Raw genomic sequence first — 57671 nt, 5'->3', positions numbered from 1 at the left:
GCGGCTGCGGGCCGACCTCGGTGCGCCCGTCCACTTCGGACTCACGCTCGACATCGGGCACTGCCGGTGTCTTGAGCCGGTGCCGGCGGACGAATGTGTGCGAAAGGCGGCCGGGTCGCTCGTGAACGTGCAGATCGACGACATGCGCCGTGGCGTGCACGAGCACCTCGAGTTCGGGCAGGGCGAGGTCGACTTTCCGCCGGTCCTGCGGGCGTTGGCCGACATCGGCTATGGCGGTCTGATCGCGGTCGAACTGCCCCGGCACAGCCACGCCGCCCCGTCCGTCGCTCGGGACTCGCTGGCGTTCCTGCGTGAAAAGGCCAAGGAGGCGCTGTGAAACGCGCGACCCGGCCGGCGTGGCGCTGTGAAACGCGCAACGAAACGTGCGATCGGGTCGGGGTGGCGCCGTGAACGGCACCGCGGGACTGCGCGAAGGGCCAAGGAGGCGCTGTGAAACGCGCGGCCAGGCCGGCGTGGCGCTGCGAGCCGCGCAACGAAACGTGCGATCGGGTCGGGGTGGCGCCGTGAACGGCACCGCGGGACTGCGCGAAGGGCCAAGGAGGCGCTGTGAAACGCGCGGCCAGGCCGGCGTGGCGCCGCGAACCGTGCAACGGACCGCACGATCGGGTCGGAGCTGCGCCGCGAACCGCGCGACCGGGTCAGCGAGGCGCGGCGAAACGCGCAACGAACCGCACCGATCGGGTCGGAGGAGCGCCGTGAACAGTGCGGCGGGACTGAGTGACCGGACTGTGCCATCCAGCCAAGGAAGCCCAGTGAAGCCCGCCACGGGACCGCGCGACCAAGCCAAGGAGGCCACATGAACCTCGTGACAGGACTGCGCGCCGAGCTCGCCGACACCGTGTGGCTGGACACCGCGCTGGAGACCGTGGCCCGTCAGCCGGCCGCGATCGCGCGGCTGTTCCCGGCCGTCGGCCGCCGCTGCGGGCGTTGGATGCTCAAAGAACCCCCGGGCTGGAGCGTCGACGACGCCGCCAGGGTCCTGCTCCTGACGCGACTGCAGGACAAGAGCGAAATCCCGCAGCTGTACCGCCACGGGGACGCCGCCGAGAAACGCGCGATCCTGCGCGCTCTGCCGTTGCTCGAGCCGGAAGCGGACACGGCGACGCCCATTCTCGAGGACGCCCTGCGCACGAACGACGCGCGGCTCGTCGCCGCCGCGCTGGGGCCGGCCGCTCGGCACCTCGACGCGGCCGCGTGGCGGCAGGGTGTGCTCAAGGCCGTCTTCATGCAGCTCCCGCTCGACCAGGTGGCCGACCTCGACGAGCGGGCCGACACCGAGCTGGGCGTCATGCTCGCGGGACTGGCCGAGGAGCGCCGCGCCGCCGGCCGCACCATGCCCGCCGACGCCGAAGCGCTGATCCAGCGACTCCAGGAGAGGGGACAGTGATGCGCATCTTCGACCCCCACATCCACATGACCTCGCGTACCACCGACGACTACGAGCGCATGGCCGCGGCCGGCGTGCAGGCCCTCGTCGAGCCCGCGTTCTGGCTCGGCCAGCCCCGCACCAGCGTGGGCTCGTTCACCGACTACTTCGACTCGCTCGTCGGATGGGAGCCGTACCGCGCGAGCCAGTTCGGCATCCGCCACCACGCCACGATCGCGCTCAACCCGAAGGAGGCCAACGACCCCCGCTGCCGCGAGGTGCTCGACGTGCTTCCGCGCTATCTCGAGAAGGACGGCGTCGTCGCGGTGGGCGAGGTCGGCTACGACTCGATGACCCCGGCCGAGGACGAGGTCTTCGCCGCGCAGCTCGCGCTCGCAATCGAGCATGAACTTCCGGCGCTCGTGCACACGCCGCACCGGGACAAGGCGCGGGGAACTGCACGTACGCTCGCCGTGGTGCGCGAGTCCGGGCTCGAGCCGGGACGGGTCGCCGTCGACCACCTCAACGAGGTCACGGTCGCGGCGGTGGCCGAGTCCGGCTGCTGGATGGGGTTCTCCATCTACCCGGAGACGAAGATGACGGCCGAGCGCATGGTGCACATCCTGCGCGAGTACGGGCTGGAGCGCATGCTCGTCAACTCCGCCGCCGACTGGGGGCGCTCGGATCCGTTGCTGACAAGACGTACCGGTGAAGCAATGCTGGCCGCGGGGTTCTCCGACGACGACGTGGACCGCGTGCTGTGGCGCAATCCGGTCGAGTTCTACTGCCAGTCCAGGAAGCTGGATTTCTCCACAGTGGACAGAGCGGAGACGCACGAGGGCAACTCGATCCGGCGCGGGGGCGAGTGATGCGGCTGCGGCACCCCGATGGGCAGACCGTCCACCTGGCGTACGGCACAAACGTCCATCCCGCCGAGGACCTCGACGGCATCGTCGCGCAACTGGGCACCTACGCCACGCCCATGCGCGAGCGGCTCGGCACCGACCTGCTCGGCCTCGGCCTGTGGCTCAGCGCCGGCGTCGCCGCGGAGCTCGCCGCGGACGGGGCCGCGCGCCGCCGGTTGTGCCGCGAGCTCGACACGCGCGGCCTGGAGGTGGTGACGCTCAACGGTTTCCCGTACGGCGCGTTCCACGCACCGGTCGTCAAGCGCGCCGTGTACTACCCGGACTGGGCCGATCCCGCGCGCCTGCGGTACACCCTGGATCTGGCGCGGATCCTCGTGGACCTGCTGCCCGACGACGCCGTCCGCGGCTCCATCTCAACGCTCCCGCTGGGCTGGCGCGAACCGTGGGACGGCCCGCAGGCGGCCCGGGTCGGCCGGGCGCTCGACGCGCTCGCGCAGGGGCTGGCCGGGCTGGAGGCGCTCACCGGGCGCGCCGTGCGTGTCGCGTTCGAGCCGGAGCCCGGCTGCGTCATCGAGAACACGCTGCAGGCCGCCGTGCACCTGGCCCGGGTCGACCGGCGCTGGCTCGGCGTCTGCGTCGACCTGGCCCACCTCGCGTGCCAGTGGGAGGACCCGGTCGCCGCGGTGCAGCGGCTCGCCCGGGCCGGGCTGCCGGTCGTGAAGGTCCAGGTCTCGGCCGCGTTGGAGGTCGCCGACCCCGTCGGTGCCCGCGAGGTTGTGGCCCGCTACGCCGAGCCGCGCTTCCTGCACCAGACCCGCACGGCCGGCTGCCGGCACTCCTTCGACGACCTCGACGAGGCCCTGGCCTCGGCCGAGGCGGGCGGGGAGCCGTGGCGGGTGCACTACCACGTGCCGCTGCACGCGGAGCCGGAGCCGCCGTTGCGCTCGACCACGCCGGTGCTGCGGGCCGGGCTGGGAGTCCTCGTCGGCGGCCCGGTCGCGGCGTGCGATCACCTCGAGGTGGAGACGTACACCTGGAGCGTCCTGCCCGCCGAGCGCCGCCCGGAGAGCCCGCGAGAGCTGGCCCACGGGATGGCCGCCGAGCTCGCCTGGACCCGCGACACGCTTCACGACCTGGGGTTGAAGGGATGAGCGGCCTGGAGTTGCGGAATGCGGTCGCCGCGCGGGCCTGTGGCGACATGACCCGACAGTTGCCGGCGCTCGATCTGGGGCTGCGGGCATGAGCGGTCCGGAGCGAAGTGGTGTGCAAGTCGGTTGCCGCGCGTGCCGGGGCCGGAGCGAAGCGGAGGTCTTTGCGTGAGTCGTCAGTTGCTGGTGCTCGATGTTGTCGGTTTGACGCCGCGGCTGCTGCCGCACATGCCGAACCTGATGAGCGTTGGTGCAGCCGTGCCGCTCGAGCCCGTGCTGCCCGCGGTCACCTGCTCGGTGCAGTCGACGTTCCTGACCGGCGAGCCGGTGTCGGGGCACGGGATCGTCGGGAACGGGTGGTACTTCCGCGATCTCGGCGAGGTCCTTCTGTGGCGCCAGCACAACGCGCTCGTCGGGGGCGAGAAGCTCTGGGACGCCGTCCGGCGGGACGAGCCCGGGTTCACCGTCGCCAATGTCTGCTGGTGGTACGCGATGGGCGCCGACGTCGACTGGACCGTCACCCCGCGGCCGATCTACTACGCGGACGGGCGCAAGGAGCCCGACTGCTACACGTTCCCGCCGGAGCTGCACGACGAGCTGGTCGCTGATCTTGGCCCGTTTCCGCTGTTCACGTACTGGGGGCCGACCGCCGGTCTGCCCTCGTCCGCGTGGATCGCGCGGGCCGCCGAGCGGATCATGGCCGCCAAGGACCCCGACCTGACCCTCGTGTACCTCCCACACCTCGACTACGACCTGCAGCGCTACGGCCCGTCCGACCCGCGGGCCGAGCAGGCCGCGGCCGAGCTCGACACGGTGCTCGGGCCGCTGCTGCACGCGGCGCGCACGAGTGGACGGACGATTGTGGCGCTTTCCGAGTACGGCATCACGGACGTGCGCCGGCCGGTGGACATCAACCGGCTGCTGCGCACGGAGGGCTGGCTGAACGTGCACACGCAGGACGGGATGGAGTATCTCGACCCGTGGACGTCGCGCGCGTTCGCCGTCGCCGATCATCAGATCGCGCACGTGTACGTTCGCGACACGCGGGATGTGCCGGAAGTGCGCAAGGTGTGCGAGCAACTGCCCGGCGTCGGCGAGATCCGGGAGGGGCTCGGGCACGAGCGATCCGGCGAGCTGGTCTTGCTCGCCGAGCCCGATGCGTGGTTCACGTACTACTACTGGCTCGACGACACTCGGGCGCCCGACTTTGCGCAGGTCGTCGAGATTCACCGCAAGCCTGGCTACGATCCCGCGGAGCTGTTCTTCGACCCGGCCGGGCCGGGTGCGGCGAAGGCTCGGGCCGGGCTCGCGCTGGCCAGGAAGAAGCTGGGGATGCGGTATCGCATGAGCGCGGTCGGGCTGGACGCGGGTGCCCGGGCGGTTCGGGGGTCCCATGGGCTGCTGCCTGCCGACCCGGCCGACGGGCCCGTCTGGCTCTGCGACGACCCGGCGGTCGCCCCGAACCGTGTCCATGCGACCGAGGTCAAGGGTTTGCTGATGCGTCTGCTCGAGGGAGGCAGCGCGGGGGAGTGAGGCGACACGTCAGCTGAGGTGGATGGCGCGTGTTGGCGCGAATGTGCAAGGGGCGGTGCGCGGGTGTGGCGCGGTCGGTCCGCTACGGCTCCTGGCCGCCCACTTGCGCGAATGTGCAAGGGATGGTGCGCGGGCGTGACGTGACGTGGTGCGTCGGCTGTAGCGTCCGGCCCACGCCCGTGTCCGGCCCGCGCCCGTGTCCGGCCCGCGCCCGTGTCCGGCCCGCGCCCGTGTCCGGCCCGCGCCCGTGTCCGGCCCGCGCCCGTGTCCGGCCCGCGTGCGTGTCCGGGCCGCGCCCGTGTCCGGGCCGCGCCCGTGTCCGGGCCGCGTGCGTATCCGGACCGCGCCCGTGTCCGGTCCCGCGCCCGGTCTGCGCCTGGCTCGCGCTACTGTCCGGCCCACGTCCGCGCCCGCGCTCGGCTCGCGCCGCGCCCGGCTCGCGCCCGTGCCCGTGTCCGGCCCGCGCCCGTGTCCGCGTCTGGCCCGCGCCCGCGTCCGCTTCCGCGTCTGGTCCGGGCCTGGCCCGCGTCTGGTCCGCGCCTGTGTCCGGCCAACGTCCGGGTCCGGCTTGCGCTCGGTCCGCGTCCGGTCCGTGTCCAGCTCGCGCTTTGCACGCGCCTGGCCCCGCGCCTGGCCCGCGTGCGTGTCCGGTCTGCGCCCGTGCGCGCTCCGCGTCCGTGTCCGCGCGGCCGAGGTCCGGTCTGTGCCCGCGCCTGGTTCCTGCGTCCGTGCCTGCTCCGCGTCCGTGTCCGCGCGGCCGAGGCCCGGTCTGCGCCCGCGCCTGGTCCCTGCGCCCGTTCCTGCTCCGCGTCCGTGTCCGCGGGCCGAGTTCAAGCGGTCAGGAGGTCGCCGCCGCCCCAGCTCGCAGGAGGTGGTGCGCGGACTTGATGCGATACATCTCCGCGTCCGCCACGCGCATCAGGTTGTCCAAGTCGCCGTCGCGCGCGGTTGCGGTGCCGATGCTCGCGTCCACCGACACCGTGCCCGCGCCCAGTCGCACCGGCTCGGTGAGCGACGCGCGCAGCCGCGCCGCCACCTCGTGGGCGCGGTGCGCGTCGGTGTCGTGCAGCAGCACCAGGAACTCGTCGCCGCCGAGTCGGGCTACCAGGTCGTGGTCGCGCACCTCCGCGCGCAGCCGCGCGGCCGTCACCTGCAGCAGCTCGTCGCCGGCGGCGTGGCCGAGCGTGTCGTTGATAGCCTTGAACCCGTCCAGGTCGAGCACGAGCACGGAGGCGGGTACGCCGGGGCGGAGGGTACTGCGCGCATGTTCGTGCAGCAGGTGCCGGTTGCCCAGGCCGGTCAGCGGGTCGTGCAGTGCCTGTTCGCGCAGTCCCGCCGCCTGTTCGCGCAGGCTGGCGCGGGCCGCGGCCAACTGGCCGAGATGGTTGTGGTGCGCCCGGGACAGCAAGCCGGTCAGGACCGCCACCACGAGCTCGAGGCCCGGCGCGACGCTGACGAGATCGGCCGGCATCTGATATCCGGCGATCTGCGGGGAGTACACGTAGAGCAGAATTCCCGCGACCGCCTCGGCCGCGAAGACCGTGAGCGCGCCCGTGAGCTGGTGCCGGTAGGCGCCCACGATGATCGGGATGATGAGCAGCGGCCAGAACACCAGGTCCGGCGAGGCCGCCGAGCTGTAGACCATGGCGATGATCGCCGCGGTGTCCACGGCCAGGAGCACGGCGCTGATGCGCGGGTAGCGGCGGCGGCCCACGCTGCGCAGCGCGTACACGCCGAGGAGGTTGATGAGCGCCTCGGCGGCCGCGGCGGCAATGCCCAGTACCGTCGACATCCCCGGCACATGGGGGAACACCGTGATGCTGAGGACGATCCACAGCACGGCGGCCGCGCGGCTGAGGATGCCGGCCCACTCCAGGCTGCGGCGCATGCGCACGAGCGCGTCGTCGACCTGGAACAATTGCATGGAGTTTGACTCGGCGGGGTGGCCCCTGACCTGAGCCGTGGGCGAACCTGAGAAGAATCACAGGTAGAACCCCTAAGGAACGGCTTTCAGGTGCGTTCCGGATAGTCGGGGGAGTGTACGGTCCGTAGTCTCGGCGACGTGACACTCATCGAGACGCGTGCGCTGACGAAGCGCTACGGGGGTGGCGTCACCGCCCTGTCGGACCTGACCCTGGCGGTGGAGCCGGGGATCATCGGCCTCGTCGGGGCCAACGGCGCCGGGAAGTCCACCTTCATCAAGATCATGCTGGGCCTGCTGCCGCCGACCACGGGCGAGCTGCGGGTCCTCGGGCTCGACCCGACCACGAACGCCGAGGACGTGCGCTCGCGGGTCGGGTACATGCCGGAGCACGACTGCCTGCCGGGCGAGGTCTCGGCCGCCGAGTTCGTGACTCACCTTGCGCGGATGAGCGGCCTGCCCGCCACGGCCGCCCGCGAGCGCGCCTCCGAGGCGCTGCGCCACGTCGGGCTCTACGAGGAGCGGTACCGTCAGATCGGCGGCTACTCGACCGGCATGAAGCAGCGCGTCAAGCTGGCTCAGGCCCTGGCCCACGACCCCGACCTGCTGCTGCTGGACGAGCCGACGAACGGCCTCGACCCGGCCGGCCGCGACGCGATGCTGGAGCTGGTGCACCGCATCGGCACCGAGTTCGGCATCTCCATCGTGGTCTGCTCGCACCTGCTGGGCGAGGTCGAGCGCATCTGCGACTCGATCATCGCCATCGACGGAGGGCGGCTGCTGCGCTCGGCGTCGGTCGAGGACATGACGACGAGCCGCGACGTGCTCACCGTCGAGGTGTCCGAGGGCGTCGACCTGCTCACCGCGCGCCTCGCGGAGCTGGGCATCCCGGCCGGTCGCGACGGGGCCGCGCTCACCGTGCCGCTGGACTCCGAGGACGTGTACGACCGCATCCTCGTCGCGGTCGCCGAGCTCGACCTGCCGCTGCACCGGCTCGACCAGCGCCGCCACCGCGTGGCCGAGCTGTTCCAGACCCACTCCGTCACCGCACCCGCGCTGAGCGCTCAGGAGGCCGGCCGTGGCGCCGCAGACTAGTGTCATCCATGACATCGGCTATCAGCGGTACACGGGACCGAGGCTCGGCCGGTGGTACGCCAACCGCTCCCTCTACGAGCACAGCGTGCGCGCCGCGTTCGGCATCGGCCGCGGGGCCAAGGCCAAGATCTTCCCCTGGATGATCATCGGCATCGTGCTGCTCGTGGCCGTGGTCGTCATCGCCTACCGGTCGATCAGTGGCCAGACCCTGATGTCGTACCGTGACTATGTCGCCGGTCTGAGCTACCCGGTCATGCTCTTCCTGGCCATCGTGGCCCCCGAACTCGTGTCGCGGGACCTGCGCGATCGAACGCTTCCCTTGTACTTCTCCCGCCCCCTCGCCCGCACCGACTACGCGCTGTCGAAGTTCGCCGCGCTGGTCACCGCCGTGCTGCTGCTCCTGGGCGTGCCGCAGCTGCTGATCTACATCGGGGCCGTGTTCACGCGCACCGACGGCTTCTCCGGCGCCTGGCACGAGCTGGGCGACCTGGCACCGGGCCTGGCCGCGGCGCTCATCCGCGCGCTGATCCTGGCCGGCGTCTCGCTGCTGGTCGCCTCGCTGACCGGCCGGCGCGCCTTCGCCGCCGCGTTCATCGTCGGCGTCTTCCTCATCACCTCGCCGATCGTGGGCATCCTGAACTTCCTGGGCAACGAGACCCTGGCCAAGCTCTCGTTCATGGCCAACCCGATGACCATGATGCTCGGCCTGGAACAGTGGATCTTCGGCGCCGAGTCGAACAACCGGCTGCCGATCGGCAACCTCGGCCCCGTGTACGGCGCCGGCGCGCTCGTCCTGCTCGCCGGTTCCGTCGGGCTCCTGCTGCTGCGTTACCGGAAGGTGGCCGCCTGACATGAGTACCGTCGATCTGCAGCACGTCTCGCGGTGGTACGGCAATGTGGTCGCCGTCAACGACGTCACCATGAGCCTCGGGCCCGGCGTCACCGGCCTGCTGGGCCCGAACGGGGCCGGCAAGACGACCCTGCTGCACATGATGTCGGGGTTCCTCGCCCCGTCCCGCGGCACGCTGACCGTGGACGGCGCCCCGACCTGGCGCAATCCCGACGTGTACCGCACGCTCGGCCTCGTCTCCGAGCGCGAGAGCGTGCACGGCTTCCTGACCGGTCACGAGTTCGTGCTCGCCAGCGCCAAGCTGTTCCGGCTCGCCAACCCCGAGGAGGCCGCCCGCCGGGCGCTCGCCCTCGTGGAGATGGAGCCGGCCCAGGACCGCCGGATCGAGACGTACAGCAAGGGCATGCGCCAGCGCATCCGGGTGGCGGCCGCGCTCGTGCACGAGCCGAGCGTCCTGCTGCTCGACGAGCCCTTCAACGGCATGGACCCGCGGCAGCGCTTCCACATGATGGACCTGCTGCACAAGATGGGCGACGAGGGCCGCACGGTCCTGTTCTCCTCGCACATCCTGGAGGAGGTCGAGCAGGTCTCCGGCACCGTGCAGGTCATGGTGGCCGGCCGCCTCGCCGCCTCCGGCGAGTTCCGCACCATCCGGCGGCTGATGACCAACCGCCCGCACGTGTTCACCATCCGCTCCAGCGACGACCGGCGCCTCGCGGTCGCCCTGATGACCCTGGAGTCGGTCGCGGGCGTCGACATCGACTCGACCGGCCTGCAGGTGCGCGCGTCGGACTACGGCACGTTCACCCGCGCCCTGCCGCGCGTCGCGCTCAAGGAGGGCGTCCGGGTGCGCCGCCTGATCCCGGCCGACGAGTCCCTGGAAAGCGTCTTCTCCTACCTGGTGGGTGCCTGATGAACGCCACTGTCGCGATGATCACCGCCCGGGGCCTGCTGGGCCGCCGCCGGATCTGGCTGCTGGTGCCGCTCCCGCTGCTGCTCATCGGCCTCACGCTGATCGTCAAGGCGTTCGGCCCGGACCCGGCCGAGTGGGGCGAGGGGGTCATCGGCGGCCTGGGCTTCTCCGCGGTACTGCCCGTGATCGCCCTCATCATCGGCACCGGCGTGCTGGGCTCGGAGATCGACGACGGAACCATCACGCACATCCTGAGCAAGCCGCTCCCGCGCTCGGAGATCATCTTCACCAAGCTCGCCGTGGCGTCCGGCGTCACCGCCCTCTTCGCCGGCGTACCGCTGTTCATCGTGGGCCTGATCGCCGGGCAGCCCTCGCTGGCCTTCGCGCTCTTCGTGGGCGGGGTGATCGGCTCCCTCGCGTACTGCTCGATCTTCCTGCTGCTCAGCGTCATCACCCGGCGGCCGGTGCTCGTGGGGCTGGCGTACGTGGTCCTCTGGGAGGGCGTGCTGGGCAACATCCTGACGGGGACGCAGAAGCTGTCGATCCAGCAGTACGTGCAGGCGATCGTCGACTGGCTCGCCCCGACGGACCTGCTGCACGGCAACGTGGCGGTGCCGCTGAGCTGCGTGATGGCCGCGGTGTTCACGGTGGCCTCGACGGCCTATGCGATCCAGCGCCTGCGCACGCTCTCGGTCGCGGGCGAGACGGGCTGACCGGCTCAGCAGCGGCGGCGCGCTCCAGCACGATGGGGCGCGTCGCCGCTGCATTCCGCGTACCGGCGGCGCGCTCCAGCGCCATGGGCCGCGCCGCCGCTTTCCGTGCAGGCGCGGCGCCGCTGCATGCCGCGGACCGGTGGCGCGCTCGGGCACCACGGGTAGCGCGCTGCGGTCGTTCTGCATGACGCGTTCGGGCGTTTGGCCGCGCTCGGTGGAATTGCGCGACCGCGGCCTGTTCGATTGCCGCATCGAGGCAATGTGGCGCTGGGTTTCATGCCGACGCGGGCGCGATGTTCCGTCGCGGGCTGAGATGATTTCCCGGACGGCCTCGTGGGTATTGTCGCGGTGGGCTGGCCGGCATTTCCGGTGGGGTCGGACGGCGGTTGCGCCGGGGCGACTTCTGCAGGACCCTGACCAGGAGGCGCTGGTGTTCCGGTCGCGGGCGCCGCGGGGCCGTGGATGCGGCGCAGCTTCTCCGCATGCCGTCTCACCAAACCCCAGTCACGCCGCCGTTGCGCTTCCCGACGGAACTCATCCTTCCCCGGCCACCAATTCCTGGATTTCGTCCGATCCCGCATGGCAGCCAATTCCCGAGAACTGAACAACTGCATCTGCCCCATACCATCAATGATCCCAGAATACGACCGAAACCACGATCCCGGACCACTCGGCCGCGCACATGACGAACATATTCTCTCGCTGGACGGCCGGCGGCGGACGAGGGCGCGGTAAACCTGGAGGATTCGGTGCGGGAATGGCTGCCGGAGTCGCGGCGCCGTTCCGAAGCGGCCGGCGCCGTCACCTGTGCACCGCCGTTGGCGCCGGTCCGGAGCCGCAGGGCCGTTCCGAAGCGGCCCTCGCCGCCGCCCGCGCACCGCCGTTGGTGCCGGTGCGGGAATGGCTGCCGTAGCCGCGGCACGTTCCGCAGTGGCCGGCGGCACCGCCGTTGGTGCCGGTGCGGGAATGGTTGCAGGAGTCGCAGGACCGGTGGCCGGCGCCGTCAGCTGCGCACGGCCGTTGGCGCCGGTGCAGAAAGCCGCACACGCCCCCACTAATCAACTATCGCGGATTATCGGATATATGGCCCGACGGGGTATAAGTCCGAAATGTCGCGGCGCGGAGCGCCCGACATTTCGTGGAACCACCGGCGCCGACCAGCGCCCGAGTGGCGCGGCCCCGTGCGGCGATGGTTGGGTGTGATCGTGCATCGGGTCTACAGCGTGGCCGTCTTCATCGTCCTGGCCTCGCTCGACAACGTCGCGATCGGCCTCGTCCCGCCCCTCTACTCACCGATCAGCCGCGCGCTCGGCGTCGGTGAGGGCGCGCTCGGCGTGGTCACCGCCGTCAGCTACCTCGTCACCGCCGTGGCCGCCGTCGCGTGGGCGTACGCCGGCGACCGGACCGACCGCAAACCCGTGCTGATGATCGGCACGCTGATCTGGGCGGCCGGCACCGCGGCGACCGTGCTCGCGGGCGGGTACTGGACCTTCCTGGCCGCCCAGCTGTTCGCGGCCGTCGGCCTCGGGGCCGTCGGCTCGGTCGGGTTCTCCGTGGTCAGCGACCTCATCTCGCCGAAGCGGCGGGGCCTGGTGATGAGCCTCTGGGGACTGTCGCAGGGCGTCGGCACCCTCGCCGGGGTCTTCGTCGCCAGCCAGCTCGGCGGCACCGACTGGAAGGTCCCGTTCTACGTGCTGGCCGCGCTCGGGGTCGTGGCCTGCGTCGCGTACTTCACCACCGCCGACATCCGCCGCGGGCAGAGCGAACCCGATCTCGCCGCGGTGTTCGCGGCCGGCGAGGAGTACGAGCACCGCATCTCCCGGGCCGACCTGCCCCGGATCGCGGCGCGGCGCACGAACGTGTGGCTCGTGCTGCAGGGGCTCACGGCCCAGGCCGCGTTCGGGTCGCTCGTCTGGCTGCCGCGGCTCTTCCAGGCCCGGGCCGAGGCCCAGGGCTACGACGAGAGGACCGCGATCGCCGTCGGCGGGCTGCTCGCCATCCTCTTCCAGCTCGGCGGGGTCCTGTCGATCGTCGGCGGGCTGATCGGGGACCGCTGGCAGCGGCGCGACCTCGGCGGCCGGGCGAAGGTGGCGGCGATCGGGATCCTGGCCGGCGTCCCGCTGTACGTGCTGCTGTTCTTCGCCCCGATCGGCCTGCCCGAGCCGCAGGGCCGCCCGGCGCTGGAGATCGTGCTGGGCTCCCTGTTCACCTCGCCCGGCCTGCTCGGGGCGTTCCTGCTGGCGGTACTGGCGCTGGCGCTCACCTCGGCGAACTCGCCGAACTGGTTCGCGCTCATCGCCGACGTCAACCCGCCGGAGCACCGCGGCACGGTGTACTCCATGGGCAACCTCGTCAACGGCGTCGGCCGCGCGGCCGGCAACGGGCTCGTCGGGGCCGTGTTCGCGGCCCTCGCACGCTCGTTCCCGCCGCCCGCGAACCTGGCCATCGGGCTCGCCGCGTTCCAGGTCTTCTTCATTCCGACCGGGATCATGTACTGGCAGGCGTCGCGCACCTCGCCGAAGGACATCGGCGAGGTGCACGAGCTGCTGCGGGGCCGGGCGGCCGCCGAGGTCAGTTCCCGAACGCCCGCTGGTGGCTCGGCGGGGTGAACTGCTCCACGGGCTGACCCTGCAGCGCGGCCTTCAGGGTGTACGCCACCGCGTTGTTGATGACCGGGTGCGACATGGTCCTGTTGGTCTGCGGGTTGTCCGGGTCCGTGAGGATCCCGGCCACGGCCAGCTGCTTGGTCATGGCCACGAACGTCGCGCTCTTGCCGCTGTCGGTCGTGCCGGTCTTGCCCGCGACCGGGCGCCCGACGTCGCCGCGCACGTTCGTGGCGGTACCGCTGCCGGGGCAGGCGCCGAACGCGGACTGGTCGCCGACCGGGCACCGGGCCATGTCCACGGCCGCGCGCGCGATGTCGGGATCGACGACCTGCTTGCACTGCGGCTGCCCGGCGTCGATCTTGTTGCCGTCGGCGTCGCGGATCTCGGTGACCGGCGTCGGTGTGCAGTAGTTGCCGTCGGCGGCGAGGGCCGCGTAGGCGCCGGCGAGGTCCAGCGGCGTCGTGTCCGACACGCCGAGGGTGAACGCGCCCCACTCCTTGGCGTCCTTGGCGAAGCTCGCGTCCTGCGGCGAGCGGAACTGGATGCCGAGGCGCTTGGCCACGTCCACCACGTGGTCGGCGCCGACGCGCTGCTCGAGCGGGACGAAGTACGTGTTCAGCGACATGCCGAAGCTCTGCCACATGTTGAACGTGCCGGTCGGGTCGCCCTCGGAGTTCTTCGGGCAGTAGTGCGGGCCGTTGCACGCCGCGGGGCTGCTCGCGCTGATCGGGTAGTTGGACACGAACTGCGCCTGCACGTCCTCGGTGTGCGACAGCGGCAGCCCGGACTCCATCGCGGCGACCGCGGTGAAGATCTTGAACGAGGAGCCGGCCTGATAGCCGGGCACGTCCGGCCCGCCGGTGATGAAGGGCACCGTGGTGTTCGGGTAGTTGCCCTTCTGGCCCTTGCGGTCGGGGTTGGTGCTCTGGCCGTTGCCGCTCTGGTCGTTGCTGAAGTTGCGGTTGGTGGCCAGCGCCTGCACCCGGCCGGTGCCCGGCTCCACGGCGGCGACCATCACCGCCTCCGGGTTGCCCAGGCCCACGTTCGCCGAGCCGACGTCGGGCTGGTTCTTCGCATACTTGAACGCCGCCGCCTGGGTCTGCACGTTCAGCGAGGTGACGATGGTGTACCCGCCCGAGCGCAGCTTGTTCTCCCGGTCGAACGCGTCGGCGCCGAAGGCCGGCTGCTCGTCCCACCAGCGGCGCAGGTAGTCGCAGAGGAACCCGGCGCCGAGGTCGCCGCGCTGCACGGACTCGCAGCCCTCGGGCGTGCGCTGGCCGACGATGGTCAGCTTCTGCGCCTTGGCCTCGTCGCGCTGCTGCGGCGTGATGTACTTCATCGCCACCATCTGGTCCAGGACGTACCCCTGCCGCCCGATCGCCTTCGGCAGGCCGTCCGCGGTCGCCGGGTCGTTCGTCGAGGGCGCCTTCACGAGCCCGGCCAGCAGCGCGGCCTCGCCGAGCGTGAGGTCCTTGGGGTCCTTGCCGAAGTAGACGTGCGCGGCCGCGTAGATGCCGAAGGCGCCGTGGCCGAAGGTGGAGATGTTGAGGTACCGCTCCAGGATCTGCTGCTTGGTGAGCTTCTTCTCCAGCGCCATCGCCAGCTTCATCTCTTTGAGCTTGCGGGCCGGCGTCTTCGCGGTCGCGTCGACGACCTCCTGCGGCGTGCGGGCCGAGTAGGAGGTCGCCTGGCGCACGTACTGCATCGTCAGCGTCGAGGCGCCCTGCTGGTCACCGCCGTTCTCGTTGTTCACGAACGCCCGGGCGACCCCCTTGAGGTCCACGCCCTTGTGCTCGTAGAACCGGTTGTCCTCGGCCGCGACCATGGCCTGCTGCATCACCGTGGCCACGTCGGCGATCGGGACGTCGCGCCGGTTCTCGTCGTACATCATCGCCAGCAGCGTCTTGCCGTCACTGGCGTAGATGTAGGAGATCTGCGGCGAGGGCAGCACATCGAGATCGATCGGGAGATCCTCGAACGTGTCGGCCCCGGACTTCGCGGCCAGGCCGGAGAAGGCCAGCCCCGGGAACGCGGCCGCGGCGACCACCACCCCGGCGAAGAGTCCGCACAGCAACAACGAGGCGACGGCCTTCAGGGCCAGCATGGGACGCAGACGCACCCTCCAAGCCCTACCCCATCGAGCCGCCGCCGACACGTGAAAAACCCCACCGGGTGCCATGACAACCGAATTGCGGCATTGACGCGCTCTACAGCGTCTTGAGGTGAAAACCTCCGTCGACGTCGATGACCTGGCCGGTGGAGAAGGGCAGCAGCCCGCTCGCGATCGCGACCACCGCCTTGCCCACGTCGTCCGGGGTGCCCCACCGGCGGATCGGGGTCACGCCCTCGTCGAGGATCAGCCGGTCGTACTTCTCCTTGACCCCGTCGGTCATGTCGGTGGCGATGATCCCGGGGCGCACCTCGTAGACGTTGATGCCGTGCTCGGCCAGGCGCGCGGCGTACAACTTGGTGAGCATCGACAGGCCGGCCTTGGTGACGCAGTAGTCGCCGCGGTTGACGCTCGCGGTGTAGGCGCTCATCGAGGAGATGGTCACGATGCGGCCCGCGGTGCCGGCGGCGATCATGCGGTTGGCGACCAGCTGGGTCAGGAAGTAGGGGCCCTTGAGGTTGATCCCGACGAGCCGGTCGAACGACTCCTCGCCGGCCTCGAGGATGTCGGCGCGCACGCTCGGCGCGACGCCGGCGTTGTTCACGAGCAGCTCGATGTCGCCGAAGGCCGCGTAGGCCTCCTCCACGAGCCGGGCGCGGTCCGCGGATTCGGCGAGATCGGCCCGTACCGTGGCCGCCTTCGCTCCGTGCTGTTCGACCTCGGCCGCGACCTGCTCCGCGGCGGCCGCGTTGCTCGCGTAGTTGACCACGACGTCCCAGCCGGCCCGGGCCAGCGCCAGCGCGATGCCCCGGCCGATCCCGCGGGAGGCCCCGGTGACGAGGGCGGCGCTCACGCGGTGCCCCCGAAGAAGGTGTAGTAGAGCCCGTTGTCGAGGCGGAGCAGGTAGAGGCCGAGCTCGCGCAGGTGGTAGTCGCCCCACATGCTCGACTCGCCGTTGGGCACCCGCTGGCCCTCGTGGACCTGGTCCCAGCCGTTGGGGCGATGGTAGACCGAGTGCAGCAGGAGGCCCTGGTGGTCCGGGTCGGTGCTCAGGTACGGCTCCCGCAGCAGCGTCCGCGCGACCGTCAGGCCGGCCTGGGTGTACCGCTCCTCGCCGAGCGCGCGCCCGAGCCGCAGCAGGCCCTGGGCCCCGATCGCGGCGGCGCTGGAGTCGACGGGCTCGTGCTCGTTGAACGGGTCCGCGGCCGCGTCGGGGTCGAGGCGCGCGAGACCGGGGGCGCCGGTGTCCCAGTAGGGCACGCCGTCGGCCGGCGACGAGCCGACGTAGAAGTCGCACGTGGCCCGCGCGGCCTCCTCGAAGATCTCGTCGTGCTCGAACTCGAGCAGCTCCGCGAAGCCGAGCATCGCCCAGGCCAGGCCGCGCGTCCACGTCGAGAAGGGGGAGTACCCCTGCTGCGTGCTCGGCGCCCGGAAGCGCCCGTCGTTGACGTTGAACAGGGCCTCGTGGACGGTGCGCCCGCGCACGTCGTAGGCGTCGCGCCCGGTGCCGTAGAAGATGTTGTACTTCGCGGTGTTGTGCGCGTGCTGGCGCATCCGCTCCCGCAGGTCGATCCGCTCGTCGTGCTCGCCCATCAGCACGTGCCCGAGCCGGTGCGCGACGGCGAGGGAGCGGCAGGACCGGATGGTGTCCACGAACAGGGACTGGGGGCCGTTGAAGCTGTAGATGTACCCGGTGCCGTCCTCGATCTTCTGCCAGCGCGCGGCCTGGACCGCCCCGGAGACCTTCAGCGCCAGCTCGGCCGCGGCCCGCTCGCGCTCGTCGACGCGGCCCTCGCGGACCAGGCGCAGAATCGCCCCGTACGTGCTGACGTTGTTGAACCCGTGATCGTGCACGCCGACGTGGCTGACGTGCGGCGCCATCAGGGTTCTCGTCTGCTCGAGGCCGAGGGCCTTGAAGCGCTCCTCGCCGGTCGCGTCGAACTGCAGCAGCGCCGAGCCGACCTGGAAGCCCTGCGTCCACTCGGTCCAGCCCCGGGCCGTGTACCGCCCGTCGACGGTGAACACCGGCGACCCGCCCCTGCCGTGCGGGTCGAGGGCCAGGATCTTTCCGGCGGAGAGCTCGAACATCCGCTCGACGTCGGCAACGAGATCCTTGCCGGTGAGCCCCATATCGGTGCGCAGCATGCGGGGGATGTTACCGAGGAAAGCCCTTTCCTGAAAGCCCCGGCGTCCTTTGCCGGAAGTCCTGGCGTTCCTTGCCGAGAGTGCCGGCGCCTTCTGCCGAGAGCCCTGGGGCCTTCTGCTGAGAGTCCCGGCGCCTTCTGCGGGGAGTCCCGGCGTCTTCTGCTGAGAGCGCCGGCGCCTTTTTTGCTGAGAGCGCCGGCGTCCCGGCCACCGTGCCGTGCCGTGTCGTTCGCCGAGCGGATGCGAGGGCTTGACCGGCGCGTGCGAGGATATGTGGCGATGGACATCGCGGTGGAGGACGTCACCGCCCGCTGGGTCACGGCCTGGACCACGGGACGCACGACAGACCTCTTCAAACTTCTGGCAGCGGCCCCGGCGATCGAGACCAACCTGGACCCGGACGGCGACTTCATCGAACTCCTGACGGACTACGCCGCCGCGCTGGATTCGGTGACGGTCTTCGCCGAGACGGTGCTGGACCGCCGGGCCGCCCTGGTCTACGACTGCACCCTGTCGGGCGAGACCTTCCGCCTGGCGGAGTTCCTGACCGTGAACGAGTCAGGCTTGGTGACCGAAATCCGCCGCGTGTACGACCTGAACGCCATCGAACGCCTGATGCCCCACCTGCTCCTGGAACACTGACCGCACCCTACTTTTCCCGCGCGCTCCTGCCCTCTCCTTCCCGCGCTCCGCGCCCCCGGCCTCGGCTCCCTCCTGCACCTCGCCTTCCCGCGCGCCGCCTCCCCGGACACCCGGCTATGCACCTCTCCTTCTCGCGCTTTCGCTCGCCGGGTCGGGGTCTCGCGCCTGCCTTTCTCGCCCTTCTACCTGCGGCTTTCCGGGTTATCCACAGGCGGGAAGTTTCTCTTCCGTACGGGCGGCGGGAGGGGAAAGCTGGAACCCGTGAGCGACAAGGAAATCCCGCCTCCAGCCGTCGGCCGCCGGCCAGACGACGACACCATCACCCGCGGCCCGCCCGGCCGCCCCTGAGATTCCCGAACGCCGGGCGACGCCGGAACGGCCGCGCCGTCCTCGCGGCTGCCCGCACTCCTTCCTTCGCGCGGAACCCGCACCGCGCCGGAGTGCGTACGCCGCCGCGAAGGCCTCGCCGCGCCGCCCAGTGCGGGGCCGGGCCGACCCGCCGCGCAGGGTCGGCCCAGTCCCCGCCCACTTCGCTACGACCGCGACCTCAGGACCTCACCCTCCACTACCCGGCGGCAACATCACGACCGAGACCCCGCGCCAACATCATGGGGACTGCCGCGACCCACGGCCGGGATCACCGCGACGCACGGCAATGTCCACTGATCCGCGACTCCATTCCCCAACCACGCCGACCAGCACCTCGGCACGCCGGCGCTCTCGGCAGGACTCGACTTGACCGGACCGCGCTCCCATCGGCGTGACGAGCCCGCACCTCGACGCGGGGCAAGACCAGCGACGAGGACCCGCCGCTGCCGCAGGGCACTGGCACCGACGCCACGGGGGCGTTCGGCGCCGAGCGCTGCGGATGCGCCTCGGGCATCGCGCGGTTCGCGGCCGCGGCGCGCGGGGGGCGAGCGTCACGGGGGAGCGTGACGTCGAACGGTGGAAGGCGCTCCGGACGCCGCACGGCTCGCGGGTGAGCGTCACGGCGGCGCTTGGCGGAGTTCGCTGCCAACGCGGCCGGCGCGGTGGGTGGGAGCGGCGCTGCCCGCCGAAGGGTGCCCCGCGGATCGCGTTGTCGTTGGGCGCGGCGAGGGGGCGTGCGCAACGGCGGAGGCCGGACCCCGGGGCGGGGTCCGGCCTCGTGGAGCCGAAGTGCGGAAGGAGGAACGGGTCAGGCGACCGTGGTCATCGACGACGCCGAGACGAACGTGTAGCCCAGGGACTGGATGCCCTCGACGGTCGCCTTGAGGTACGACGTGCCCAGGTACGGGTGGTAGAAGAAGCTCGCCACGCCGTCGCGGACGGCCAGGTTCGCCTTCGCGTTCGCGATCAGGTCGGCCGGCAGCACGGCCGGGTGCTGGTTGAACGGCTCCGGCTCGATGTTGCCGATGTTCTCCGGGATGATGGTCGAGCCGTAGACGTCGCGGACGGTGTACGGGAAGAACTGGCCGACCATGTGGGCGACGCGGTTGTCCACGGTGGTGCCGGAGAGCACGCCCGGGAAGTAGAGGCCGCGGTCGTACCGGACGCCGAAGAGCGTGTTGATGGTCTTGTAGTCCAGCGCCGAGGCGGCGTAGTGCGGGGGCTCGAAGATCGTCGGCTGGGAGAGGCCGGCCATGAGCCAGTCGGCGCGGGAGGCGGTGACGCGGGCGGTCACGTTGAGGGCCGAGTCGTTCTTGACCGGGCCGTCGTAGATGACGGCGTCGTTGGCGTCGACGTGGGCGGTGAAGAACTCGAAGTCGTTCGCGCTCACGCCGTCGTACGGGTTGTTCAGGGCGTCGAGCTGGTGCGTGTAGCCGTGCATGAGCAGCGTGCCGCCCTTGCTCTGCATGTACTTCAGGGCGCTGACCACCAGTGGCCGCTGACGCAGCGTGTAGTCCTCGGCCTTGCCATTGTTGTTCACGCCCTTCGGGTCGCGGTAGCGGCTGTAGACGGCGACGGTGAACGGGACCTTCTTGCTCGACAGGTAGTCGGCGACGGCGCGCAGCTCGGCCGGGTCGGCGTCGGGGCCGACGTCCTCGATGCGGACCAGGGCGCGGTGCCGCGCGGCGGCCTTCGGGGCGAGCACGTCGTAGAGCAGGTCCGAGAACGCGAGGTACCGGTCGTTCGACGTGATGTAGGAGAACGGGATCTCGCCGATGTAGGTCAGGTTGCCGGACTTGATGCCCCAGGGGAACTTCGACCCGTCGGCACGCACGGCGTCGGCCACGCTGACCGCCTTGGTGCTGTCGTAGACGGCGTAGTCCATGATGCCGGCGAGGTTGCGGGTGTCGCGGGTCAGCGCGGTGCCCTTGTAGTCGACCTGGGCGACGGTGGAGACGTCGAAGCCCTTCCAGGTGTACCCGTACTTCGTCGCGAAGTCCGCCGAGCGCGCGGTGAGCTGCCAGATGTTGTCGTACAGCCACATCACCGGCTTGCTCGTCGACAGCACGTCGTCGAGGAAGGCGGTCGGGATCGGCTCGTCGTACGTCGAGCCGACGTAGACGACCGCGCTGTACTTCTCCAGCTCGCCCTTGGTGTAGGTGCCGACCGGGTGCGCGGTCCAGGCGCCGAAGTGCGAGACGAGGTTCGTGGCCATCATCCCGTAGTCCTCGCCGAGCCAGGCGTACTCGCCGGTGTAGTCGTAGAGGACGAGCGTCTTCGTCGAGGCGCTGGAGCCGGTGGCGCCGGCGCCGGAAACGGTCTTCGCGGTGGTCGCGGCCAGGGCCGGGGCCGCGGGAGCGGCGAGTCCGAGCACCGCGGCGAGCACGAGCCCGAGCAGAGCTGACAGCTTACGCATCAAGGAACAAACCCAATCAGACGAGCGAGGCGGACGTGGGCATCGGGGAGGGGATGGGCGCGAGGCCGAGCATGGCGGCGACCGCCTGCTCGGTGCGCTGCGACGCGAGACCGTCGCCGTACGGGTTGCCGCTGGCGGTCATCGACTGCCGCAGCATCGGGTCGTCGAGCAGCTTCGCGGCCTCGGCGACGATCAGGTCCTCGTCGGTGCCGACCAGCTTGGCGCAGCCGGCCTGGAGGGACTCGACGCGTTCGGTGACCTCACGCAGTACCAATGCCGGAACTTTGAAGGAAGGGGCCTCTTCCTGGATGCCGCCCGAGTCGGTCAGGGCCAGGTAGGCGCGGGAGAGCAGCCGGGCCAGCGAGGGGTAGGGCAGCGGGTCGGTGATCGTCACCCGCGGCACGCCCGCGAGGCCGGCCTCGACCTGTGCGCGCACCGCCGGGTTGGCGTGGGCCGGCAGGACGACCCGGATGTCCGGGTACGCCTCGACCAGGCGGCGCACCGCGCTGAGGATGCGCTCCAGCGGCTCGCCCCACGACTCGCGGCGGTGCGCGGTGACCAGCACCAGGCGCGCCTCGCCGTGCTCGGCGGCGTCGACCGCGGCGGCCACCCCGGCGTCGTCGAACGGCAGCTCCTTCGCCGCGATCTCCAGCGCCGCGTCCACCACGGTGTTGCCGGTGATGAGCACGTTGGACGGGGCCACGCTCTCGTCGAGCAGGTTCGTCGCGGCGAGGGCGGTCGGGGCGAGGTGCAGCGCGGCGAGCTGGCCGACGAGCTTGCGGTTGGCCTCCTCGGGGAACGGCGAGTCCAGGTCGCCCGAGCGCAGGCCGGCCTCGAGGTGCACGACCGGGATGCGGCGCCAGAACGCGGCCATCGCGCCGGCGAGCGTCGTCGTGGTGTCGCCCTGCACGATCACGGCGGCGGGCTTGCGGGTCTCCAGCAGCGCGTCGAGCTGCTTGATCATCTCGGTGAGGAGCTCCGGCTGGCTGCCGGTCACGCGCTGCAGCGGCAGGGTCACGTCGGCCTCGGCGTCGAAGGCGGCCAGGGCCTGCGTCACCATCGCCGGGTGCTGGCCGCTGGCGACCAGGACCGGGCTGAGGCGGCCGGCGGCGCGCATGGCGGCCGCGACGGGGGCGAGCTTGATGGCCTCGGGACGGGTACCGGCGATCAGGAAGACTTCAGGAAGCATGTGTGCGTCACCTTGAGAGGAGTAAGTGCCGCATCCGTGCGGATATATCCATGTCGTACTGTTCAGGCGGCGACCGGCTCTTCGGCGAGCCGTTCGGTCTTGGCCCAGGCGTTGCGCCGAGCCGCCTGCCGGCCGATCGCCCGCCAGGTCGCCACGAGGCCGAGCAGCAGGAAGAACGGGTAGGCGAGCGCCGCCTTGAGCAGCGTCGGCGTGGTCTCGTCGCGCAGCTGCACGCGGTGCACGAGCGCCCAGACCAGCCCCGGCACCGTCATCCCGATCGCCCAGAAGAGCCCGACCTCGCCCATCTGGCCCCACGAGTGGATCATGAAGGTGTCCCCGTGGCCCGGGATCAGGTGCCACATGGCGTACCCCCACAGCCCGAACACCGCCGCCGTGCCGAACGCGTTCATCCACGGCGCGAGCAGGTAGTACAGCATCTCCAGCAGCGCGTGGTTGCGGATCTTGCGCGAGGCGATCAGCCTCGGGACGTACGACACGCACTGCAGGTTGCCCTGCGCCCAGCGCGTCCGTTGCCGGACCAGGCGCTTGACGTCCACCAGGCCCTGCTGCTTGACGTGGGCCAGCGAGGTGTACCGAATCCGCTCCCCGTTGAGGTGCATGCGCAGTCCGAGCTCGAGATCCTCGACCAGGCAGTGCGACCAGGGCGCGTCGCCCAGCCGCATCAGCGACGACAGCCGGGCGAACTGCCCGTTGCCGCCGAGGCCGACCGTGCCCGCCGCGTCGCGCAGCAGCTGGCTGGCGTTGGCGATCGCGGCGAACTCGAGATCCTGCACGGCCCCGAGCACCTTGTTGCGGTTGTGGATGCGCACGCGCACCTGCACCGCGCCGACGTCGGGGTCCCGCATGAGCCGCGAGATCTCGGGCAGCAGGTTGGCGCTGCCCCGCCCGTCGCCGTCGATGACCCCGACCGCGACCCGGGACGGGTCCTCGCCGCCCGCCAGCGTCAGGTCCCGGATCGCCCGGAAGGCGGCGTTGAGCGCCTCGCCCTTGCCCTTGCGGGCGTTGGGGAAGTCACGGCGCAGCACCGTCAGGCCCGGGTGGTCGATGGCGGCCAGTACGTCCGGGGTGCCGTCGTCCGATCCGTCATCGACCACCAGGACCCTGGTGCGTGTGCCCTCCGGCCCGCTCAGCGCCAGGGCGGCGCCGACGGTCCGGCCGACCACCCGCTCCTCGTTGAGGGCGGGCACGACGATCCAGAAGGTCAGCGGCTCGTTGCCGTTCGGCGCGATGGCATCGCGCCGGCGGCGGCGTCCGGCGGTGGCCGCGTCGCTGGCGGAGAAGGCCACCAGCGCCAGGTTGTACGCCGGCCACAGCGTCAGCAGCGCGAAGCCGACCAGAAGGATCGCCGTCATCGCTCAGGCGGCGCTGCGGTTGAAGCGCGAGGCCCGGACCATCAGGAAGCCGGTGACCACGAGCGCGATCCCGGCGACGACGATGGCGAAGACCGGGCTTCCGGTGACGGGCAGCGATCCGGCGGTGGCCCCGCCGGTCACGACCACGCCGGTGACCTTCGAACCTGACATGACAGCTTCCCCTCGGCTATCCGGTGGTGGTGCCCGGCGGCTCCTTGCCGGCAACCGTCGTGCACCTTGTCCGAGAAGCTTGGCTTGCCGCCGCGCCGATCACAATGGGTGACAGGGCTGCTGAGGGGAAGTCCAACCGAGCACCTGACAGGGCGCTTACGCAGGCAAAACCCGGTGATTACACACCGTGTCGAGACGGTGTGCCGTAGCTCTCGGTGAGGTCCCGGGGCTGCTGCCAGCCGGGGGCGAACTCGGCCCACAGGGAGAGCGCGACGGCGGCGCTGTCCGGCCGCTCGCCGGGGCGCTTGGCCATGCACTGCCGGCACAGCTCGGCCACGGACCGGGGCACGCCGGGGGTGAGCACCACGGGCGTCGGGGCGGCCTGCAGCAGCCGGGCGCCGGGCGCGTGGGGCGAGCGGCCGGTGAGCATGTGGTACAGCAGGACGCCGAGCGCGTACACGTCCCACGCCGGAGCGTGTTCGACCCGCGACGCCGACGGGTGCGCGAACGGCACCGCGAGCCCGAAGTCGATGATCTTTACACCGGCCGTGGTCAGCATGACATTGTCGGCCGTCAAATCCCGGTGCGCGATGCCGCGGCGGTGCGCGACGGCGAGCAGCTCGGCGACGGAGGCCGCGATCTCCACCGCCTCCTGCCAGGGCACCGGGCCCTCGGCGAGGCGGGTGGCCAGCGGTACCCCGTTGAGCAGCTCCATCGCGACGGCCGGCACGGACACGTCCCCGGCCTCGATCTCGCCGAACGCGAAGACCTTCGGCACCGTGGGGTGGCGCATCCGCTGCATCAGGTGCGGCTCCCGTCGCGCCGCGTGACAGGCCCGGGTGTTGTTCGCGAACGCCGGTGCGAGTACCTTCACCGCCGCCGGTCGGATCCGCTCGAGGTCGACGGCCTCGTAGACCAGCGACATCCCGCCCCGGGCGATCGGGCGGACCAGCAGGTAGCGCTCGAGCACCCTGCGGCCAACCTCGATCCCGGACACAGACGACGACTATTCCCTATCCGGTCGTGCTAGCGATAGCCCTGGCGAAGTTCATAAGTGTGATCGAAACCTATAGTTGACATCGCGGTAACTCTGACTGACGCTGACCGCAGGAATCGCTCCCACAGGAGATTTGATGCCTGAGCACACCGCCGAGCCAGCACCATCACCCACCGTCACCGAGGTCGCCGCCGCCGCGGGGGTCTCCGCCGCCACCGTCTCCCGCGTCCTCACGGGCCGGGTGCGGGTCAGCACCTCCGCCCGGGTGTCGGTGCACGATGCCATCGCCCAGCTCGGGTACGTCCGCCACCGTGCCCCGCGCCGGGTCGACCGCCAGGCCGCGGGCCTGCCCGTGGCCGCCGTCGTGTTCGAGTCGGCGGCCCGGCTGTTCCGCGACGGCTTCGTCGCGCGGCTGCTCGCCGGGGCCGAGGAGGAGCTGTCCGCCCGCGGGGTGCCGCTGCTCACCATGTCCGCCACGCGCGGCACCGTGGCCAGCTCCACCCAGTTCCTGACCGCGGGCGGCGTCGCCGGCGTGCTGCTCGTCGGCGCGCCCGGGCAGCACCCGCTCGCCGTGTCGCTGGCCGCGTCCCGGGTGCCGCTGCGCTCCGCGGGCCGCCCGGAGCTCTCGGTGCCCTACGCCGACGTCGACAACCGCGACGGCGCCCGGCAGGCCGTGGAGCACCTGCTCCTGCGCGGCCGGCGGACCATCGCCACGATCGCCGGCCCGCCGGACTCGCCCGCTGCCGCCGACCGCCTCGACGGGTACCGTCGGGCCATGATCGCCGCCGGGCGCCAGCCCCTGATCGCGTACGGTGACTACAGCACGCCGTCCGGTGGCCACGCCGCCGCCTGGCTGCTCGATCGCACCCCGCGCCTCGACGCGCTCTTCGTCGCCTCCGACGCCATGGCCGCCGGCGCCCTCCAGGCGCTGCGCAAGTCCGGCCGCCGGGTGCCCGAGGACGTGGCCGTGGTCGGCTTCGACGACGCCCCGCTCGCGGCCTTCACCGCGCCCGCCCTGACCACGGTCCGCCAGCCCGTCGAGGAGCTCGGCGCGGTCGCCGCGGCCCTCCTGCTCGACCCGGACGGCGACGACCCGATCCTGCCGACCGAGCTCGTTGTGCGGGCATCCACGTAGGATGCGCGGTGCTCAGCTGCGGGAGGGCGACATCCTCGCCCGCCGCTACATCCTCAAACAGCCCGTCGGTGCGGGCGGCATGTCGGTCGTCTGGCGCGCCTGGGACTCGACCCTGGAGCGCACGGTCGCGGTCAAGGTCCTCGACGGCCCCATCGCGTCCGACGGCGGCCAGCGCGACCGCATCCGCCGCGAGGCCCGGGCCGCGGCCCGCATCGAGCACCCCAACGCCATCGGCGTGTACGACTACGGCGAGACGGTCACCCCGCGCGGGCGCATCGCCGCCTACGTGGTGATGCAGCTGCTCGACGGCATCTCCGTCGCCGCGCGCCTCGAGAAGGGCCCCATGCCGGTGCCCGAGGCGGTCGCGGTCGCCGCCACGGTCGCCGACGTCCTGCACGCCGCCCACCGCCGCGGCGTCGTGCACCGCGACGTCACCCCCGAGAACGTCATGCTCACCACCGACGGCGTGCGCCTGCTCGACTTCGGCATCGCGGCCGACATCGGCCAGCGCGAGGAGGCGATGACGTTCGGCACCCCGCCGTACGTCGCGCCCGAGCGCCTCACCGGCGCCCCCGCCAGCGGCGCGACCGACGTCTACGCCCTGGGTGTCCTCTTCTACGAGATGCTCACCGGCGCCCCGCCCTACCCGGCCGCGACCTGGGAGGAGCTCGAGCGCGCCCTCGCCGCCGAGCGCCGCCCGGCCCTCAACGTCCCCGGCCTGCCCGCCGCGGCCGCCGCGGTGTGCCTGCGCTGCCTCGCGGCCGACCCGCTGCGCCGCCCGACGGCCGCCGAGATGGCGAGCATCCTCGGGGCGAAGTCCGCGACGTCCGCCCTGCTCACCCGCCGCCGAGCGCTGGTGGCCGTCCCGGTCCTGGTGGCCGCGGCGGTACTGGCCGTGTTCCTGCTCCGCGACGACAGCCCGGCCCCGGGCACCGGCCAGAACGCGGCCCCCGCACCGACGGTGAGCATCCTCGTGTCGGTCGTGCCCGCCCCCACGAACGGCCAGTCCACGCCCACGCCGACCACCCAGGCCCGCAGGTCCGGCCCGGCGACCACCGGCGGCCCGGCGAGCCCGCCCGCGTCGCCGGCGGTCCAGCCGTCCCCGCTGACCCGCCCGGCCGCGGGCCGGGCAGTGCTGGACATCGTGGACCGGCGGTCGCAGGCCGGGGAGATCCGCTCGGACGTGGCGCTGGACATCCGCAACCAGATCAACAACCTGCTGTCGGACCCGACGGACGCGGCGCGGCGCATCGAGATGCTGCGCCGGAACCTCTCGGACCGCACGCGGGACCAGTCGATCAGCGACGCGGCGTACCAGGAGCTGGACGCGGCGGTGATCCAGTTCGGCCGCACCTTCTCGACGTGACGCTCTTGCCCCTGTGTTTTCCGTTCTTGTTTCTCGGTCTGCGGCTCATGCGGACTCGTGCGCGGTTCGGGCCGATTGCTCGCGCCGCTCACTCGGATTCGTGTTCGGTTCGGGCTGGTTGATCGCTCGGCTCACGCGGATTCGCGCGCGGTTCGGGCTGGTTGATCGCGCGGCTCACGCGGATTCGTGTTCGGCTCGGGCCGGGAGGTCGCGCTGTGGGCCCCGATAAGTCGGGCGCTCCGCGCCACGACTTATCGGATTTTTCGTATATGTCCGAGTCCGCGGTTGCCCGGGCCGGTCTGGGAGCGTGCGCGGCCGGTCAGCGCTCGGGAGCCAACCGATGTCGTACGGCCCACAGCGCCGCCTCGGTTCGCGACGCCGCACCCGTCTTGCGCAGAAGATTCGAGACATGCACGGTGACCGTCCGGACCGAGATCCCGAGCGAGCTCGCGACCTGCTGGTTCGTCATCCCGGCGGCGAGACACCCGAGCACCTCGATCTCCCGCGCGGTCAGGTCACCGCCCGCGCGCAGACTGTGCAGCAGCGTCTCGGCCTCGGCCAGGCGCCATCCGGGCCAGTGCGCGAGCAATGCCACCGCGCGCTCCGCGTGCCGCCGGGCCTCACCGGCGCGCCCGAGCCGTACGAGCGCATGAGCCACAGCCGTATGCACCGCCGCTTCCTCGGCCCGCCCACCGTCGTCCCCACCCCGCGCGTCCGCGGCGCCCGTCGCCATGGCAGCACCGACTTCGTCGTCCGGCCCGACACCGTTCGCGACAGCCCCAGCCCGGGCGCGACGGGAAGCACGCCTGCCGCCGCCTTCATCAGTGCCGCCGCCGCCCTCGCCGCCGCCGCCCCCGCCAACGCCGCCTTTGCCGACTCCACGTCCGCCCTCGCCAACGCCGCCTATGCCGACTCCACGTCCGCCCCCGCCTCCGACGCGGCCGCCGCCCTCGCCCTCGCCTTCGACTCCGGCGCCAACTCCCTCTCCGACTCCGGCCAGACCACGCGCGCCTGACACGAACCCGATGATCCCCGTACCCCCCGCCCCGAACCCGCCCGGCCCCAAGCCACCCGCGTCGAAGGCGCGCACATTCGCACCCTCCCGGCCGCTCGCCTCGCGCACCGACTCGCCGGCGAGGGCCGCGGGCAGCAGGGCGAGCGCGTCGGCATCGCGGCCCGCCGCCACCGCGAGCAGCAGTTCCAGCCGCACGGGCCGATCGGTCACGTGCTCCTCGACCACCGCCGAGGGCACCCCGCCGTGCAACGCCCAGCGCGCGGCCTCGGCCAGCCGGGCCGGTCCACACCGCCCGACACAGTCACGCAACGCCTCCGCAGGATCAACCGGGTGTACGCCCCGTGCCGCCACCGCCACCCGCAGCACCCGAACCAGCCCCGAGTCGCGACCCTCCGCATCCGCGCGCGCGAGCATGCGCACCGCGAGCGAATCGTCGCCGCGCTCAAGAGCGAGCAGTCCCGCCCGCGCGGTGAAGCGAACTCGCTCGACCGGATCGCCCTCGATCGGCAGCCGCGACCACACCAGCGCCTCGGCCCGAGCCAGATCCCCGGTGCGCATCGCATGCGCGATTCCGAGCGTTGTGGTGCGACCCGCGCAGAACTCCAACCCGTACCGTGCAACAGTCGCCATCGCCTCGTCGAACAGCCGCCAGCCCATCACCTCGCCCAGCCGCGGCAGGCTGACGGCGACCAGGTTGTGCACCGCGCGCCCGATCGTGATCGGATCATGCTCGCGCGCCGCCAACTGCCGAGCCGCGCGCAAGAGCGCAACCCCGCGCTCGAAGTCCCCGGTCAGCGCGAGCGCGGTGCCGAGCGTGACGGATGCCGCGGCGATCTCGACCCCGGCCCGCTCGGCGGCGGCAACCGCGGCCTCGGCAAGCGGCAGCACGCGTGCGGCGTCCTCGGTACGCAGCGCACTCTCGGCCTCAGCCGCCCGCTGCCGCGCGCGCGACGCCGCCGACCCGCCGACGGCCGCGGCCCGATCGAGCGACCGCCGATGCCCGGCCGGGTCCCCGAGACACCAGCGCACCCCAGCGAGCCGCCGATGCGCGTCAGCGGTCCCGTCGAGATCATCCGTCTGTTGTACTTCCTGCAACCAGTCGCCCGCATAGTTCGCGGCAACCTCAAAGCGCGCAGCGACGAACGCCGCCGCGGCCCCAACGGCAGCAAGCACAACCCGAACCTCATCGGGCGCATCGACCACCATGCCGAGACGCACGCCAAGCGCATCCCCCCGCCCCACCGGCCCGTCGCTGCGCGTGCCATGCACGTTCACGCGCGCCGCTATCTCGCCGTCTGCGTGCGCCGCTATCTCGCCGTTTGTGTGCGAGGGCGTCGCGCTGTCGTGCGTTTCGCTCAGGTGGTGGTGCCCGCCCCGCGCATCGGCGCGTCCCACCGGCCCGTCGGCGCGCGTGTCGTGCATGTTTACGCGCGTGGGCGTCGAGCCGTCGGGCGCTTCGCTCACATCGGAATGCCCGCCGCGCGCATCCCCGGCCCCGGTGGCGATGGTCAGTCCGGTTCCGGCGTCGGCATCAGGGTGCGGATTGTGTGCGGTGGACGACCCGAGCGGTCCCTCACCCCAGTTCGGGTCGCCCGTGACGGGCTGCTCGGCGGGCGAGTGACGGCCGTGCACGCCACGCACCGGATCGTGTGCGTTTGGTTGCGCGATCGTCGGGCGGTTCGGTTTCGCGGGCAGGCTCAGGCCCAGCGCGACCAGTTCCACCGCCGCGTCCGGCAGACCCGCGGCCAGGCTCGCGGCGGCTCCGCGGGCGGCGGCGGCGCGCGCTTCGGCCGTACGACCCAGGGACGCCGCATGCCGGGCGAGTGCGGCGTCGTCGCCCAACTCGACGGCCAGGCCGCGCGCGAGTGTGTGCACTCGTGTGCGTTCGCGCGGCATGACGCCGGCCACGAGCGCCTCGCGCAGCAGCGGGTGCCGGAACCGCAGCGAACCGGCCGGCGCCAGGTCCGGCGCGATGAGCAACAGGCCGAGGTCGAGCAGCCGGCGCAGCGCGGGCTCGACGTCCCCGCCACACACGTGGAACAGCACGTCGCTCTCCACCGGGTCGCCCAGCAGCGCCGCCGCCCGCGCGACCCGGCCGACCAGCGCGGGCTCGCTCGACAGCGGCTCCACCAGCAGCCCGACGACGTGCGCGGGCAGGGGAGCGGCCGGCAGGTCGTCGGCGGTGTCGTACGCCGCGAGCAGTTCCGCCAGCCAGAACGGGTTCCCGCCGGTGCGCCGCCGCGCGCCGCGGACGGCCTCGGGGGCGGGGGCGCTGCCGTACGTGGCCTCGATCAGCTCCGCGGTCTCGCGCGCGGTGAACGGCGCGACATGCACGCGAAGGACAGAAGGCGACCCTCCGAGACGTCGCAATGTGCGCGCGGCGGCCGGCGCGAACGCGGCCTCCTGCGGCGGGCGGCTCGTAACGAGCATGAGCGCGCAGAGCGACTCGGCCGCGGCCGCGAGCTCGGCGACGAGCGAGAGGCTGGCCGGGTCGAGATCGTGCAGGTCCTCGACCACGATGATCCCGAGGCCGGAGCCACCGCCGATGCCGGCATTGCTCGCGCCGGCATTGCTCGCGCCGGCATTGCTCGCGCCGGCATTGCTCGCGCCGGCACTGCCGGCGCCGGGACCACTCTCGTCGGGACCACTCTCGCCGGGACCGCCGGCGCTGGCATCGTTCTCGCCGAGACCGCCAATCCGAGCGGCGGGAGAGATGCCGGAGCCGCCAGGGCCGCCGCTGATGCCGCCGCGGGTCCCGGTGCCGATGCGGCGGGACCCGTCGCCGGGGCCACCGCCGTCGGAGCCGCAGCCGGGGTGGGCGATGCCGTCGTCGGTGCCGGTGCCCTTGGGGCCGCTAGGTTCGATGCCGAAGCCGCCGTCGAATACTGCGGCAACACTCTCGCCGAGGTCGCCGGTGGTAGGGCCGCGAGAGGCGGAGCCGTCGCCCGAGCCGGTGGTTACGGGGACGGCGGAGCTGGTGCCGGGCCGCGATGGGATGCCGGAGCGAATCGCCCAGCCGGCGTCGTCGTCGGTGGTCGAGTTTGGGGTGGATGGGGGAGTACCGCGCAACAACGCGCGCACCACGTCGACCGCCGCGCGCAATGTCGTCGCCGGGGCGAGTCGGGGCTCGGCGGCGTCCGATGACCGTTGCGCCAGGTGGTTGAGCAGCGACTCCTCGACCGGGAGCGTCGCCGCCGGGCGGCCGGTCAGCACCGATGCCAGCCAGTCGTACGGCGCGGCCCCCTGCGAACGCGACGAACCGCGCAGCACCGTCGTCCCGGCCAGGTCAAAGCGCCTCAGAGCCTCCGCGACCAGCCGGCTCTTGCCGCTGCCGCCCTCGCCGGTGATGAGCACGATCCCCGGTCGCCGGGCCGCCCACGCCGCCTCGATCTCGGCGAGCTGGGCCGCTCGTCCGATGAAGGGGGCGGTCGGCATGCGGCCACGATACGCACAAGTGCGTAGAGACGCCTGCCGTATCGATACGGCACGCTGTCAGGCATGGCAGAGGGTGTCGCAGAGGACGTGATCGACGGGGGACCTGAACCGCTCGCGCTGCATTGGGCGTCGCGCACCGACACCGGCCTGGTGCGCACATCCAATCAGGATTCGGTGTTCGCCGGCGACAGACTTCTCGCCGTCGCGGACGGCATGGGCGGGATGGCAGCGGGTGACGTCGCCAGCCGGCTCGCGATCGAGGCGATGGGGCCGCTCGACGGCGAGTTCGCCGGGAACGACCTGCTCACAGCGTTGCGTACGGCCGTCTCCGACGCCAACCGCCGCATCCGCGACGAGGTCGAGGAGGACCCGGCGAAGCTGGGCATGGGCACGACCCTGACCGCGATCCTGTTCTCCGGCGACCGCATCGGCCTGGTCCACATTGGAGACTCGCGCGCCTATCTCCTGCGCGGCGACGAGTTCGCGCAGATCACCAAGGACGACACATACGTGCAGTTACTGGTGGACGAAGGCCGCATCACGCTCGACGAGGCGGCGACCCACCCGCAGCGTTCCCTGGTCAGCCGGGTGCTCCAGGGGCAGCCGACCGATCCCATGTACTCCGTGACAGCCGCCCGAGCCGGCGACCGCTACCTCCTGTGCAGCGACGGCCTGTCCGGCGTGCTGCGCGCGGAGACGATCGAGGAGGCACTGCGCGAGTACGCGGACGTCGATGAGTGCGTCGACCGCCTGGTGGACCTCGCCCTGCGCGCGGGCGGCCCGGACAACATCACCGCGGTCGTGGCGGACATCGTCGGCGACGACGTACCCGAGCGCAAAGGGCTGCGCCACCGCCTCCGCCACTGGCTGGGTCGCGACGAGATCAGCAACGCCCGCCTCCCCGCATAGGCGACGCCCGCTTCCCTGCTCACGATGGGCAAAGGCATAGACACGGAAGCGGACAGTGGGGGCGCGGCCGCACCGGCCGGGCCGAGACGAGCGGCGCCCGGCTCTCGCTCACGCCGAGCGAAGGTGCAGATACGGAAACGGACAGCGGAGGCGCGGCCGCACCGACCGGGACACGACGAGACCAGCATCGCCCGGCTCGCCGCGTAGGTGACGCCCGGCTCCCCGCTCACGCCGAGCAAAGGCGCAGACACAGAGACGGACAGCGGAGGTGCGGGCGCACCGGCCGGGCCGCGGCGAGATCAGCGACCATCGGCTGCCCGTGAGGGCGGCTCCCAGGCCGAGATCCGCTCCGCCCCGCGCACCGTGAGCTTCGCGGGCGTGAGCCAGGCGAGCGTCCGCAATACCGCGCCGCCCACGACGCCCCGAGCCCCCGCGAGCCGGCCCACCTGCCAGCTCCGCCGTGCAACAAGCGCCACTCGCGGCCGTCTGATCCTGTCGTACTCCGTCAAAGCCCCCGCCACCAGCGCCCCCAGCTCCGGAGGGGCCGGCACGTTCGCGGTCGCGTGGGGCATGAGCGCGGCCAGTGTCACCGCGTCCTCGAGCGCCTGGCACGCGCCCTGGCCCAGGTTCGGCGTCATCGCGTGCGCCGCGTCGCCGACCAGGGCCACCCGCTCGCCGAACCGCATCGGCGCGACCGGGTGCAGGTCGAGCAGCGGATGGTGCAGCAATGTGCGCGAATCGGTCGCGGCGAGCAGTTGCGGGATCGGCTCGTGCCAGTCGCCGAACAGGCGCCGCAACTCGCTGAGTTGCTCGGCCTTCGTCGTGGTCCGCAGGGGCGCGGGTGCGACGGCATACCAGTACACGCCGCGCCTCCCCATGGACAGGTAGCCGAAGCGGAGGCCGTGCGGGCCCATGGTTTCGCCGCCGCCGCTGACACCACCACCACCGTCGCTGCTGCCGCTGTCGCCATTACTGCTGCTGGTGCGGTGGCCGCCGCTGCTGCCGTCGCTGCTGCTGGTGCGGTGGCCGTCGCTGCTGCCGTTGCCGTCGCCACGGTCGCTGCCGCTGTCGCGGTCGTCGTCGCGGTTGTCGCCGCCGCTGCCACCGTTGCCGTTGCCGTTGTTGTCGCCGTTGCCGTGGCCGCCGCCGCTGCCCTCGTCGCTCCCGCTGCCGTCGCTGTCGCTGCTGTCGCTGCTGTCGTCGCTGCCGTAGGGCGCGGCCGGGCCGGTTGTCGTCACGGCGCGCCACGACACCTGGCCGCTGTTGCGGATGCGAGCATCCGGAGCGTACGCCGCGCGCACGACACTCCCGATCCCGTCCGCCCCGACGATCAGATCGGCCTCGAGTGCGTGCACATCGGTGACGTTCACGCCGGTGCGTACGTGCAGTCCGTCGGCCAGGATTTCGTGCAGATCCGCGCGGTGTACGACGATCGGACCGGACATCGCGCCGCGCGCCAGCCAGGTGCCGCGCGCGGTGCGCAGGCCGCCGTTCGTGATCGGTGCGCCGGCGGCCCGTACGCGGTCGCCCACGCCGAGCCAGTCCAAGGCGCGCAGTGCGTTCGGCCACAGTGACAGCCCGGCGCCGGCCGCCTCCAGCCGCGGCTGTCGCTCCAGCACCGTGACGTCCCAGCCGCCGAGTCGCAGCCCCCGGGCTGTGGCCAGGCCGCCGATTCCGCCGCCGACAACGATCGCATGCATCTCGGTCTCCTCAACTCCGCTGGACGTGCGTCACCGGGCCGGATGTGGGAACCCGGCGGGGCGATCCGCCGATCCCGCATCGCGCCGCATCTCGATCTCCCTGAATGCCGCTGGCCGTGCGTCGCCGCGCCGGCTGCGGGATCCCAAAGGGCTCGCGGCCGTGCGTCGCCGCGCCGGCTGCGGGATCCCAAAGGGCTCGCGGCCGTGCGTCGCCGCGCCGGCTGCGGGATCCCAAAGGGCTCGCGGCCGGGCTTCACCGCGCCCGCTGCGGGAATCCAAAGGGCTCGTGGCCGAGCGGACGATCCGCTACAGCTGTAGTAAGAGACGCTACACCTGTAGCATCCGGGCTGTGAAGCCACGAGACGCGGATCGCAAGAGTCGGCTCGCCGACGCCGCTATCGACGTGCTCGGCCACGAGGGAGTGCGCGCGCTCACGCACCGGGCCGTCGATACCCGCGCCGGGCTGCCGCAAGGCACGTGCAGCTATCACTTTCCGACGCGCAACGCCCTGCTCACCGCCGCCCTCGAGCGCATCGCCGAGCTCGACCTCGCCGACTCCGAGGGGCGCGACCTCGCCGAGGTGATCGAGCGGTGGGCCACCTCGCACCGGACGCGGGCGCGGTTCATGCTCATGCTCGACCCGCAGGCGCGCAGGGAGCTGGGGGAGTCCGCGGCGCGGCTGGCGGACGGCTTCGTCGACCGGGCCGAGGCGCTCACCGGCTCCCGGCAGCGCGGGCGGCTGCTCATCGGGCTGATCGACGGGCTCCTGCTGGACGAGGTCACCCGCGGCCCCGTCACCGCCGAGGAGCGCCGCGACCGCCTCACCGCGGTCCGGCAGATCGTCGCGACCGAGCAATAAAAGCGACCGAGCGGTAAGCGGCCGAGCGGCAGCAGTGGCCGAGCGGCCGAGCGGCAGCGCTAGGGGACGCCGAGGTGCAGCCGCCCGGCGGAATCGTCGCCAGCCGCAGCACATAAGAAGCAACGCCAACAAAGGTCATGAAAACGAGCGAACCATCCAGTAACCCCGGGCGGCCCCGGTCGTTGAGCGGGATGAGCGCATCCCCAGCGTTCCCCCTCGCGAAAGCGGCCCTGCGATGATCGGCAACCCGCGCACGTTCTGGCTCGCCCTGCTCACCACGGCCGCGGCCCTCACCGCGGCCGCCGTCATCGGGCCGGTGCTCGGCCGGGTGGCGGTCGCCGCCGCGGCCGCGGTTGCCGCGCTCGTGCACGCCGGTGCGCTGATCCGCCTGGCCCTGCGCATCCACCATGGCCGCAGCGGCTTCGGCCCGTGCCGCGGGGCCGGCTTCCTGGGCATGGGCGCGCTGGTCACGGGCGCGGGCGTGGCCCTGACGGGAGTGCCGGCGCTGTCCCACGGGCCGATCGCGGCCGGTACCACGCTGATCGCCGCCCCGACGTACCTGCTCGGCCTGCTGCTGCTCCCGGGCACCGCCCCGACCCTCGGGGCCAGGCTGCGCCGCCTGCTCGACGGGGCCGGCATCGGCGTGAGCCTCTTCTACTGCGCATGGGTCCTGGCCCTGAGGAGCGAGGCGAGCGGGACCGCGCCGCTCAGGCTCGCCGTGGCCGTCACCGGGTCCGTGGCCATCGCCGTGGCCGTCGTCACCGGGCTGCGCGCCGTGCGGCATCGTCCCGCGGCGCTGGGCTGCGCCGGTGGGGCCGCGCTGTCCATCGTGGGCCTCGACGTGTACTCCCTGCTGCTCCTCGGCCACCACGGAGCCTGGCCCGCGGTCCCCGCGACCGTCACCGCCGGCCTGGTGCTCGCCGGCCTCGCGATGGTCGCCGGCCCGTTCCTGATCACCGCCGGCGCCAGCCGGGCCGGTGACGAGCCGACGCGCCCGGAGGTGTTCGACGAGGGCGGCTCGCTCGCGGCGTACCCGCTGCTCATCGGCCCCGCCCTGCTCGCCGTCGCGGTCTCGGCCTTCCACCTGCTCACCGGCGGCCGGTTCGACGTCACGTCGGTGGCCCTGGGCCTGGCCGCGTTCGGCGCGCTCGCCGTGCGGGAGCTGCTCGCCGCGCGCGACATCCGCCGGTACGCCCTGCGGCTCGCCGGCCGCGAGGCCCGCTTCCGCACGCTGGTGTCCGGCTCGACCGACGTGACGATCGTGCTCGACGCCGACCTCGTCGTGCGCTGGCAGAGTCCCGCGGCCGCGCGCCAGTTCGGCCTGTCCGACCAGGACGCCCTCGACCGCCCGCTGACCGGCCTGCTCCACCCGGACGATCACGGCCCCGTGACCGAGGCCCTGCGCGCCGTGCTGGGCGGCCGCCAGCACGTGCTCGTGCAGGCCCGGCTCCGCGACGGCTTCGGCCGCTGGCGCGACACCGAGTCGACGGTCAGCGACCAGCGCACGGCACCCGAGGTCGCCGGGCTGGTCGTGCACGTGCGAGACGTCGGCGACCGGGCCCAGCTGCAGCGCACGCTCGACGAGGTCGCGTGGACCGACGACCAGACCGGCCTCGCGAACCGCCGCCGGTTGGTCGCCGCCGCGGGCGAGGCCTGCCACGAGGGCCGGCCCCGTTCCCTGCTCGTGCTGGAGCTGGAGCGCTTCTCCAGCGTCGCCGACCTGCACGGACAGGCGGTCGCCGGGGCCGTGCTCATCGAGGCGGCCCGGCGCGTGCGCATCGCCACGGCGGGGCACGACGTGCCGGCCCGGCTGGGCGACGCCGGGTTCGCCGTGCTCACCGAGGCGCCGCTGGTGCGCGCCTTCGCCCTCGCGACCCGCCTGGCCACGGCCCTGGCCGAGCCCTTCCACCTGCCGGGGCACACGGTGCACCTGGCCGCGGACGTGGGCGTGGCCGACCTGCTGAGCGCCGGCACCGCCGAGGAGGCCCTGCGCCACGCCGACGTCGCCCGCCGCCGCGCCCGCCAGCTCGCCCGCTCCCGCGACGGCGGCCGGGTCGAGTGCTACGACAAGTCCTTCGAGGCCGCGCTGGTCCGCCGGACCGACATCGAGCAGCAGCTCCCGGGGGCCATCGACCGCGGCGAGCTCGACGTGGTCTTCCAGCCGATCGCGGACCTGGCCACCCGCCGGCCCGCCGGGGCCGAGGCCCTGCTGCGGTGGCGGCACCCGCGGCTGGGGGCCGTGCCGCCGGCCGAGTTCCTGCCGATCGCCGAGGAGCTGGGCACCGGCCTGGCCGAGGAGATCGGAGCCTGGGTGCTGCACAAGGCCTGCCGCCAGCTCTCATGCTGGCGCCGCGACGGGCGGGAGCTGTGGGTCTCGGTCAACGTCTCGGCCCGCCGGCTGGCCGCCGACGGCTGGCTGCCGGCGGTCGCGACCGCCCTCGACACCCACGACGTCCCGCCGGAGGCCCTGGTCGTCGAGGTGACGGAGGCCGCCCTGCCCGACGACACGCTGGCCGTCGAGCAGCTGGCCGGCCTGCGCGCCCTGGGCGTGCGCACGGCCCTGGACCACTTCGGCACCGGCCCGACCGCCCTGGCCCACCTCCGCCGGCTCCCGATCGACATGCTGAAGATCGACCAGTCGCTGTTCAGCGAGCCGGCGGGCCGGCGCGGGCCGGCGACCCCGATCGTCGACGTGGTCGTGGCCCTGGCCCGGCGCCTGGGCATCGACGTCATCGCGTGCGGCCTGGAGACCGAGTCGCACGTGGACGTGGTGCGCGCGGCGGGCTGCCCGCTCGGCCAGGGCTACCTGATCAGCCCGCCCGACCACGCCGAGCACGTCGAGGCGTACCTCGAACGCCACCGCGCCCCGATGCTCTGAGCGCAGGACCGATGACAAGACCATGACTCGGGTCCGCCGTGGTGCGGACCGTCGCTCCCGCCAGACACCGCTCGGCGCTGGCGCGCCGTCGCTGCCAGGTCCGCCGTTGGTCACCCAGGGCCAGATGGCGTGCTCGGCAGCGAGCTACGTCGTCGGCGGGGGCGTGCGCAGGGTCAGGATCAGGTCGAGCACCAGGGCCGTCCAGCCCGTCTGGTGCGCCGCCCCGAGGCCCGCGCCCGTGTCGCCGTGGAAGTACTCGTAGAACAGCAGCAGGTCGTGCCACGCGCCGTCGGACTGGAAGAGGTCCACGTCGCCGAAGAAGGGCCGCCGGCCCGACTCGTCGTTGAGGAACAGCTTCACGAGCCGGTGCGACAGGTCGTCCGCGACCGTCGCCAGGGTAGCCATCCGCCCGCTCTTGGCCGGGTACTCCACCTGCAGGTCGTCGCCGAAGAACTCGGCGAAGCGCCGCACCGCCTCGATCAGGATGTAGTTGACCGGCATCCAGATCGGGCCGCGCCAGTTCGAGTTGCCGCCGAAGAGCCCGCTCGTCGACTCGCCGGGCTCGTACCCCACCGTGTACTCGTGGTCGCCCAGGTGCACCGTGAAGGGCTCGTCCTTGTGGGCCCGCGACAGGGTGCGCAGGCCGTAGGGGGACAGGAACTCGTCCTCGTCCAGCATCCGCTGCAGGATGCGGATGAGCTGGTCCGGCCCGACCATCGACAGCAGGCGCAGCTGCTGCCCGCCGCGGCTCTTCTTCGCCCCGACGACGTCGCCGTACTCGGGCTTGTTGGTCAGGAACCAGCGCAGCCGGGCGGCCACGTCCGGCAGCCGGCGCAGGGTCGAGGAGCTGATGATCGTGGTCGCGGTGAGCGGGAGGAGCCCGACGACCGAGCGGACCTTGAGCGGGATCTGGTGCCCGTCGGCGGTGCGCAGTACGTCATAGAAGAACGCCTCCTCCTCGTCCCACAGCCCGAACTCGTAGGCGGCGTCGGCGATGTAGGCGAAGTGCTCGAGGAACTTCGCGGCGATGTCCTCGTAGACGCGGTCGTGCACGGCGAGCGTGAGCGACATGTCGAGGAGGTTGAGCGCGTACATCGCCATCCACGCGGTGCCGTCGCTCTGCTCCAGCCGCCCGCCCACCGGCAGCGCCGCGGACCGGTCGAACGGCCCGACGTTGTCCAGCCCGAGGAACCCGCCCTCGAAGACGTTGTTGCCCTCGGCGTCCTTGCGGTTGACCCACCAGGTGAAGTTCAGCAGCAGCTTGTGCAGCACCCGGGCGAGGAAGTCGAAGTCGCGCGAGCCGTCGAGCACGAACACGCGCAGCGCGGCCCAGGCGTGCACCGGCGGGTTCACGTCGCCGAACGCCCACTCGTACGCCGGGATCTGCCCGTTGGGGTGCATGTACCACTCGCGCAGCAGGAGCAGTAGTTGCTCCTTGGCGAAGCCGGGGTCGACGCGCGCGATGGCCACGCAGTGGAACGCGAGGTCCCAGGCGGCGTACCACGGGTACTCCCACGGGTCGGGCATGGACAGCACGTCGCAGCTGTTCATGTGCCACCAGTGGGAGTTGCGGCCGTAGCGGCGGCTGTCCGGCGGCGGCTCCGACACCGGGTCGCCCTGCAGCCAGCGGGCCACGTCGAAGTGGAAGAACTGCTTGCCCCACATCAGCCCGGCGACGGCCTGCCGGACGATCATCTTCTCCTCGGCGGTGGCGGCCGCGGGGACGAGCGTGCCGAAGTACTCGTCGGCCTCGGCCCGCCGCCGCGCCATCGTGGAGTCGAAGTCGGCCTTGAGGTCGGCCGGGGCGAGGTCCTTGGCACCGGGCGCGTTGAGGTTGAGCCGCAGCCGGATCTCGTGCGTGCCGCCGGAGGGCACCGAGACGAGGTAGTGCAGGGCGCCCTTGGTGCCCACGGCGGCCGGGTTGACGCTGTCGGTGCCGTGGATGATGTGGTCGCCGATGCCGTCCTTGGGGTACTCCTCGCCCTGCTTGCCCCAGATCCGCGGCCCGTTGGTCTCGTTGTTGCAGAACAGCGGGCGGGGCGCGCCGTCGCCGGTCAGCGCCAGGCGGCCGAGCAGGCGGTGCTCGGCGAGCAGGCCGTTGTCCTTGGCGCGGATCTCCGGCCGGTAGTCGCGGCCGGGCAGCCCCCAGGCCCAGGTGTTGCGGAACCACAGGGTGGGCAGCACGTGCAGGCTCGCGGGTTCGGGCCCCATGTTGCGGATCCGGATCTTGATGCACATGTCCGTCGGGCCGGCCTTGGCGTAGTCGACCTCGACCGCCCAGTACCGGTCCTCGTCGAAGACGCCGGTGTCGACGAGCTCGTACTCCGGCTCGCCGCGCCCGCGCCGGCAGTTCTCGGCGACGAGGTCGTCGTACGGGAACGCCTCCTGCGGGTAGTGGTAGCGCCACTGCATCCACGAGTGCGTCGGGGTGGAGTCGGTGTACCACCAGTACTCCTTGACGTCCTCGCCGTGGTTGCCGAGGTCGCCGCCGAGACCGAACATCCGCTCCTTGAGGATGGCGTCCTTGCCGTTCCACAGCGCGAGCGCGAAGCAGAACGTCTGCCGGTCGTCGCAGATGCCGGCCATGCCGTCCTCGTTCCAGCGGTACGTGCGGGAACGGGCCTGGTCGTGCGGGAAGTAGTCCCAGGCGTTGCCGTAGGCGCTGTAGTCCTCGCGGACCGTGCCCCAGGCTCGCTCGGACAGGTAGGGCCCCCAGCCCCGCCATGGGCGCTCCCCGCTGTCGGCTTCGGCCAGCCTCCGGCGCTCGGCGTTCCCATCGTCCTCGATCACGCGGCTATTCTCCGTTGTTCATGTTTCGGTCAAGTTGAGACCCGACCATTCGACCCATAGGTGGCATTTGTTCCTACACCAAAAAGCTGGGAACCGCACCCTCCTGGATCTTGGACGCCGCAGCGCCGTCTGTCCGGGCTCGATCGACCCGGGCCCGATGGATCAGTAATTCTGCTGGGGTCGAGTCGCCTCCTGCCACCCGCAGCCACCAAGATTGTGCGCATGGTGGTGTACGGCACGCAGGTATGCGGTGATCTGGCGCACGGGGCGGCGCTCGAGTGGCTCGTCCCGGACGGGACCGGCGGCTACGCGATGGGCACGGTCTCGGGGCTGCGCACGCGGCGGTACCACGGCCTGCTGGTGGTGGCCGAACCCGGGCAGCCCGCCCGCCGCCACCTGGCCCTGGCCGCCCTGGACCCGGTGCTGACCCTGCCCTCGGGCGCCGAGGTCGAGCTGGCCGTGCACGAGTGGACCGGCGGCGCGATCAGCCCCGCCGGGCACACCCTGCTCGAGCGCTTCGAGCTCGTCGACGGCCTGCCCCGCTGGCGCTGGCGGATCGGCCCGGTCGTGATCGAGCGCGAGCTGGCGATGGTCCACGGCCGCGCCCACCTCGGCGTCGTGCACCGGCTGGTCAGCGCCCCCGGCCCGGTCACCCTGGCGCTCAAGGCCCTGGTCACCTGGCGCGACGCGCACGGCGAGCGGTCCGCCGCGGGGCCGGTGCCGCTCGTCGAGGCGCACGACGGCGGGGCCGTGGTCGAGCACTCCTTCCGCCTGAGCGGGCCCGGCTTCCAGCGGGTCTCGCAGTGGTACCGCGGCGCCCACGCCCGCCTCGAGGCCGACCGGGGCCTGAGCGCGCACGAGGACCTGTGGTGCGCCGGCCGGTTCACCGCTCACCTGGAGCCCGGCGACACCCTCGAGGTCGAGGCCTGGGCCGGCGACGGGGACGCGCACCGCGGGGCGGGGCGGATCGTGGAGCGGGCCCGGCTGCGCAACCGCGCGCTGACCCACGACGCGGCGGACCCGGCCGACGCCGCGCTCGTGCTCGCGGCGGACGCCTTCGTGGTCGCGGGGGCCGCGGGCGCGCCCGACGTCGTGGCCGGGTACCCGTGGTTCGGCACCTGGTCGCGCGACACCATGACCGCGTACGAGGGGCTCTTCCTCAGCACCGGCTGGTACGACGAGGGCCGCGAGCTGCTGCGGGCCTACGCGGCGACCCTCGACGACGGCATGCTCGCGAACACGGCCGACACCGGGCGGACCGAGCACAACACCGTCGACGCCACGCTGTGGTTCCTCCACGCGATCGAGCGGCACGTCAGCGGTACCGGCGACGACGACCTCGCCGCCGAGCTGCTGCCCGCGCTCGAGGAGGTCGTCGCGGCCCACGTGCGCGGCACCCGCTACGGCATCCGGGTCGACGGTGACGGGCTCGTCACCCAGGGTGCCCCCGGCGTCGCGCTCACCTGGATGGACGCCCGGGTCGGGGAGATTCCGATCACACCCCGGGCCGGCAAGCCGGTCGAGGTGAACGCGCTGTGGATCAACGGGCTCGCCGCGATCGCCGCCCTCGCCGAGCGCACCGGCCGCCCCGCCGGCCCGGTGCCGGCCCTGCTCGCCACCGCCCGGGCGAGCTTCGAGCGCCGCTTCCCGATCCCGTCACCGTTGCACTCCGCGACCGGCCGGCCGGATGTGACGCCCCTCTTCGACGTGGTCGACGGGCCCGGCGGGGACGACCCAGCGCTGCGCCCCAACCAGCTGCTCGCGTGGAGCCTGCCCCGCGGCCCGATGCGCGGCCGGGAGGTCCCCGAGGCCGTGTCCGCCCTGATCACGCCCCTGGGCCCGCGCAGCCTGGCGGCCGGGGAGCGGGGATACATCGGGGTCCACGCGGGCGACCCGGCCCGGCGCGACGCCGCCTACCACCAGGGCACCGTGTGGCCCTGGATGCTCGGCCCCTATGTGGACGCCCACGCGGCCGGGGCGACGAGCCGTCACGGTGAGCTCCTGCGGGGAATCGAGGCGCATCTGTGGGAGTGGGGCGTGGGCTCGGTCAGCGAGACCGCCGACGGGGACGCCCCGCACCGGGCCACGGGGTGCCCGTTCCAGGCCTGGTCGGTCGCGGAGGTGCTGCGCGTTCGGAGGAATGTCGGCTGAGCGTTACACCCTAGAAATGAGATTTGCCGCCTTGGTAACCCTCACGGGGCAGGATGAGTCTCAAACCCACCCAACGGCTCACACGCGGGGGAGAAATCGCGTGTGTGGCAGCGCCGTGCGTGGGTATTTGGGCGAGCGTTTTGATCAACGATCTGTGGGGGCGGCCACGTGAGCGAGACCATCGGGACCGGAAGACGACGACCGTTGCGCATTCTGATGTTGTCGTGGGAGTACCCGCCGGTGGTCGTCGGCGGCCTCGGGCGGCACGTCCACGCGCTGGCCACCTCGCTCGTGGCGGCCGGCAACGAGGTGACCGTCGTGACGCGGCACGCGCCCGGCGCGCCGCTGGAGGAGTACTCGGAGGGCGTGCGGATCGTGCGGGCGGCCGAGGACCCGCCGCTGTTCCCGCTGGCCACGTCGACCCTGCTGGCCTGGACGATGGCGTTCAACCACACCCTGACCCGGGCCGCGCTGCGGGCCGCGGCGACGGGGGAGTACGACGTCATCCACGCCCACGACTGGCTCGTCACGCACACCGCTGTCACCCTCAAGGAGAGCCTCGACCTGCCGCTGGTGGCGACCATCCACGCCACCGAGGCCGGCCGGCACCAGGGCTGGCTGCCCGACGAGATGAACAAGTGCATCCACTCCGTCGAGTGGTGGCTGGGGCACGAGGCCTGCCGCGTCATCGTCTGCTCCGAATACATGCGCTGGGAGGTCACCCGCCTGCTCGACCTCGCGCCGGCGCGGGTGTCGGTGGTCGCCAACGGGGTCGACGCCAGCGTGTGGCGGGCCCCGGCGCGGGCGGTCAACGCGGCCCGGGCACGGTTCGCGGGCGAGGGGCCCCTGCTGGGGTACGCCGGCCGCCTGGTCTATGAGAAGGGCGTCCAGGACCTCATCGCGGCCCTGCCCGAGCTGCGGGCCCGGCACAACGGGCTGCGCGTGGTCATCGCCGGCGACGGCCCGCACAAGGGCGAGCTGCTTGAGGAGGTCCGCCGGCACCGCCTGCAGCGGGCCGTCTCCTTCGCCGGCTTCATGGGCGAGGGGGAGCTGCCCGCGCTCATGGCCGCCACCGACGCGCTCGTCGTGCCGAGCATCTACGAGCCGTTCGGCATGGTCGCGCTGGAGGGCGCCTCCGCCGGCGCGCCGCTGGCCGTGGCCGCGACCGGCGGCCTGGCCGAGATCGTCGAGCCCGGCGTCACCGGCGTCACGTTCCCGGCCAAGAACCCCGACGGGCTCGCCGCCTCGGTCGCCACCCTGCTGGAGGACGAGCCGTTCGCCCGCCGGGTCGCCAAGCAGGCCCGCTCCATGGTCAGCGAGCGCTACGGCTGGTCCACGATCGCGGCCGACACGGCGAGCGTCTACGGCACCGCGATCTCCGAGGCGCCCGGGTTCGCCGCGCGCCAGGCGGCCGCGTTCCTCGAGCACGGGCGGCCGCAGATCGTCGTACCGGACGGTAACCTGCTGACGCTGTAAACCCCGTCCCAAATACATCGGATTTCTGACCGATCCCGGCATGTGGATTTGCCGGGGTCGGTCATATTTTGGGTCTCGCCAGGGCGTTCCATCCCCGGTACGGTTTGCCAGGAAAAGCGACCGGAATCGATCAGGACGGCATTGGGTGAGCGGTAGCGCCGACGAGGTCCTCGGCAACAGATACCGGCTGATCGCACCCGTCGGCACCGGCGGCATGGCGGTCGTGTGGCGGGCCCGCGATCTCGTGCTCGACCGGGACGTCGCCGTCAAGCTGCTCGCCGGGTCGCTGGCCGGCAAGCCGGGCAACCGCGAGCGGATCCGCTCCGAGGCCCAGGTCGTCGCCCGCCTGCAGCACCCCAACATCACCGCCGTGCACGACTACGGCGAGGCCGGGGACGTCTCCGCCGGCCGCAACGGCCGCCGCCCCTACGTCGTCATGGAGCTGCTTGAGGGCGAGCTGCTCACCGAGCGGCTGCGCGCCGGGCCGATGTCCTGGCGCCGGGCCACCCAGATCTGCGCCCAGGTCGCCGCCGGGCTCGCCGCCGCGCACGAGAAGGGCATCGTCCACCGGGACATCAAGCCCAGCAACATCATGCTCACCGCGGCCGGGGCGAAGATCCTCGACTTCGGCGTCGCGGGCCTGGCCGGCTCCTACGACCCGGACGACGAGCGCGACGGCACCGTCTTCGGCACGCCCGCCTACCTGGCCCCCGAGCGGCTGCTCGGCGGCGGGGTCGTGGCCGCCACCGACGTCTACACCGTCGGGCTGCTCGCCTACCGCTGCCTCACCGACCGGCTGCCCTGGCACGCGGACACCCCGACGCAGATGATCGCCAACCACGTGTACGAGCCGCCGCACCCGCTGCCGGAGATCCCCGGCATGCCGGCCGAGGTGGCCCGGCTGATCACCCGGTGCCTGGCCAAGGACCCCGAGGCCCGCCCGCCCGCGGCCGAGGTCTCCCGCGTGCTCGCCGCCGCCACCGGCATCCACGTGGTCCTGCCCGGCGAGGACGGCTCCTCCACGCAGGAGGTGCACGCGCCGCCGCCGAGCGAGGACACCCCGCAGAGCCGGCGCGCGGAGTTACCGGTCGTGCGGCGCCCCGGCGGCGGCAGCCACCATCGGGTCGTCACCAGCCGCGGCGCCCGGCGCGCCTGGGTCGCGGTCCTGGCGACCGTGCTCGCGGCCGGGGCCACGACCGGAATGATCATCTGGAAGCCCTGGGCGCCCAAGCCGGGCTGCAACGTCGACTTCTACATCCATCCGCTGTCCATGCCCGGTACCGAGCGCGGCTTCGAGGCGCGCGTTACCGTTGCCAACATCGGCAACCGCACGCTCGACCCGTGGGAGCTGGTCTTCCTCTTCCGGGGCGGCCAGCAGGTCGACCGTGTCGACGGCTCCGGCGCCTACACGCCCGGCGTCGGCGGCCTGCGGATCACCGGCCAGGCCGCGCTGCTGCCCGGCAAGGCGGTCACCGTCGGCGTCTACGGTCACGGCGGCAAGCCGGGCCCGCCCAGCGACTTCGTGCTCAACGACACCGCCTGCGACCTGCGCGTCGAGATGCGCGCCCCGGACGAGCAGCTGCCCCCGATCGCCGAGAACGTCCAGGCGCCGCCAGACGCGTCCCGCCCGCCCCCCGGCCGCCCCCAGGGCCCCCCGCCCGGCGGCGGACCGCCCGGCTTCGACCCCAACGACCCCGACGGCAACCCGGACCCGAGCCGGCGGCCGGCCCAGCCCGGGCAGTCCGCCCCGCCCGCGTATTTCCAGAGCGCCGCCCCGCCCGCCCAGCGCACCCGCCGCAAGCGGCATGCGTGAGGTCACGGCGCCCGTCGGCTTCGTCTTCGGCGGTGGCGGGGTGCTCGGCGCCTACGAGGTCGGCATGGTCCGCGCGGTCCTGCACCACGGCATCCGGCCGGACCTGATCGTCGGCACCTCGATCGGGGCGTTCAACGGCGCCGCCGTGGCCGCGTCCCCGGACGAGCACGTGGCCGAGCGGCTCACCGAGCTGTGGTCCTCGCCGCAGGCGCGCACGGTGTACGGCGACTCCCTGCCCCGCCAGCTGAGCCGCTTCGCCAGGCGCACCCACCTGCACTCGCCGGCCCCGCTGCGGCGCATGCTCGAGCGCGAGCTGGGCGAGGGCACCACGTTCGCCGACCTCGAGGTGCCGTTCCAGTGCTGCGCGGCGAGCATCGAGCGGGCCGCCGAGCACTGGTTCTCGTCCGGCCCGCTGATCGACGCCGTGCTCGCGTCCTCGGCGGTGCCGGGGCTGCTGCCGCCGGTACACCTGGGGCAGGAGCATTTCATCGACGGCGGCATCGTCAACTCCGTGCCCGTCGGGCGCGCGGTCGCGCTGGGCGCCCGGACCGTCTTCGTGATGCAGGTCGGGCGGGTCGAGCGGCCCCTGCGCCCGCCCCGCCGCGCGTGGGAGGTGGCCCAGGTCGCCTTCGAGGTCGCCCGCCGCCACCGCTTCGCCCGCGAGCTGCAGGAGGCGCCCGGGGACGTGTCCGTGCACGTCCTGCCCACCGGCGGCGGTTCCCCGAGGGACGACTCGCCGCTGTCGTACCGCAAGGTCGAGCTCGCCCGCGGCCGCATCCAGCGCGCGTACGAGGCGAGCCTCGCCTACCTCGAGGCGCTGGGCTAGATGCCGCCCCGCTGGATCCGCCGGCTCGTGCTGACCCCGCTCGCCCTGGTCCTCATCACCGCGCTGCTGGCCGTCATGCCGATCTGGCTGCTGCTCGCCGGCGCGCTGGGCCCGCTCGGCTCCGGCCGCCTCCGCGCGCTGCGGGTCGGCTGGATGGTCGCCGTCTACCTCTTCCTGGAGGTCGTCGCCCTCGTCGTGCTCTTCGCCCTGTGGGTCGCCAGCGGCTTCGGCTGGCGGCTGCGCGGCCCCCGCTTCCAGCGCATCCACTACGTCCTGACCGGCAAGTTCCTCAAGATCCTCTACCACCAGGCCCGCTTCGCCCTCGGCGTCAAGGTCTCCGTGGTCGGCACCGACCCCGACGTGGCCGCGCCCGGCCAGCCCGAGCTCGTCTTCTGCCGCCACGCCGGCCCCGGCGACTCGTTCCTGCTGGTCCACTCCCTGATCAGCTGGTTCGACCGCGAGCCGCGCATCGTGCTCAAGCAGACGCTGCAGTGGGACCCGGTCATCGACGTGATGCTCAACCGCCTGCCGAACCACTTCGTGACCTTCGCCGAGGACAGCGAGGAGCACATCGCGGCCCTGGCGACCGGCCTCGACGAGAACGACGTGCTCGTGCTCTTCCCCGAGGGCGGCAACTTCACCCCGAACCGGCGCGAGCGGGCCATCCAGCGGCTGCGGGACCTGGGGCTGACGGCGATGGCGCAGCGCGCGGAGCGGATGCGCCACGTGCTGGCGCCGCGGCCGGGCGGCACCCTGGCCGCGCTGGACGCCGCGCCCGAGGCCGGGGTGATCTGGGTCGCGCACACCGGCCTGGACAAGCTGCTCACGGTCGCCGACGTCTGGCGCCACCTCCCCTTGGACCTGACGATCACGATGCGCTGGTGGTCGGTCGAGCCCGAGGAGATCCCCGCCGGTCGCGACGAGCGGGTCGAGTGGCTCTACGAGTGGTGGGCCCGGATCGACGACTGGATCGGTCACCACAACCCGTGAAATATCGGGTATGCCGGGATTCCCCGCGCGGGCGGTGATCCGCCGCGGCGTGCCGTGGGGGAGAATGGTCCGATGCGATTCGGTGTGCTGGGCACGGGACATTGGGCGACGGTCACGCAGGCGGCCGCGCTGGCGACTCACCCGTCGGCGACGCTCGCGGGCGTCTGGGGCCGCAGCGCCGACAAGGCGGCGGACCTGGGCTCGCGCTACGGCGTCCCGGCCTACACCGACGTCGACGCCCTGTTCAAGGAGGTCGACGCGGTCGCGATCGCCCTGCCCCCGCACGTCCAGGCCCCGCTGGCCGTGAAGGCGGCCCAGGCCGGCAAGCACCTGCTGCTCGACAAGCCCCTGGCCCTCGACCCGGCCGCGGCCGACGAGGTGGTGGCGGCGGCCGGCGCGGCCGGCGTGGCCTCCGTCGTCTTCTTCACCAACCGCTTCGTCCCGTCGATCGCCGGCTTCCTGGCCGCCAACGAGGAGCTCGGCGGCTGGTATGCGGCCCACGGCACGATGTACACGTCGATCTTCCAGCCCGGCAACCCCTACGCCGGCTCGGTCTGGCGCAAGGAGCGCGGCGGCCTGTGGGACCTCGGCCCGCACGCGCTTTCGGTGATCCTGCCGCTGCTCGGCCCCGTCGTCGACCTCTCCGCCGCCGAGGGCCCCCGCGACACCGCCCACCTGCTGCTGCGCCATGAGGGCGGCGCCGCGAGCACCCTTTCGCTGACGCTGGACGCCGCGCCCGACGCGACGAGCTTCGGCTTCTCCTACTTCGGCGAGCACGGCGCCACCACCCTCCCCGAGTGGGACGCGACCCAGGTCGAGGCCTTCGGCAACGCCGTGAACGCCCTCATGGACGCGGCCGCCGGCCGGCCCCACCCGTGCGACGCGGCCTTCGGCGCCCAGGTGACCCGCATCCTGTCCGCCGCCGAGCGGGCCCGCAGCACCTCGACCATCGTCGCCGTCTGAGCGCCCCGCGCGCGGTGGGCCGGGTCAGCGCATCCGGCCCACCGCGTCGCGGAGGCGGGTCAGGTCGCGGATCCGCCGCTCGTACGTCACCGCGAACCCCACCAGCAGCGCCCCCGCCACCGCCAGCGGAGCCCACCGCGGCAGGTAGTCCCAGAACAGCAGCACCTCGTGCCAGGCCAGCACGGCCAGCACCGCCCCGCCGGCCGCGATCGGCGCCTTGAGCCGCAGCCGGGCCCCGGTCAGCACCACGGCCACGGCCACGAACCCGAGCACCAGCCGCCGCCCCGGCGCCCCCGGCGTGGTCATCACGAGCGCCAGGCTGGGCAGCAGCCCGGCCAGCAGCGCCGGACCGAACGCCGTCCAGCTGGTCAGCCCCGGGTTGCGCCGCGCCGCGAACCACCCGGCGACGAGCGCGGCCAGCGCGACCGGCGCCGTGTACGCCTCGGCGACCGACACCTCCCGCGCGACCAGCACCAGCTCGTAGGCGACCAGCTCGGCGGCGACGGCCCCCGCGGCGTACGCGATCCGGGCCGGACCGCCGAGCGCCCGCAGCCCGAGCGCCACCCCCCACAGCCCCGCGACCCCACCGGCCGCGGCGATGTCCGCGGTCGAGAGCAGGAACGCGACCACGGCCGCGGCGTGCGCGACGCCGTCGAGCAGCCGCCCCTCGGCCCCGCGCCCGCGCAGCAGGAAGCCCCCGCCGAGCGCGAGCCCCGCGGCCGCCAGCACCAGGTACGCGGTGGTGGTCAACGGCAGCCCCGCGGCCCGCCCGGCCGCGAACGCCAGCCACGCGCCGGCGGTCCCGGCGACGGCCCAGGCCGTGCCCCGCGCGACGGCGCTTCGCCCCGCGACACCCGCCACGACCGCGGCCGCCACGAGGAGCCCGAGCCCGGCGAGGGTGGACCAGGCCGCGGCCAGCAGCCCCGACAGCCCGGGCACGATCCCGAACCAGCAGGCGATCGCCGCGACGACCGTGCCGCGCGAGGGCCGGCGCAGCGCCGCCCCGAGCGCGGTGGCCAGCCCGGTGGCGAGGGTGGCCGCGGGCACGACCGGCCACGGCGCCCCGGCCGCGACGCAGCCGAGCACGATCGCCAGCAGCGCCGGGGGAGCCGCGACACCCCAGCGGGCCATCCCGAACCGCCCGGCGACGAGCACCGCCAGCCCGGCGAGCACGGCCAGCGTGACGGCCGACGCCGCGGCCCCGAAGGCGGGCGGCTGGTCCCGCCACCATTCGGTACCGTCCGGTCCCAGCCCTACCCCGCCCGGCGCGCCCCGCCAGATCGCCCCGATCCAGCCGAGCGGCCGCAGCAGCGCCTCGAGCACGGCCGGCACCAGCGAGACCGTCGCGAGCAGCGCCGGCACGACCGCGGCCACGGCGTGACGCCCCCGCACCGACGCCGGGCGGAAGGCGCGCGCGGCCAGCCAGGTGCCGGCGAGGGCGGCCGCGCCGAAGGTGCCGAACCAGGTCGCGCCGTGGTTCGCCGCCGCCGCGACCGCCGCCGCGATCGTGACCCCGGCCCCGGCCATGGCGGTCGCGACCGTGCCCGCGTTCAAGACCCAGCCCCAAGCCCGGTCACGCAGCGCGAGCGCGGCGGCCAGCACCAGCGCGAGCCCGGCCGTGGCGCCGGCCAGCGCCGGGGGGACGGCGACGGTGCCCAGCGACGCCAGCCGGAACCCGGCGGCCCCCGCGACGGGCAGGGCCAGCAGCCCCAGGACGGCGGCCGGGAACCCGGTCGCGCGCCCGGCCGAGCGGACGGCGACCGCGGCGGCCACCGCGCCGAGCAGGGCATAGGCGGCAAGGGTCACGGCGGGCGAGACGAGCCCGACGACCGCGAGGTGCGCCCCCACGACGGGCAGGCCCAGCAGCGCGAGCACCTCGGAGGTCCACACCTTCGCGCCCTCGGCCGGCTTGGCGACGGCGACTCCGGCAGTGGCAAAAGCAGTAGCCATCATCACCAGCGCGATCCCGTCCGCCAGGGCCGCGAGCGCCGGGTCCGGGCCGGCGAACGCCGACGGCGCCGCGAAGGTCACGAGGAGCAGCGCCGTCCACGGTACGACCGGATGCCGCACCAGCAGCCAGACCGCCCCGGCGAGCAGGACGAGCGCGGCCGGCTCCTGCCAGTCGAAGAGCCGGCCCGCCGCCGTGGCGGCCGGGTGCCACGCGGGCAGCGCGTGCACGGCGCCGCGGGCGGCGGCGAGGAGCGCGAACGCCGCGTACGGCACCGCGAACCCGCCGGCCACCACGAGCGCCCCGGCCCGGACCCCGGCCCGGACCCGCGCCGGCGCGACGAGCGCGAGGGCCGCGACGGCCAGCCCGAGCACGGCGAACGCCACGTACCGCTGCCCCGGGACCACCTCGGCCACCAGCCGGGCCAGGCCCACCGCCACGATCCCGACGGCGATCCCGGCGGCCGGCTGCGTCGCTCGCGGGTGCGGCGCCCCGGCCGCGACCACCAGGGCGGCCAGCGCCGCCAGGACGCCCGCGATCCGCAGCGCCGCGGGCACCCCGTCGACCGTGGCCAGCGTGTGCAGCGCCGGCGGCAGCGCCGACAGCACCGCCAGGCCCGACGCGACCCAGGCCGCCTGGCCGGTCGGCCGGGCGAGCCGGTTGGCCAGCGCGACGTCCGCCGCCGCGAGGATCACGAACACCAGCGTCCAGCCGGTCGCCCCGAGGCCGCGGTGCAGGGCGAGCAGCGGCAGCACGGGCTGGACGGCGAGCACCGCGGCCAGGGCCGGGGCGCGCAGCCTCGTCAGGGCCGCGTACCCGCCGCCCACCGCCCCCGCGAGGGCGAAGACGATGCCCGCGTACGTGGTGGGCAGGGTGGCGCCCGCCAGGCCGGCGAGGTCGACGTACCAGGCGGCGTACCCGTCCAGCACCACCAGCAGCAACCCGAGCGCGGCGAAGGTCTCGGCGGTCGCGCGCAGGCCGCGGCGCTGAGTCAGCGGCGGCACGGCGAGCGTGACCAGCGTGACGGCCGCGAGGATGGCCGCGCGGCCGAGCACCCCGAAGCTCGCCCAGGCGACGGCCGTGAAGACGATGGCGGCCGCGCCGAGGAGCAGGCCGCCGAGCACGAACAGCAGGTTCTGCACGGTTCGCGGCGCCGCCTCGGGCCGCCGCTCGAACCCACCGGCGGGTGCCGCGGGAACAGTCGCCGGGGGAGCAGTCGTCGGGGGAGCAGCGGCCGGGGGCGTGGTGGCCGGAGCAGCGGCGGCCGGGGAAGCCGGCGCCACCGGGCGGGGCGTGGTGGCCACGGATGCCTTCACCCGCGCGGCGAGCAGGTTGCGCTGCGACACCGCCGCGTTGTAGGCCAGCACGGCCGATCCGAAGCGCGCCCGGGCCGCCTCCACCTCCGAGTACAGCTCGCGCGTGCGCGCGTTGAGCCGTACGACCTCCGCCGCATCGGGAAAGGGCGGCCTTCCGCAGCCGCCGCACCCGGACTCCAGCCCGGCCGGCGCGCCGCAGAACGGGCACGGGTAGCTCACCATGCCCCTCAGGGTGCCGCAGCGGGGACCGGGGCCGTATCGGCTCGGCTACTCAACCGGGCCTGAGTACCCGCGCTTCCGGTCCAGCGTGATCAAGGGGCATGCTGTCGTGATGCGGTTGCTGAGCGAGGACGAGTACCGGGCCACGATGGAGCCGGAGCCGGTCCAGCTCGGGCCCGGCGACGAGCCCCCGTTCGACTTCTGGCCCTACTTCGACGAGATCCCCGAGGCGGACCTGCAGGGCCACGACTTCTCCGAGGGCCTGGTGACGTACGCCTGGCACATGCCCCAGGGCAACCGGCAGCACGTGCTCGTCAACTGCGAGCGCTCGAACGTCTTCCTGGTCGTCGTGCTCGACCTGAACCGCAACGTCGTGCTGGGCCACTACCTGCTGGACATCATGCGGGTCCAGGACGGCGGCTAGGCGTCCAGGCCGCGCTCGATGGCGTATCGCACGAGGTCCACCCGGCTGTGCAGCTGCAGCTTGCCCAGCGTGTTCTGCACGTGGTTCTGCACCGTGCGGTGCGACAGCACCAGCCGCTCGGCGATGTCCTTGTACGTCACGCCCTTCGCGACCAGCCGCAGCACCTCGGTCTCCCGCTCGGTGAGCCGCGGCGCGTCGGGGTCCTCGGCCCGCGTCACGCTCGCCAGCCGCCGGAACTCCCCGAGCACCAGCCCCGCCAGCCCCGGCGTGAACACCGGGTCGCCCTGCGCGGTGCGCCGCACGGCCGCCAGGAACTCCTCCCGGGCCGCGGACTTGACGAGGTAGCCGGTCGCCCCGGCCTTCACGGCGTCGAGCACGTCCTGCTGCTCGCCGCTCGCGGACAGCATGAGGATCCGCGCCTCCGGGCAGGACGCCAGCACGCCCTGGATGACCTCGACCCCGGACCGGTCGGGCAGCTGCAGGTCGAGCACCACGACGTCGGGCCGCACCGAACCGGCGATGCGCACCGCCTGGGCACCCTCGCCGACCGCGGCGACCACCTCGTAGCCGGCCTCGGCGAGGTCCCGCGCCACGCCCTCGCGCCACATCGGATGGTCATCGACCACCATCACGCGCAGATTCGCCCCGCTGTCCACCCAAGCACCATAAACGCTCAGCGCGGCACGGTGAGTTCCACCTCGGTACCGATTCCCGCCCCCGACGTCACGCTCACCGCCCCGCCCAGCTCCCGGATACGGCCCCGGATCGACTGGGCGACCCCGAGCCGCCCGTCGCGCTCGGCCTCGGCCAGCCGCCCGTCGGGGATGCCGGCCCCGTCGTCGCGGATCGACACCGTGACCTCGTCGTCGAGCTCCTCGAGCAGGATCCAGGCCCGGGCCCCGTCGCCCGCGTGCCGCCCGACGTTGTCCAGCGCCGCGCCGACCGCCGCCGCGACCTCGCCGGCCACCGACGCCGGCAGCAGCACGGGCGTGGCCGGGGCCGCGACCGTCACGGTGGCCGAGGCGAACGCGTCCAGCAGCGGCCGCAGGTCGATCGCCGCGCCGCCGGGCTCGTCGGGCCCGCCGGGCCCGGCCGGCGAGGTGGCCGCGACCAGGGACCGCAGCACCGACTCCTGCTCGCCGGCGAGCCGTCCGAGCTCGGCCGCCTCGCCGCCGAGCTCGGCCCCGCGGCGCTGGACGAGCGCGAGCACCTGCAGCACCGAGTCGTGGATGCCGCGGGCCAGCCGCTCCCGCTCCCGGGTGGCCGCCTCGAGCTCGATGGCCCGCTGCAGCCGGGCCTCGGCGTCGATGGCCAGCCGCGCGATGTGCCCGACCCCGATGCCGGCCAGGATCATGAGCACCGGGCCGTTGAGGGTGGCCTGGCTGACGCCGTTGCGCACGATGATGTCGGCGACGCTGAGCAGGATCGCGGCGACGGCCCCGCGGCGACGGCCGCCGGCGATGGCCCAGGCGACGACCGGGCTCGCGACCCAGGCCATCGGCAGCGTGGGCGCCCCGACGCCGAGCCCGGCCGGATGCACGATCCAGCGGGAGGCGAGCAGGCAGGCCGCGGCGACCGCCAGGTCGGCGACGAGCAGCGGCCAGCCGCGGCGCTCCCGGCGGGCGTAGCCGAGGCTGGCCACCACCGTCCACACGGTCATCACCGCGAGGATCAGCCAGCCGCCCGGCGGCCACTCGTATTCGCGGAAGTTGTTGACCATGAGCACCGCGGCGTAGCCGAGCGCGGTGATGCGGAACACGAGCAGCGCCCGCCACAGCGGCCCCTCCAGGCCAGGCAGCCGGCGCCGCTCGTCCCCGCCGACGGTCATGTCAGGCCCAGTGCACCGGCGGCAGCCCGGCCTCGGCCAGCGCCGCGTCGATCTTGCTGAACGGGCGCGACCCGAGGAACCCGGCGGGGTTCATCGGCGAGGGGTGCCCGGCCTCGACGACCACGTGCTGCGGGTTGGTGACCAGCACGGCCTTCTTGCGCGCGGGGGCGCCCCAGAGCACGAAGACCACGCGCCGGTCGAACGCGTTGAGCGCGTGGATCGCGGCGTCGGTGAAGTGCTCCCAGCCCTTCCCGGCGTGCGTGCCCGCCTTGCCGGCCCGCACGGTCAGCAGCGTGTTGAGCAGCAGCACGCCGTCGGCGGCCCAGCCGGTCAGGTCGCCGTTGGCCGGCGGGGTCACCCCGAGATCGTCGCGCAGCTCCTTGTAGACATTGCGCAGCGACGGCGGCACGGTCACGCCGGGGCGCACCGAGAAGCTCAGCCCGTGGGCCTGGCCGGGCTTGAAATACGGGTCCTGGCCCAGGATCACCACCCGCGCCTGCTCGGGCGAGCACAGCCGGAAGGCGGTGAACAGGTCCTCCTGCGGGGGATACACCGTCTCGGTCGCGTACTCGTGCTCGACGAACGTCTGCAGGCGCTGCACGACGTCGAGGTCGAGATACGGCTTCATCACGTCACGCCAACCGGCGGGGAGGAGCTCCAGCAGATCCAACGACATGCACGGCACTCTACGAGTAGGGTGCGACATTTTTAGTACCGGCCGTAAAGCGGATTTATCCGGATAAAATCGGACCATGACGCAGGTGGGGCCCGTGGGCAGCAACGGCGGCGAGCCGCTCACGGTGCTGTGGTCGTGGCGACAGCGGCTCGAACAAGGGGACGAAAAGCCGAAAGAGCGCGAAACGCCGCAACGGCGCAAATCCCCCGAGCCACAGCAAAGTGTCGCACAAGACGGACCGTGGGACGGGCCGAAACAGGGCGATCAGGGCTATCTGCCGCAGCTGCAGGCCCGCCTGCGCGACGCCCTCGGCGACGTGAGCGGGATCGTGCGCCGGCTCGCCGAGACCCCGGCCGAGCAGCGCACCGTCCTGCACACCGCGCTGGCGCAGGACCCGGCGGCGGCCGAGCGGGGCCTGGTCTGGCTGCTGGAGCACTTCGACCAGCCCAGCGCCGTGGTGCCCGCCCTCGGCCGGCTCGCGCCCGCGCTCGACGCGCTCATCGGCGCCCGGGCGCGCCAGCTCGACCTGTTCGGCGACGCGCTGGTGGCGGCCGCGCGCGAGACCCGCGGCGAGCGCTGGAGCGACGAGGACGCCGGCGCCTGGCGCGACGCCTGGCGCTTCGGGGTCGGCTGGCTGCGCCAGGGCGCCCAGCTGCACCACGGCGAGACCCCGTTCTGGACCGGCACGATCCTCGGCCACGACCGGCGCCGCGACGACGTGGCGGTGCTCACGGTCGGCACGGAGCTGCCGTACCCGTTCCGCGCCGGCCAGCGCGCGATCGTCGAATGCCACACGGTGCCGGGGGCCTGGCGGGCCTGCTGGATCGGCGACCCGCCCGCGGCCGACCACCACATCGAGATCCACGTGCAGGCGCTGCCCGGCGACCGGGCCACCGGCGCGCTCGTGCGCGACGGCGGGGTCGGCGACCCGATCCGCCTGCACCGGGCCGAGGGCGACTTCGTGATCGAGGCCGGGGCCGGCGGGGCGGTCCTCATCGTCGCCGAGGACGTGCACGTCACCCCGGTCAAGGCTTTGCTGAGCGAGCTGGCCCAGCGGGGTGACGACCGGGTCGTGCACCTGTTCTGGGGCGTGTCGACCCGCGACGACCTCTACGACCTCGAGTCGCTGCGCGAGCACGCGGCCCGCTGCGCCCACGCGTTCGTGCACGCGGTGGTGGCCCGCGGGCCCGCGCACCCGTACACGAGCGGCTCGTTGCCGCAGGTGGTGGTGGACTTCGGGGAGTGGACCGCGCACGACGTGTACCTCAGCGGCAGCCCCCTGGCCGTCGGCGTCATGCGCAACATGCTCCTGCAACGCGGGGTCGAGGGCCGGCGCATCCACGCGGTGACGCTCGAGCCGATCGGCGCGGCGTGAGGCAAAGTCCATAGGAACCGCGGCGAAGAAAGATGGTCCGGCCGCGAGGTCGATGCGACGATGGTTTTTCGGGCGCGACCGGATGTCACGAGTAGGAAATATCGCAGTGACACGCCCCGCCGAACGGTGGGCCGGGTTCACGTGTAATCCTGCGCGGAGGCGCCATAAGCGCCGGTCGCGGGCAATGGCGGCCGCGGCCAGGAGCCGGACTGCGGGACGAGACGGGAACGACGCGCATGAGTGAGTACAACATCACATACCCCGACGGCGAGCTCGAGCTCAAGGTACGCAAGGCGACCGAGGGTCCGGGCGGGCTCGAGATCGGCTCGCTGCTCAAGGACAGCGGCCAGGTCACCCTCGACACCGGCTTCGTGAACACGGCCTCGTGCGTCTCGTCGATCACGTACATCGACGGCGACGAGGGCATCCTGCGCTACCGCGGCTACCCGATCGAGCAGCTGGCCGAGGGTTCCACCTTCCTGGAGAGCTCCTACCTGCTCATCCACGGCGAACTGCCGAGCGCCACCCAGCTCGCGGAGTTCACGGACCGCATCCAGCACCACACGCTGCTGCACGAGGAGATGCGCCGCTTCTTCGACGGCTTCCCGCGCGACGCGCACCCGATGGCGGTGCTGTCCTCCGCGGTCAGCGCGCTGTCCACGTTCTACCAGGACAGCCTGAACCCGTTCGACAAGGAGCAGGTGGAGATCTCCACCATCCGGCTCATGGCCAAGGTGCCGACGATCGCGTCGTACGCGTACAAGAAGGCCATCGGCCAGCCCATGCTCTACCCGGACAACTCGCTGGGCTACGTCGAGAACTTCCTGCGCATGACGTTCGGCGTCCCGTCCACGCCGTACGAGATCGACCCGGTCGCGGTCAAGGTCCTCGACATGCTCCTGCTGCTGCACGCCGACCACGAGCAGAACTGCTCCACCTCCACGGTGCGCCTCGTCGGCTCCAGCCAGGCCAACCTCTTCGCCTCGGTCTCGGCCGGCGTCAACGCGCTCTTCGGCCCGCTGCACGGCGGGGCCAACCAGGCCGTGCTGGAGATGCTGCAGGACATCCACGCCGACGGCGGCGACATCCAGTCGTTCGTCCGCAAGGTCAAGAACAAGGAGGCGGGCGTCCGCCT

The 57671-nt window shown here is 73.0% G+C and carries 40 protein-coding genes and 1 pseudogene (2 of these 41 only partly in view); 25 read left to right on the top strand and 16 right to left on the bottom strand.

All coding sequences use genetic code 11. The features are described 5' to 3' along the window. From AC6JBM_RS33225 to AC6JBM_RS33205, 5 genes are all read left to right on the top strand, one after another. On the top strand, positions 1-337 hold the final stretch of the coding sequence (locus AC6JBM_RS33225) for a sugar phosphate isomerase/epimerase family protein (RefSeq protein ID WP_497977956.1). Its footprint begins 506 nt before the window's first position; the window shows 337 of its 843 coding nt (coding positions 507-843); the start codon falls outside the window, past its left edge; the stop codon is at positions 335-337. A gap of 480 nt (positions 338-817) precedes the next feature. Then, complete coding sequence (locus AC6JBM_RS33220; RefSeq protein WP_497977955.1) at positions 818-1408, top strand: EboA domain-containing protein; 591 nt, start codon at positions 818-820, stop codon at positions 1406-1408. Beyond that, positions 1408-2256, top strand: coding sequence for a TatD family hydrolase (locus AC6JBM_RS33215; protein WP_497977954.1), 849 nt, complete (start codon positions 1408-1410; stop codon positions 2254-2256). Before AC6JBM_RS33220 ends, AC6JBM_RS33215 begins: the two co-directional genes overlap by 1 nt. After that, positions 2256-3404, top strand: coding sequence for a metabolite traffic protein EboE (gene eboE, locus AC6JBM_RS33210; protein WP_497977953.1), 1149 nt, complete (start codon positions 2256-2258; stop codon positions 3402-3404). Before AC6JBM_RS33215 ends, eboE begins: the two co-directional genes overlap by 1 nt. Positions 3405-3569: 165 nt before the next feature. Further along, positions 3570-4934 carry an alkaline phosphatase family protein gene (locus AC6JBM_RS33205; RefSeq protein ID WP_497977952.1) on the top strand — a complete coding sequence of 455 codons (1365 nt, stop codon included), beginning with the start codon at positions 3570-3572 and terminating at the stop codon, positions 4932-4934. An 838-nt stretch (positions 4935-5772) separates the two neighbouring features. Here the strand turns inward: AC6JBM_RS33205 and AC6JBM_RS33200 are convergent. Next, on the bottom strand, positions 5773-6858 hold the full coding sequence (locus tag AC6JBM_RS33200) for a diguanylate cyclase (protein ID WP_497977951.1): 1086 nt from the start codon (positions 6856-6858) through the stop codon (positions 5773-5775). Positions 6859-6996: 138 nt separating this feature from the next. Between AC6JBM_RS33200 and AC6JBM_RS33195 the strand changes: the two genes are divergently transcribed. From AC6JBM_RS33195 to AC6JBM_RS33175, 5 genes are all read left to right on the top strand, one after another. Beyond that, positions 6997-7950 carry an ABC transporter ATP-binding protein gene (locus AC6JBM_RS33195; protein ID WP_497977950.1) on the top strand — a complete coding sequence of 318 codons (954 nt, stop codon included), beginning with the start codon at positions 6997-6999 and terminating at the stop codon, positions 7948-7950. Beyond that, complete coding sequence (locus AC6JBM_RS33190; protein ID WP_497977949.1) at positions 7934-8800, top strand: DUF2705 family protein; 867 nt, start codon at positions 7934-7936, stop codon at positions 8798-8800. The genes AC6JBM_RS33195 and AC6JBM_RS33190 overlap by 17 nt, the downstream gene beginning before the upstream one ends. A gap of 1 nt (position 8801) precedes the next feature. Further along, positions 8802-9713: an ABC transporter ATP-binding protein gene (locus AC6JBM_RS33185; protein ID WP_350627004.1), complete on the top strand. Its 912-nt coding sequence runs from the start codon at positions 8802-8804 to the stop codon at positions 9711-9713. Continuing rightward, entirely contained in the window at positions 9713-10426 is a 714-nt protein-coding gene (locus AC6JBM_RS33180) for an ABC transporter permease subunit (RefSeq protein ID WP_497977948.1), read from the top strand. The genes AC6JBM_RS33185 and AC6JBM_RS33180 overlap by 1 nt, the downstream gene beginning before the upstream one ends. Positions 10427-11607: 1181 nt before the next feature. Continuing rightward, entirely contained in the window at positions 11608-13035 is a 1428-nt protein-coding gene (locus tag AC6JBM_RS33175) for an MFS transporter (RefSeq protein ID WP_497977947.1), read from the top strand. Here AC6JBM_RS33175 and AC6JBM_RS33170 read toward each other — a convergent pair. From AC6JBM_RS33170 to AC6JBM_RS33160, 3 genes are all read right to left on the bottom strand, one after another. Then, complete coding sequence (locus AC6JBM_RS33170; protein WP_497977946.1) at positions 12998-15151, bottom strand: transglycosylase domain-containing protein; 2154 nt, start codon at positions 15149-15151, stop codon at positions 12998-13000. The two genes, AC6JBM_RS33175 and AC6JBM_RS33170, sit on opposite strands and share 38 nt — an antisense overlap. Before the next feature lie 88 nt (positions 15152-15239). Then, complete coding sequence (locus AC6JBM_RS33165; RefSeq protein WP_497977945.1) at positions 15240-15995, bottom strand: 3-ketoacyl-ACP reductase; 756 nt, start codon at positions 15993-15995, stop codon at positions 15240-15242. Beyond that, on the bottom strand, positions 15992-17287 hold the full coding sequence (locus AC6JBM_RS33160; RefSeq protein ID WP_497977944.1) for a hypothetical protein: 1296 nt from the start codon (positions 17285-17287) through the stop codon (positions 15992-15994). Before AC6JBM_RS33160 ends, AC6JBM_RS33165 begins: the two co-directional genes overlap by 4 nt. Positions 17288-17509: 222 nt before the next feature. Between AC6JBM_RS33160 and AC6JBM_RS33155 the strand changes: the two genes are divergently transcribed. Beyond that, a complete protein-coding gene (locus AC6JBM_RS33155; protein WP_497977943.1) occupies positions 17510-17929 on the top strand; it encodes a hypothetical protein in 420 nt (139 codons plus the stop codon). A gap of 1177 nt (positions 17930-19106) precedes the next feature. Here the strand turns inward: AC6JBM_RS33155 and AC6JBM_RS33150 are convergent. The 5 genes from AC6JBM_RS33150 to AC6JBM_RS33130 form a co-directional block, all read right to left on the bottom strand. Next, positions 19107-20714, bottom strand: coding sequence for a DUF2334 domain-containing protein (locus tag AC6JBM_RS33150; protein ID WP_497977942.1), 1608 nt, complete (start codon positions 20712-20714; stop codon positions 19107-19109). A 16-nt stretch (positions 20715-20730) separates the two neighbouring features. Continuing rightward, a complete protein-coding gene (gene wecB / locus AC6JBM_RS33145) occupies positions 20731-21903 on the bottom strand; it encodes a non-hydrolyzing UDP-N-acetylglucosamine 2-epimerase (protein WP_497977941.1) in 1173 nt (390 codons plus the stop codon). Between the two features lie 62 nt (positions 21904-21965). Beyond that, entirely contained in the window at positions 21966-23276 is a 1311-nt protein-coding gene (locus tag AC6JBM_RS33140) for a glycosyltransferase (RefSeq protein ID WP_497977940.1), read from the bottom strand. Between the two features lie 3 nt (positions 23277-23279). Next, positions 23280-23447 (bottom strand): LPXTG cell wall anchor domain-containing protein, encoded by a 168-nt coding sequence (locus AC6JBM_RS33135; protein ID WP_223102416.1) that lies wholly within the window; start codon positions 23445-23447, stop codon positions 23280-23282. 178 nt (positions 23448-23625) lie between these two features. Beyond that, positions 23626-24444 (bottom strand): serine/threonine-protein kinase, encoded by an 819-nt coding sequence (locus tag AC6JBM_RS33130; RefSeq protein WP_497977939.1) that lies wholly within the window; start codon positions 24442-24444, stop codon positions 23626-23628. 136 nt (positions 24445-24580) lie between these two features. On the opposite strand from AC6JBM_RS33130, the gene AC6JBM_RS33125 reads away from it, so the two are divergent. Both AC6JBM_RS33125 and AC6JBM_RS33120 read left to right on the top strand, forming a co-directional pair. Continuing rightward, positions 24581-25579, top strand: coding sequence for a LacI family DNA-binding transcriptional regulator (locus tag AC6JBM_RS33125; RefSeq protein ID WP_497977938.1), 999 nt, complete (start codon positions 24581-24583; stop codon positions 25577-25579). A 1-nt stretch (position 25580) separates the two neighbouring features. After that, the gene (locus tag AC6JBM_RS33120) at positions 25581-26945 is read left to right on the top strand and encodes a serine/threonine-protein kinase (protein WP_497977937.1); all 1365 of its coding nucleotides are present in this window, start codon (positions 25581-25583) and stop codon (positions 26943-26945) included. Between the two features lie 319 nt (positions 26946-27264). Here AC6JBM_RS33120 and AC6JBM_RS33115 read toward each other — a convergent pair whose 3' ends face one another. Continuing rightward, positions 27265-31395, bottom strand: coding sequence for a LuxR C-terminal-related transcriptional regulator (locus AC6JBM_RS33115; protein WP_497977936.1), 4131 nt, complete (start codon positions 31393-31395; stop codon positions 27265-27267). 63 nt (positions 31396-31458) lie between these two features. On the opposite strand from AC6JBM_RS33115, the pseudogene AC6JBM_RS33110 reads away from it, so the two are divergent. Further along, positions 31459-32229: pseudogene (locus tag AC6JBM_RS33110) on the top strand (PP2C family protein-serine/threonine phosphatase); the annotation flags it as partial. A gap of 374 nt (positions 32230-32603) precedes the next feature. Here AC6JBM_RS33110 and AC6JBM_RS33105 read toward each other — a convergent pair. After that, positions 32604-34004 carry an FAD-dependent monooxygenase gene (locus AC6JBM_RS33105; RefSeq protein ID WP_497977935.1) on the bottom strand — a complete coding sequence of 467 codons (1401 nt, stop codon included), beginning with the start codon at positions 34002-34004 and terminating at the stop codon, positions 32604-32606. A 349-nt stretch (positions 34005-34353) separates the two neighbouring features. Here AC6JBM_RS33105 and AC6JBM_RS33100 point away from each other — a divergent pair, with 349 nt between their 5' ends. Next, complete coding sequence (locus AC6JBM_RS33100; RefSeq protein WP_497977934.1) at positions 34354-34863, top strand: TetR/AcrR family transcriptional regulator; 510 nt, start codon at positions 34354-34356, stop codon at positions 34861-34863. A 235-nt stretch (positions 34864-35098) separates the two neighbouring features. Beyond that, positions 35099-37741 (top strand): putative bifunctional diguanylate cyclase/phosphodiesterase, encoded by a 2643-nt coding sequence (locus AC6JBM_RS33095; RefSeq protein WP_497977933.1) that lies wholly within the window; start codon positions 35099-35101, stop codon positions 37739-37741. A gap of 144 nt (positions 37742-37885) precedes the next feature. Here AC6JBM_RS33095 and AC6JBM_RS33090 read toward each other — a convergent pair whose 3' ends face one another. Continuing rightward, positions 37886-40531 (bottom strand): MGH1-like glycoside hydrolase domain-containing protein, encoded by a 2646-nt coding sequence (locus tag AC6JBM_RS33090; RefSeq protein ID WP_497977932.1) that lies wholly within the window; start codon positions 40529-40531, stop codon positions 37886-37888. Between the two features lie 222 nt (positions 40532-40753). Between AC6JBM_RS33090 and AC6JBM_RS33085 the strand changes: the two genes are divergently transcribed. The 6 genes from AC6JBM_RS33085 (at position 40754) to AC6JBM_RS33060 (ending at position 48750) form a co-directional block, all read left to right on the top strand. After that, positions 40754-42682, top strand: coding sequence for an amylo-alpha-1,6-glucosidase (locus tag AC6JBM_RS33085; RefSeq protein WP_497977931.1), 1929 nt, complete (start codon positions 40754-40756; stop codon positions 42680-42682). Between the two features lie 216 nt (positions 42683-42898). Beyond that, the gene (locus AC6JBM_RS33080) at positions 42899-44158 is read left to right on the top strand and encodes a glycosyltransferase family 4 protein (RefSeq protein ID WP_350626148.1); all 1260 of its coding nucleotides are present in this window, start codon (positions 42899-42901) and stop codon (positions 44156-44158) included. Between the two features lie 145 nt (positions 44159-44303). After that, positions 44304-45971, top strand: a complete 1668-nt coding sequence (locus AC6JBM_RS33075; protein WP_497977930.1) for a protein kinase domain-containing protein — start codon at positions 44304-44306, stop codon at positions 45969-45971. After that, complete coding sequence (locus AC6JBM_RS33070) at positions 45964-46797, top strand: patatin-like phospholipase family protein (RefSeq protein WP_497977929.1); 834 nt, start codon at positions 45964-45966, stop codon at positions 46795-46797. Before AC6JBM_RS33075 ends, AC6JBM_RS33070 begins: the two co-directional genes overlap by 8 nt. Further along, positions 46798-47787 (top strand): 1-acyl-sn-glycerol-3-phosphate acyltransferase, encoded by a 990-nt coding sequence (locus AC6JBM_RS33065; RefSeq protein ID WP_497977928.1) that lies wholly within the window; start codon positions 46798-46800, stop codon positions 47785-47787. A 72-nt stretch (positions 47788-47859) separates the two neighbouring features. Then, positions 47860-48750, top strand: coding sequence for a Gfo/Idh/MocA family protein (locus AC6JBM_RS33060; RefSeq protein WP_497977927.1), 891 nt, complete (start codon positions 47860-47862; stop codon positions 48748-48750). A 24-nt stretch (positions 48751-48774) separates the two neighbouring features. On the opposite strand, the gene AC6JBM_RS33055 is transcribed toward AC6JBM_RS33060, so the two are convergent. After that, positions 48775-52236 carry an SCO7613 C-terminal domain-containing membrane protein gene (locus tag AC6JBM_RS33055; protein ID WP_497977926.1) on the bottom strand — a complete coding sequence of 1154 codons (3462 nt, stop codon included), beginning with the start codon at positions 52234-52236 and terminating at the stop codon, positions 48775-48777. Positions 52237-52345: 109 nt separating this feature from the next. On the opposite strand from AC6JBM_RS33055, the gene AC6JBM_RS33050 reads away from it, so the two are divergent. Continuing rightward, positions 52346-52657, top strand: coding sequence for a hypothetical protein (locus tag AC6JBM_RS33050; RefSeq protein ID WP_497977925.1), 312 nt, complete (start codon positions 52346-52348; stop codon positions 52655-52657). Here the strand turns inward: AC6JBM_RS33050 and AC6JBM_RS33045 are convergent. The 3 genes from AC6JBM_RS33045 to AC6JBM_RS33035 are packed head-to-tail and all read right to left on the bottom strand — an operon-like array spanning position 52654 to position 55161. Beyond that, positions 52654-53286: a response regulator gene (locus tag AC6JBM_RS33045; RefSeq protein ID WP_350626150.1), complete on the bottom strand. Its 633-nt coding sequence runs from the start codon at positions 53284-53286 to the stop codon at positions 52654-52656. The two genes, AC6JBM_RS33050 and AC6JBM_RS33045, sit on opposite strands and share 4 nt — an antisense overlap. 44 nt (positions 53287-53330) lie before the next feature. Then, positions 53331-54485: a MacS family sensor histidine kinase gene (macS, locus tag AC6JBM_RS33040; RefSeq protein ID WP_497977924.1), complete on the bottom strand. Its 1155-nt coding sequence runs from the start codon at positions 54483-54485 to the stop codon at positions 53331-53333. Position 54486: 1 nt separating this feature from the next. Next, entirely contained in the window at positions 54487-55161 is a 675-nt protein-coding gene (locus AC6JBM_RS33035; protein WP_497977923.1) for a uracil-DNA glycosylase, read from the bottom strand. Between the two features lie 76 nt (positions 55162-55237). Here AC6JBM_RS33035 and AC6JBM_RS33030 point away from each other — a divergent pair, with 76 nt between their 5' ends. Next, entirely contained in the window at positions 55238-56536 is a 1299-nt protein-coding gene (locus AC6JBM_RS33030; protein WP_497977922.1) for a hypothetical protein, read from the top strand. Between the two features lie 236 nt (positions 56537-56772). Further along, on the top strand, positions 56773-57671 hold the 5' portion of the coding sequence (locus tag AC6JBM_RS33025) for a citrate synthase (protein WP_497977921.1). The gene runs 385 nt beyond the window's last position; 899 of the gene's 1284 nt are visible here — the first part of the coding sequence; it begins with the start codon at positions 56773-56775; the stop codon falls past the right edge of the window.

It is taken from the genome of Dactylosporangium thailandense, assembly GCF_059739745.1.
Note: the sequence above shows the minus strand (reverse complement) of the source record. Positions and strands in the feature narration are given on the sequence as shown.

What these genes read in the sequence shown, in the direction of transcription:
- macS (WP_497977924.1), bottom strand. Translation starts at nt 54,485, where the DNA reads ATGACCGTCGGCGGGGACGAGCGGCGCCGGCTGCCTGGCCTGGAGGGG.
- AC6JBM_RS33105 (WP_497977935.1), bottom strand. Translation starts at nt 34,004, where the DNA reads ATGCATGCGATCGTTGTCGGCGGCGGAATCGGCGGCCTGGCCACAGCC.
- AC6JBM_RS33115 (WP_497977936.1), bottom strand. Translation starts at nt 31,395, where the DNA reads ATGCCGACCGCCCCCTTCATCGGACGAGCGGCCCAGCTCGCCGAGATC.
- wecB (WP_497977941.1), bottom strand. Translation starts at nt 21,903, where the DNA reads ATGCTTCCTGAAGTCTTCCTGATCGCCGGTACCCGTCCCGAGGCCATC.
- AC6JBM_RS33140 (WP_497977940.1), bottom strand. Translation starts at nt 23,276, where the DNA reads ATGACGGCGATCCTTCTGGTCGGCTTCGCGCTGCTGACGCTGTGGCCG.
- AC6JBM_RS33070 (WP_497977929.1), top strand. Translation starts at nt 45,964, where the DNA reads ATGCGTGAGGTCACGGCGCCCGTCGGCTTCGTCTTCGGCGGTGGCGGG.
- AC6JBM_RS33200 (WP_497977951.1), bottom strand. Translation starts at nt 6,858, where the DNA reads ATGCAATTGTTCCAGGTCGACGACGCGCTCGTGCGCATGCGCCGCAGC.
- AC6JBM_RS33065 (WP_497977928.1), top strand. Translation starts at nt 46,798, where the DNA reads ATGCCGCCCCGCTGGATCCGCCGGCTCGTGCTGACCCCGCTCGCCCTG.
- AC6JBM_RS33050 (WP_497977925.1), top strand. Translation starts at nt 52,346, where the DNA reads ATGCGGTTGCTGAGCGAGGACGAGTACCGGGCCACGATGGAGCCGGAG.
- AC6JBM_RS33055 (WP_497977926.1), bottom strand. Translation starts at nt 52,236, where the DNA reads ATGGTGAGCTACCCGTGCCCGTTCTGCGGCGCGCCGGCCGGGCTGGAG.
- AC6JBM_RS33180 (WP_497977948.1), top strand. Translation starts at nt 9,713, where the DNA reads ATGAACGCCACTGTCGCGATGATCACCGCCCGGGGCCTGCTGGGCCGC.
- eboE (WP_497977953.1), top strand. Translation starts at nt 2,256, where the DNA reads ATGCGGCTGCGGCACCCCGATGGGCAGACCGTCCACCTGGCGTACGGC.
- AC6JBM_RS33185 (WP_350627004.1), top strand. Translation starts at nt 8,802, where the DNA reads ATGAGTACCGTCGATCTGCAGCACGTCTCGCGGTGGTACGGCAATGTG.
- AC6JBM_RS33060 (WP_497977927.1), top strand. Translation starts at nt 47,860, where the DNA reads ATGCGATTCGGTGTGCTGGGCACGGGACATTGGGCGACGGTCACGCAG.
- AC6JBM_RS33160 (WP_497977944.1), bottom strand. Translation starts at nt 17,287, where the DNA reads ATGCTGCGCACCGATATGGGGCTCACCGGCAAGGATCTCGTTGCCGAC.
- AC6JBM_RS33035 (WP_497977923.1), bottom strand. Translation starts at nt 55,161, where the DNA reads ATGTCGTTGGATCTGCTGGAGCTCCTCCCCGCCGGTTGGCGTGACGTG.
- AC6JBM_RS33080 (WP_350626148.1), top strand. Translation starts at nt 42,899, where the DNA reads ATGTTGTCGTGGGAGTACCCGCCGGTGGTCGTCGGCGGCCTCGGGCGG.
- AC6JBM_RS33030 (WP_497977922.1), top strand. Translation starts at nt 55,238, where the DNA reads ATGACGCAGGTGGGGCCCGTGGGCAGCAACGGCGGCGAGCCGCTCACG.
- AC6JBM_RS33150 (WP_497977942.1), bottom strand. Translation starts at nt 20,714, where the DNA reads ATGCGTAAGCTGTCAGCTCTGCTCGGGCTCGTGCTCGCCGCGGTGCTC.
- AC6JBM_RS33215 (WP_497977954.1), top strand. Translation starts at nt 1,408, where the DNA reads ATGCGCATCTTCGACCCCCACATCCACATGACCTCGCGTACCACCGAC.
- AC6JBM_RS33220 (WP_497977955.1), top strand. Translation starts at nt 818, where the DNA reads ATGAACCTCGTGACAGGACTGCGCGCCGAGCTCGCCGACACCGTGTGG.
- AC6JBM_RS33135 (WP_223102416.1), bottom strand. Translation starts at nt 23,447, where the DNA reads ATGTCAGGTTCGAAGGTCACCGGCGTGGTCGTGACCGGCGGGGCCACC.
- AC6JBM_RS33045 (WP_350626150.1), bottom strand. Translation starts at nt 53,286, where the DNA reads ATGGTGGTCGATGACCATCCGATGTGGCGCGAGGGCGTGGCGCGGGAC.
- AC6JBM_RS33125 (WP_497977938.1), top strand. Translation starts at nt 24,581, where the DNA reads ATGCCTGAGCACACCGCCGAGCCAGCACCATCACCCACCGTCACCGAG.
- AC6JBM_RS33095 (WP_497977933.1), top strand. Translation starts at nt 35,099, where the DNA reads ATGATCGGCAACCCGCGCACGTTCTGGCTCGCCCTGCTCACCACGGCC.
- AC6JBM_RS33085 (WP_497977931.1), top strand. Translation starts at nt 40,754, where the DNA reads ATGGTGGTGTACGGCACGCAGGTATGCGGTGATCTGGCGCACGGGGCG.
- AC6JBM_RS33120 (WP_497977937.1), top strand. Translation starts at nt 25,581, where the DNA reads ATGCGCGGTGCTCAGCTGCGGGAGGGCGACATCCTCGCCCGCCGCTAC.